At 67.4% G+C, this 54,761-nt stretch carries 58 protein-coding genes and 1 riboswitch; of the genes, 25 read left to right on the top strand and 33 right to left on the bottom strand.

Annotated features, from left to right (window positions below; all coding sequences use genetic code 11):
- Positions 1-329: 329 nt before the first annotated feature.
- The 4 genes from ACWEFV_RS17390 to ACWEFV_RS17375 form a co-directional block, all read right to left on the bottom strand.
- Entirely contained in the window at positions 330-1,532 is a 1,203-nt protein-coding gene (locus ACWEFV_RS17390; RefSeq protein WP_450071072.1) for a transglycosylase family protein, read from the bottom strand.
- Positions 1,533-1,540: 8 nt separating this feature from the next.
- Positions 1,541-1,725: riboswitch (cyclic di-AMP (ydaO/yuaA leader) on the bottom strand.
- Positions 1,726-1,972: 247 nt separating this feature from the next.
- Positions 1,973-2,236, bottom strand: a complete 264-nt coding sequence (locus ACWEFV_RS17385) for a MoaD/ThiS family protein (protein WP_135452674.1) — start codon at positions 2,234-2,236, stop codon at positions 1,973-1,975.
- On the bottom strand, positions 2,237-3,325 hold the full coding sequence (moaA, locus tag ACWEFV_RS17380) for a GTP 3',8-cyclase MoaA (protein WP_135452675.1): 1,089 nt from the start codon (positions 3,323-3,325) through the stop codon (positions 2,237-2,239).
- The gene (locus ACWEFV_RS17375) at positions 3,322-3,714 is read right to left on the bottom strand and encodes a YccF domain-containing protein (RefSeq protein WP_135452676.1); all 393 of its coding nucleotides are present in this window, start codon (positions 3,712-3,714) and stop codon (positions 3,322-3,324) included. The genes moaA and ACWEFV_RS17375 overlap by 4 nt, the downstream gene beginning before the upstream one ends.
- Positions 3,715-3,877: 163 nt before the next feature.
- Here ACWEFV_RS17375 and ACWEFV_RS17370 point away from each other — a divergent pair, with 163 nt between their 5' ends.
- The gene (locus ACWEFV_RS17370; RefSeq protein ID WP_135452677.1) at positions 3,878-4,288 is read left to right on the top strand and encodes a cold-shock protein; all 411 of its coding nucleotides are present in this window, start codon (positions 3,878-3,880) and stop codon (positions 4,286-4,288) included.
- Between the two features lie 85 nt (positions 4,289-4,373).
- The gene (locus tag ACWEFV_RS17365; RefSeq protein WP_450071071.1) at positions 4,374-5,390 is read left to right on the top strand and encodes a glutathione S-transferase family protein; all 1,017 of its coding nucleotides are present in this window, start codon (positions 4,374-4,376) and stop codon (positions 5,388-5,390) included.
- Here ACWEFV_RS17365 and ACWEFV_RS17360 read toward each other — a convergent pair.
- Both ACWEFV_RS17360 and ACWEFV_RS17355 read right to left on the bottom strand, forming a co-directional pair.
- Positions 5,387-5,899, bottom strand: coding sequence for a DUF2771 domain-containing protein (locus ACWEFV_RS17360; protein WP_450071070.1), 513 nt, complete (start codon positions 5,897-5,899; stop codon positions 5,387-5,389). The two genes, ACWEFV_RS17365 and ACWEFV_RS17360, sit on opposite strands and share 4 nt — an antisense overlap.
- Positions 5,896-7,509 (bottom strand): MFS transporter, encoded by a 1,614-nt coding sequence (locus ACWEFV_RS17355; protein WP_450071229.1) that lies wholly within the window; start codon positions 7,507-7,509, stop codon positions 5,896-5,898. Before ACWEFV_RS17355 ends, ACWEFV_RS17360 begins: the two co-directional genes overlap by 4 nt.
- 141 nt (positions 7,510-7,650) lie before the next feature.
- On the opposite strand from ACWEFV_RS17355, the gene ACWEFV_RS17350 reads away from it, so the two are divergent.
- A complete protein-coding gene (locus tag ACWEFV_RS17350) occupies positions 7,651-8,451 on the top strand; it encodes a DUF3027 domain-containing protein (protein ID WP_450071069.1) in 801 nt (266 codons plus the stop codon).
- A gap of 31 nt (positions 8,452-8,482) precedes the next feature.
- Here the strand turns inward: ACWEFV_RS17350 and ACWEFV_RS17345 are convergent, their stop codons facing one another.
- Entirely contained in the window at positions 8,483-8,935 is a 453-nt protein-coding gene (locus ACWEFV_RS17345; protein WP_450071068.1) for an SRPBCC family protein, read from the bottom strand.
- A 9-nt stretch (positions 8,936-8,944) separates the two neighbouring features.
- Positions 8,945-9,208 carry a DUF2530 domain-containing protein gene (locus ACWEFV_RS17340; RefSeq protein ID WP_450071067.1) on the bottom strand — a complete coding sequence of 88 codons (264 nt, stop codon included), beginning with the start codon at positions 9,206-9,208 and terminating at the stop codon, positions 8,945-8,947.
- An 85-nt stretch (positions 9,209-9,293) separates the two neighbouring features.
- Here ACWEFV_RS17340 and ACWEFV_RS17335 point away from each other — a divergent pair, with 85 nt between their 5' ends.
- The 3 genes from ACWEFV_RS17335 to ACWEFV_RS17325 are packed head-to-tail and all read left to right on the top strand — an operon-like array spanning position 9,294 to position 10,839.
- Positions 9,294-9,725 (top strand): Rv0880 family HTH-type transcriptional regulator, encoded by a 432-nt coding sequence (locus tag ACWEFV_RS17335; protein WP_450071066.1) that lies wholly within the window; start codon positions 9,294-9,296, stop codon positions 9,723-9,725.
- Positions 9,722-10,543 (top strand): TrmH family RNA methyltransferase, encoded by an 822-nt coding sequence (locus ACWEFV_RS17330; protein ID WP_450071065.1) that lies wholly within the window; start codon positions 9,722-9,724, stop codon positions 10,541-10,543. The genes ACWEFV_RS17335 and ACWEFV_RS17330 overlap by 4 nt, the downstream gene beginning before the upstream one ends.
- 20 nt (positions 10,544-10,563) lie before the next feature.
- Positions 10,564-10,839 carry a DUF2537 domain-containing protein gene (locus ACWEFV_RS17325; RefSeq protein WP_135452685.1) on the top strand — a complete coding sequence of 92 codons (276 nt, stop codon included), beginning with the start codon at positions 10,564-10,566 and terminating at the stop codon, positions 10,837-10,839.
- A gap of 10 nt (positions 10,840-10,849) precedes the next feature.
- Here ACWEFV_RS17325 and ACWEFV_RS17320 read toward each other — a convergent pair whose 3' ends face one another.
- From ACWEFV_RS17320 to ACWEFV_RS17300, 5 genes are all read right to left on the bottom strand, one after another.
- Positions 10,850-11,761, bottom strand: a complete 912-nt coding sequence (locus ACWEFV_RS17320) for an SAM-dependent methyltransferase (protein WP_450071064.1) — start codon at positions 11,759-11,761, stop codon at positions 10,850-10,852.
- A 44-nt stretch (positions 11,762-11,805) separates the two neighbouring features.
- The gene (locus ACWEFV_RS17315; RefSeq protein ID WP_450071063.1) at positions 11,806-12,612 is read right to left on the bottom strand and encodes a TIGR03620 family F420-dependent LLM class oxidoreductase; all 807 of its coding nucleotides are present in this window, start codon (positions 12,610-12,612) and stop codon (positions 11,806-11,808) included.
- Positions 12,613-12,655: 43 nt separating this feature from the next.
- Positions 12,656-13,471, bottom strand: a complete 816-nt coding sequence (gene sepH / locus ACWEFV_RS17310; RefSeq protein ID WP_450071062.1) for a septation protein SepH — start codon at positions 13,469-13,471, stop codon at positions 12,656-12,658.
- A 103-nt stretch (positions 13,472-13,574) separates the two neighbouring features.
- Positions 13,575-14,681: a phosphoserine transaminase gene (serC, locus tag ACWEFV_RS17305; RefSeq protein ID WP_450071061.1), complete on the bottom strand. Its 1,107-nt coding sequence runs from the start codon at positions 14,679-14,681 to the stop codon at positions 13,575-13,577.
- A gap of 30 nt (positions 14,682-14,711) precedes the next feature.
- Positions 14,712-14,924 (bottom strand): hypothetical protein, encoded by a 213-nt coding sequence (locus tag ACWEFV_RS17300; RefSeq protein WP_450071060.1) that lies wholly within the window; start codon positions 14,922-14,924, stop codon positions 14,712-14,714.
- Positions 14,925-15,121: 197 nt separating this feature from the next.
- On the opposite strand from ACWEFV_RS17300, the gene ACWEFV_RS17295 reads away from it, so the two are divergent.
- Positions 15,122-16,138, top strand: coding sequence for an AurF N-oxygenase family protein (locus tag ACWEFV_RS17295; protein WP_450071059.1), 1,017 nt, complete (start codon positions 15,122-15,124; stop codon positions 16,136-16,138).
- Between the two features lie 30 nt (positions 16,139-16,168).
- The gene (locus tag ACWEFV_RS17290; RefSeq protein WP_450071058.1) at positions 16,169-17,827 is read left to right on the top strand and encodes a 4Fe-4S binding protein; all 1,659 of its coding nucleotides are present in this window, start codon (positions 16,169-16,171) and stop codon (positions 17,825-17,827) included.
- Here the strand turns inward: ACWEFV_RS17290 and ACWEFV_RS17285 are convergent.
- The 8 genes from ACWEFV_RS17285 to ACWEFV_RS17250 form a co-directional block, all read right to left on the bottom strand.
- The gene (locus ACWEFV_RS17285) at positions 17,824-18,375 is read right to left on the bottom strand and encodes a hypothetical protein (protein ID WP_450071057.1); all 552 of its coding nucleotides are present in this window, start codon (positions 18,373-18,375) and stop codon (positions 17,824-17,826) included. The genes ACWEFV_RS17290 and ACWEFV_RS17285 overlap by 4 nt on opposite strands.
- Complete coding sequence (locus ACWEFV_RS17280) at positions 18,362-19,105, bottom strand: energy-coupling factor transporter transmembrane component T family protein (protein ID WP_450071056.1); 744 nt, start codon at positions 19,103-19,105, stop codon at positions 18,362-18,364. The genes ACWEFV_RS17285 and ACWEFV_RS17280 overlap by 14 nt, the downstream gene beginning before the upstream one ends.
- Complete coding sequence (locus ACWEFV_RS17275; RefSeq protein WP_450071055.1) at positions 19,102-20,586, bottom strand: ABC transporter ATP-binding protein; 1,485 nt, start codon at positions 20,584-20,586, stop codon at positions 19,102-19,104. The genes ACWEFV_RS17280 and ACWEFV_RS17275 overlap by 4 nt, the downstream gene beginning before the upstream one ends.
- Complete coding sequence (locus ACWEFV_RS17270) at positions 20,583-21,200, bottom strand: ECF transporter S component (protein WP_135452695.1); 618 nt, start codon at positions 21,198-21,200, stop codon at positions 20,583-20,585. The genes ACWEFV_RS17275 and ACWEFV_RS17270 overlap by 4 nt, the downstream gene beginning before the upstream one ends.
- Positions 21,201-21,279: 79 nt before the next feature.
- Positions 21,280-21,822, bottom strand: coding sequence for a GNAT family N-acetyltransferase (locus tag ACWEFV_RS17265; RefSeq protein ID WP_450071054.1), 543 nt, complete (start codon positions 21,820-21,822; stop codon positions 21,280-21,282).
- 24 nt (positions 21,823-21,846) lie between these two features.
- Positions 21,847-22,299: a VOC family protein gene (locus ACWEFV_RS17260; protein ID WP_135452697.1), complete on the bottom strand. Its 453-nt coding sequence runs from the start codon at positions 22,297-22,299 to the stop codon at positions 21,847-21,849.
- Positions 22,300-22,474: 175 nt separating this feature from the next.
- On the bottom strand, positions 22,475-23,110 hold the full coding sequence (locus ACWEFV_RS17255; protein WP_450071053.1) for a maleylpyruvate isomerase family mycothiol-dependent enzyme: 636 nt from the start codon (positions 23,108-23,110) through the stop codon (positions 22,475-22,477).
- Positions 23,086-24,204, bottom strand: a complete 1,119-nt coding sequence (locus ACWEFV_RS17250) for a citrate synthase 2 (RefSeq protein ID WP_450071052.1) — start codon at positions 24,202-24,204, stop codon at positions 23,086-23,088. Before ACWEFV_RS17250 ends, ACWEFV_RS17255 begins: the two co-directional genes overlap by 25 nt.
- Before the next feature lie 95 nt (positions 24,205-24,299).
- Between ACWEFV_RS17250 and pdxH the strand changes: the two genes are divergently transcribed.
- The 4 genes from pdxH (at position 24,300) to ACWEFV_RS17230 (ending at position 28,469) form a co-directional block, all read left to right on the top strand.
- A complete protein-coding gene (gene pdxH, locus ACWEFV_RS17245; protein ID WP_450071228.1) occupies positions 24,300-24,935 on the top strand; it encodes a pyridoxamine 5'-phosphate oxidase in 636 nt (211 codons plus the stop codon).
- Positions 24,936-24,965: 30 nt separating this feature from the next.
- Positions 24,966-26,321, top strand: a complete 1,356-nt coding sequence (locus ACWEFV_RS17240; protein WP_450071051.1) for an MFS transporter — start codon at positions 24,966-24,968, stop codon at positions 26,319-26,321.
- A gap of 81 nt (positions 26,322-26,402) precedes the next feature.
- Positions 26,403-27,059 (top strand): TetR family transcriptional regulator, encoded by a 657-nt coding sequence (locus tag ACWEFV_RS17235; RefSeq protein WP_450071050.1) that lies wholly within the window; start codon positions 26,403-26,405, stop codon positions 27,057-27,059.
- A gap of 105 nt (positions 27,060-27,164) precedes the next feature.
- On the top strand, positions 27,165-28,469 hold the full coding sequence (locus ACWEFV_RS17230) for a citrate synthase (protein WP_450071049.1): 1,305 nt from the start codon (positions 27,165-27,167) through the stop codon (positions 28,467-28,469).
- An 80-nt stretch (positions 28,470-28,549) separates the two neighbouring features.
- On the opposite strand, the gene ACWEFV_RS17225 is transcribed toward ACWEFV_RS17230, so the two are convergent.
- Positions 28,550-29,014 (bottom strand): YbaK/EbsC family protein, encoded by a 465-nt coding sequence (locus ACWEFV_RS17225; RefSeq protein WP_450071048.1) that lies wholly within the window; start codon positions 29,012-29,014, stop codon positions 28,550-28,552.
- A 39-nt stretch (positions 29,015-29,053) separates the two neighbouring features.
- Complete coding sequence (locus ACWEFV_RS17220; protein WP_450071047.1) at positions 29,054-30,457, bottom strand: amidohydrolase; 1,404 nt, start codon at positions 30,455-30,457, stop codon at positions 29,054-29,056.
- A gap of 85 nt (positions 30,458-30,542) precedes the next feature.
- On the opposite strand from ACWEFV_RS17220, the gene ACWEFV_RS17215 reads away from it, so the two are divergent.
- Entirely contained in the window at positions 30,543-31,997 is a 1,455-nt protein-coding gene (locus ACWEFV_RS17215) for an MFS transporter (RefSeq protein ID WP_450071046.1), read from the top strand.
- Positions 31,987-32,415, top strand: a complete 429-nt coding sequence (locus tag ACWEFV_RS17210) for a MarR family winged helix-turn-helix transcriptional regulator (protein WP_450071045.1) — start codon at positions 31,987-31,989, stop codon at positions 32,413-32,415. The genes ACWEFV_RS17215 and ACWEFV_RS17210 overlap by 11 nt, the downstream gene beginning before the upstream one ends.
- 15 nt (positions 32,416-32,430) lie before the next feature.
- Here the strand turns inward: ACWEFV_RS17210 and ACWEFV_RS17205 are convergent, their stop codons facing one another.
- Positions 32,431-32,841 (bottom strand): nuclear transport factor 2 family protein, encoded by a 411-nt coding sequence (locus tag ACWEFV_RS17205; RefSeq protein ID WP_450071044.1) that lies wholly within the window; start codon positions 32,839-32,841, stop codon positions 32,431-32,433.
- Positions 32,842-32,900: 59 nt separating this feature from the next.
- Here ACWEFV_RS17205 and ACWEFV_RS17200 point away from each other — a divergent pair, with 59 nt between their 5' ends.
- Positions 32,901-33,686, top strand: coding sequence for a TetR/AcrR family transcriptional regulator (locus ACWEFV_RS17200; protein WP_450071043.1), 786 nt, complete (start codon positions 32,901-32,903; stop codon positions 33,684-33,686).
- Positions 33,687-33,696: 10 nt separating this feature from the next.
- On the opposite strand, the gene ACWEFV_RS17195 is transcribed toward ACWEFV_RS17200, so the two are convergent.
- The gene (locus tag ACWEFV_RS17195; protein ID WP_450071227.1) at positions 33,697-35,238 is read right to left on the bottom strand and encodes a phytoene desaturase family protein; all 1,542 of its coding nucleotides are present in this window, start codon (positions 35,236-35,238) and stop codon (positions 33,697-33,699) included.
- A gap of 30 nt (positions 35,239-35,268) precedes the next feature.
- A complete protein-coding gene (locus ACWEFV_RS17190) occupies positions 35,269-35,517 on the bottom strand; it encodes a DUF2630 family protein (protein ID WP_135452708.1) in 249 nt (82 codons plus the stop codon).
- 31 nt (positions 35,518-35,548) lie between these two features.
- Between ACWEFV_RS17190 and ACWEFV_RS17185 the strand changes: the two genes are divergently transcribed.
- The 4 genes from ACWEFV_RS17185 (at position 35,549) to arfC (ending at position 37,853) form a co-directional block, all read left to right on the top strand.
- On the top strand, positions 35,549-35,911 hold the full coding sequence (locus ACWEFV_RS17185; RefSeq protein WP_135452709.1) for an FKBP-type peptidyl-prolyl cis-trans isomerase: 363 nt from the start codon (positions 35,549-35,551) through the stop codon (positions 35,909-35,911).
- 117 nt (positions 35,912-36,028) lie between these two features.
- Positions 36,029-37,084: a channel-forming protein ArfA/OmpATb gene (arfA, locus tag ACWEFV_RS17180; RefSeq protein WP_450071042.1), complete on the top strand. Its 1,056-nt coding sequence runs from the start codon at positions 36,029-36,031 to the stop codon at positions 37,082-37,084.
- Between the two features lie 11 nt (positions 37,085-37,095).
- Complete coding sequence (gene arfB, locus ACWEFV_RS17175) at positions 37,096-37,251, top strand: channel accessory protein ArfB (RefSeq protein WP_167857730.1); 156 nt, start codon at positions 37,096-37,098, stop codon at positions 37,249-37,251.
- The gene (gene arfC / locus ACWEFV_RS17170; RefSeq protein WP_450071041.1) at positions 37,248-37,853 is read left to right on the top strand and encodes a channel accessory protein ArfC, sunset domain variant; all 606 of its coding nucleotides are present in this window, start codon (positions 37,248-37,250) and stop codon (positions 37,851-37,853) included. Before arfB ends, arfC begins: the two co-directional genes overlap by 4 nt.
- Positions 37,854-37,913: 60 nt before the next feature.
- On the opposite strand, the gene ACWEFV_RS17165 is transcribed toward arfC, so the two are convergent.
- Both ACWEFV_RS17165 and prrA read right to left on the bottom strand, forming a co-directional pair.
- The gene (locus tag ACWEFV_RS17165) at positions 37,914-39,254 is read right to left on the bottom strand and encodes a sensor histidine kinase (protein WP_450071040.1); all 1,341 of its coding nucleotides are present in this window, start codon (positions 39,252-39,254) and stop codon (positions 37,914-37,916) included.
- A 4-nt stretch (positions 39,255-39,258) separates the two neighbouring features.
- Positions 39,259-39,969 carry a two-component system response regulator PrrA gene (gene prrA, locus ACWEFV_RS17160; protein ID WP_003884623.1) on the bottom strand — a complete coding sequence of 237 codons (711 nt, stop codon included), beginning with the start codon at positions 39,967-39,969 and terminating at the stop codon, positions 39,259-39,261.
- 93 nt (positions 39,970-40,062) lie between these two features.
- Between prrA and ACWEFV_RS17155 the strand changes: the two genes are divergently transcribed.
- Genes ACWEFV_RS17155 through ACWEFV_RS17145 form a run of 3 tightly spaced genes read left to right on the top strand, consistent with a single transcriptional unit; the run spans position 40,063 to position 45,725 of the window.
- Positions 40,063-41,943: an ABC transporter ATP-binding protein gene (locus ACWEFV_RS17155; protein ID WP_450071039.1), complete on the top strand. Its 1,881-nt coding sequence runs from the start codon at positions 40,063-40,065 to the stop codon at positions 41,941-41,943.
- A gap of 36 nt (positions 41,944-41,979) precedes the next feature.
- Positions 41,980-43,875 carry an ABC transporter ATP-binding protein gene (locus ACWEFV_RS17150; protein WP_450071038.1) on the top strand — a complete coding sequence of 632 codons (1,896 nt, stop codon included), beginning with the start codon at positions 41,980-41,982 and terminating at the stop codon, positions 43,873-43,875.
- Positions 43,872-45,725, top strand: a complete 1,854-nt coding sequence (locus ACWEFV_RS17145; RefSeq protein WP_450071037.1) for an ABC transporter ATP-binding protein — start codon at positions 43,872-43,874, stop codon at positions 45,723-45,725. The genes ACWEFV_RS17150 and ACWEFV_RS17145 overlap by 4 nt, the downstream gene beginning before the upstream one ends.
- A 12-nt stretch (positions 45,726-45,737) precedes the next feature.
- On the opposite strand, the gene ACWEFV_RS17140 is transcribed toward ACWEFV_RS17145, so the two are convergent.
- The 5 genes from ACWEFV_RS17140 to ACWEFV_RS17120 form a co-directional block, all read right to left on the bottom strand.
- On the bottom strand, positions 45,738-46,136 hold the full coding sequence (locus tag ACWEFV_RS17140; RefSeq protein WP_450071036.1) for a FixH family protein: 399 nt from the start codon (positions 46,134-46,136) through the stop codon (positions 45,738-45,740).
- Between the two features lie 17 nt (positions 46,137-46,153).
- A complete protein-coding gene (locus tag ACWEFV_RS17135; RefSeq protein WP_450071035.1) occupies positions 46,154-47,461 on the bottom strand; it encodes a DUF1254 domain-containing protein in 1,308 nt (435 codons plus the stop codon).
- An 18-nt stretch (positions 47,462-47,479) separates the two neighbouring features.
- A complete protein-coding gene (locus ACWEFV_RS17130; RefSeq protein WP_450071034.1) occupies positions 47,480-48,586 on the bottom strand; it encodes an epoxide hydrolase family protein in 1,107 nt (368 codons plus the stop codon).
- A 32-nt stretch (positions 48,587-48,618) separates the two neighbouring features.
- Entirely contained in the window at positions 48,619-49,458 is an 840-nt protein-coding gene (locus ACWEFV_RS17125; RefSeq protein ID WP_450071033.1) for a LuxR C-terminal-related transcriptional regulator, read from the bottom strand.
- A 234-nt stretch (positions 49,459-49,692) separates the two neighbouring features.
- On the bottom strand, positions 49,693-50,241 hold the full coding sequence (locus ACWEFV_RS17120; protein ID WP_450071032.1) for a TetR/AcrR family transcriptional regulator: 549 nt from the start codon (positions 50,239-50,241) through the stop codon (positions 49,693-49,695).
- 277 nt (positions 50,242-50,518) lie between these two features.
- Here ACWEFV_RS17120 and ACWEFV_RS17115 point away from each other — a divergent pair, with 277 nt between their 5' ends.
- The 3 genes from ACWEFV_RS17115 to ACWEFV_RS17105 all read left to right on the top strand — a co-directional run bounded on the left by ACWEFV_RS17115 (position 50,519) and on the right by ACWEFV_RS17105 (position 54,503).
- On the top strand, positions 50,519-50,914 hold the full coding sequence (locus tag ACWEFV_RS17115) for a DUF6463 family protein (RefSeq protein WP_450071031.1): 396 nt from the start codon (positions 50,519-50,521) through the stop codon (positions 50,912-50,914).
- 182 nt (positions 50,915-51,096) lie between these two features.
- Complete coding sequence (locus ACWEFV_RS17110) at positions 51,097-52,794, top strand: AMP-binding protein (RefSeq protein ID WP_450071030.1); 1,698 nt, start codon at positions 51,097-51,099, stop codon at positions 52,792-52,794.
- An 8-nt stretch (positions 52,795-52,802) separates the two neighbouring features.
- Complete coding sequence (locus ACWEFV_RS17105; protein ID WP_450071029.1) at positions 52,803-54,503, top strand: AMP-binding protein; 1,701 nt, start codon at positions 52,803-52,805, stop codon at positions 54,501-54,503.
- Positions 54,504-54,761: the final 258 nt, after the last annotated feature.

The following is a 54,761-nucleotide window of genomic DNA, read 5'->3' as shown; positions in this document are numbered from 1 at the left end:
TCATCTGCAACAGAATTTGGGTTGCCCGGCTATGAGCGACAGAGTCGCTGACAGCCGGGCACTGGACTGATGCGGCTGTTGAGACCCCAGCGCCCGGAAGTGTCACATGTGATCAATCTCAGCGTGACTGCCGAGGTCGCTGGTGCGGAAGTGGCGATTGTCGCTGAAAAGTCGCTAACAGGCGGGCAGATCGGCTAGGCATTCGCCAGCCGATACCGCTGAGGCGGATGTGACTCATGACCGCCGACCGGCGACAGCCGACCTGCGATAGACAGCAGCCGCGAACCGCGGCACTAACGGCACGGTTCGCGGCTGAGTCAGAGTCAGAGTCAGGCGGATGGGACAGGAACGGCGGCGTCGGCGGGAGCCGGAGCGGCCGGGTCCATCGGTGCGACCGGAAGGTTCGGAGCCTGACCACCCGGGGAATCTGGGGTGGACAGCGGACGCTGGGTCAGCGCCAGCAGGGCATCCTTACCGCTGATGTCCTGGGTCTGGATCGCGTGCCAGATCTCCCGCAGGTAGGTCGCGTTCGGGCCCTGGCCCGGGATCTGCGACGGGCTGTCGGTGGTGGTGCCCGGCGGCAGGTTCTGCGGGCTGGCCAGGTGCGGGACACCCTCGGCGGGCGCACCGTTGGTGACCACCTGGTTGGCCACGTCGACGTTGTTGAGCGGGGCCAGCGGATCCGGTGCGGCGACCGCGGGCGCGGCAGGTGCCGGAGCGGGAGCCGGGGGCAGGACCGGATCGAGCGGCATCGGGTCGCCGACGTGCAGCGCCCAGGTCTGCGGCTGATCGGCCGGGGCCGGCGCCTGATCCCAGTCCGCCGGGGCGGGAGCCGGGGCCTCAGGGGCAGGAGCGGGTGCTTCGGGGGCGGGCACCTGCAGTGCGGCGTCGATGATCGGGGCGGCCTCTGGGGCCGGCGCCAATGCGGCGTCCATCGGAGCGGCCTCGGGTGCCGGGGCGGGAGCCTCGGGAGCGGGCGGCAGGTTCTCTGGGGCCGGCGGAAGTGCTTCGGGGGCCGGTGCATCGGCGGGCAGTGGGGCGGCCTGCGCATCGGCGGGCGGCGCCTCAGGTGCGGGTGCGTCGGGGGCGGGCGGCAGTTCACCGTTGACCGCAGGCGCGTCCAGCGGGGCCGGAGCGGGCTCGGCGACCACGTTGCGCGGGCTGGCGCCTGAGAGGCCACGGCCGCAGGTGGGCCAGGCGCCCTTGCCCTGGCTGGCCAGAACGCGCTCGGCGACGGCGATCTGCTGTTCCTTGGTGGCCAGGAAGGCGTTGGGTGCGTACTCGCCGCCGCCGTGGGAGGACCACGTGCTGGGGGAGAACTGGAGGCCACCGTGGTAGCCGTTGCCGGTGTTGATCGCCCAGTTGCCGCCGGACTCGCAGCGGGCTACCTGGTCCCACTCGCCGTCGGTGGCGGCCATGGCCTGTCCGGCCAGTGCGAGGCCGCTACCACCGAGCACAGCTCCGGTGAAGGCGATCTTGGCGACATTCTTTGCTGAAGACGAGGAAGCGGGCTTGCGATGCCGTCCACTCATAAGCGTGAAGGTCCTCTCGTATGCGCCCACGAGGTCAGCTGTCGGGTTCGGGTATGAGAGGTCACCCGGCCGTCATCGTCGAAACTCTGACGGCTTCACCCCAAGGGGCCGCAAGCGGCTCCTGGTCCTGAAATAAATCGGTGGACCGGTTGGGTCCCCCGCCTCCATCCTTGTTGTTCGTCGTAACCCCTGCCCGATGGATGGAGCTCGGCGCGTCGGTATGGGGGTGGGTCAACTGATTAGGGTCGGTTGACTTGGGAATGAACGGTAACTGCTGCCCGCTATCCCGTCACCTTTAGCGGCCTCGGGCGTTTTGGCTCTGGGCAAACTCTAAAAGTTGTTTAAAGGCGCAGGTTATTTTTGCGTTTTCGCAGGTGGGCGTGGCGCTCCACCGTGCCGTAGCCAGCTCGTGACCATTTCGTTATGTGATGCAAATCACGTTAGCCGCCGGCGAAGGGGGGTAACACATCGATGGTCTGAGGCGTTGATACCGGCTTGTCCATGTCGCGGACGGCCATCCCGTCCGACAGGTATGAGCAGCGCTTTAGTACGCGCGCAAGCTCCGCGTCGCGACCGCTGAGGTGCTCGACGAGCGTCGCGATCGTGGAATCTTTTGCCAAATCTAACGTTTCCGTATCAACTCCGGCCGCGGCGGCGGCAGCGGCGAAATAACGGACCGTCACGGCCACGGTGTGCTCCGTCATCTAGCCGCCGATCGCGCTCATCGGCCGTACGGGCTGCACGAAATCCGGGTCGTTGATCCCGTGTCCCGCGGGCTTTGCCCACATTGCCGTCCGCCAGACCGCTTCGATGGCAGCGTCGTCGGCGCCGCCGCGCAGCAGCGTGCGCAGGTCGCTCTCCTCGGTGGAGAACAGGCAGCTGCGGATCTGGCCGTCGGCCGTCAGCCTGCTGCGGTCGCAGTCTGAACAGAACGCGTGGGACACCGAGGCGATCACTCCGACGGTGCCCGCTGGATGATCAGCGCTCGCGCCGACCTGCCAGAGCTCGGCCGGCGCCGAGCCGCGGGGTCTCGGATCGGGCCGCAGGTCGAAATGGCGGCCCAGGGTGCCCAGGATGGCCTCGGCGTCGATCACCGTGCCGCGCTGCCAGGTGTGTCCGGCGTCCAGCGGCATCTGCTCGATGATCCGCAGCTGGTATCCGTGATCCAGGCAGTAGCCCAACAGGTCCACCACGTCGTCAAGACCCGAAACCGGGTCGAGCACCGCGTTGACCTTCACCGGCTCCAGTCCGGCCGCCTTGGCGGCCGCCAGGCCGTCGAGCACGTCGGCCAGCCGGTCCCGGCGCGTGATCCGGGCGAAGTGGGTGGCGTCGACGCTGTCCAGTGACACGTTGATCCGGTCCAGCCCGGCCTGTTTGAGTCCCGCGGCACGCCGGGCCAGCCCGATGCCGTTGGTGGTCAGGGTGATCTCCGGGCGCGGGTGCAGTGCCGCTGCGGCGGCCACCACATCCTCTAGGTGGCGCGTGACCAACGGCTCGCCGCCGGTGAACCGCACGCTGGTGATGCCGAGCCGGGTGACGGCGATGCGCAACAAACGGCTCAGTTCGTCGGCGCTCAGCAGCGCCTCGCCGGGCAGCCAGTCCAGACCCTCGGCGGGCATGCAGTAGGTACATCGCAGATTGCACTTGTCGGTCAGTGACACCCGAAGGTCGGTGGCGACGCGGCCGTAGGTGTCGATCAGCGGGCCACTTGTCGGGGCCGGATCGAGCGATGCGCCGATGGCCGGTCCGCCGGATCGATGCACCGTGGGCAACCCGAGTGGGGTCAGCGTCATGCCGCGGCCTTCAGCGAGTCGACCGGGACGATCTCCTTGCCCAGGGGAACCAGCGAGACCGGGATCATCTTGAGATCGGCCAGCGCCAACGGGATTCCGATGATGGTGACCGCCATCGCCACCGCGCTCACCAGGTGGCCCAACGCCAGCCACCAGCCGAACAAGACGATCCAGATGATGTTGCCGACCAGGGCGCCGGGCCGGGTACCGGGCTTGTCCACGATTGTGCGGCCGAACGGCCACAGGGCGTAGGAGGCGATACGAAGCGAGGCGAACCCGAACGGGATCGTGATGATCAGGACGAAACAGATGAGCGCTGCCAGCAGGTATCCCAGCGCCAACCACAGGCCGCCGAAGATCAACCAGATGATGTTCAGTATCACTCGCATTACCGGCGCATCTCTCTTCCAGAGGTGCTTGCAAGCCTACCGAGTAATAGGGGTGAAGCACCCAGCCAGGGCCGAGTAAGATCTCTCCATCGCGTCCCGGCGCTGACGGGACGCGAACTTTATGTGTGTACGTAGTTATGACAAGACGAGCGGGTGAGTAGCAGTGCCGACCGGCAAGGTGAAGTGGTACGACGCCGAAAAGGGCTTCGGCTTTGTGTCCCAGGAGGACGGTGAGGACGTCTATGTGCGGTCCTCGGCGTTGCCCGCGGGTGTCGAAGGCCTCAAGGCCGGTCAACGCGTCGAGTTCGGCGTGGCCGCCGGCCGCCGTGGCCCGCAGGCGTTGAGCGTCAAGCTCATCGACCCGCCGCCGAGCCTGAGCCGGACCCGCCGCGAGGCCGAGCGTCCCGAGCACAAGCACACTCCCGATGAGCTGCACGGCATGGTTTCGGACATGATCACGCTCCTCGAGGACATCGTGCAGCCCGAGCTGCGCAAGGGGCGCTACCCCGACCGTAAGGTCGCGCGCCGGGTGTCCGAGGTGGTCAAGGCCGTCGCGCAGGAGCTCGACGCCTAGTACTCGCGCGCCGAACGTCGGCTTGTGTTCGAGGATCCGCTGATTTCTCGCGTGCAGGCCGCCTCTCGACGTGGAGACTGGGGCTATGACCCAGGGCTCTTACGTCGCGACCGGCAGCGGTGAGTTCAACCGCGACACGAACTACATCACCACCCGGATCACGCGCGATGGTCGTGACGGTTACCCGGTCGAGCCGGGCCGTTATCGGCTGATCGTCGCGCGGGCCTGCCCCTGGGCCAACCGCACGATCATCGTGCGACGTCTGCTGGGCCTGGAAAGTGTTCTGTCCATTGGCTTTTGCGGCCCCACGCACGATGCGCGCAGCTGGACGTTCGACCTCGACCCCGGCGGGCTCGACCCGGTGCTCAAGATCCCACGGCTGCAGGACGCGTACTTCAAGCGTGACCCCGAGTACCCGAAGGGCATCACCGTGCCCGCGATCGTCGAGGTCGCCACGGGCGCGGTGGTGACCAACGACTTCGCCCAGATGACGCTGGACTTCTCCACCGAGTGGACTGCGTATCACCGCGAGGGGGCCCCACAGCTGTATCCCGAGCCGTTGCGCGAGGAGATCGAAACGGTGGCCAAGCGGATCTACACCGAGGTCAACAACGGCGTGTACCGGTGTGGGTTCGCCGGTTCACAACAGGCCTACGAGGCCGCCTACGACCGGCTGTTCACGGCGTTGGACTGGCTGACCAACCGGCTGAGTACCCAGCGTTATCTGGTGGGGGACACCATCACCGAGGCCGACGTCAGACTGTTCACCACGCTGGCCCGGTTCGACCCGGTCTATCACGGCCATTTCAAGTGCAACCGGTCCAAGCTCGCCGAGATGGACGTGCTGTGGGCGTACGCGCGGGATCTCTTCCAGACGCCGGGCTTCGGTGACACCATCGACTTCGTCCAGATCAAGCAGCACTACTACATCGTGCATTCGGACATCAATCCGACGCAGATCGTCCCCAAGGGCCCGGACCTGACCAACTGGCTCACGCCCCATGGCCGGGAATCGTTGGGCGGCAGGCCTTTCGGCGACGGCACTCCACCGGGGCCGACGCCTGAGGGCGAGCGGGTACCGGCCGGGCACTCAGCGGGTTAGCGCGCGTCCGCCCCGTCGCGGTCCGGCCAGACCGTGCTGACCGACCACTCGGCGTGCGGCAGTGCGAACTCCTGGCCATCCTGATCCTGGACCAGGGTCAGCATCTGGACCGCCAGGCCGGTAAGCCGGCCCCGGTTGGGATCGACCGTGGGGATGGTGACGGCCAGCGTCGTCTTGGGTGCGTAGTACGTGACCGTCGTGTCGACCGGGTTCTCGTACACGCGCAGCAGCCGCCACGGGGCCCGGGCGACCGAGCTGGGTACCGAGAGCTGGACCGGATTCTCCTCGGTTACGCGCAGCTCGCCGGTCTCGCGCGATTCCTCGCAGTCGTCGAGGTTGAGCACCTCGCAGTACTGGAACGGCCCGACCCGCACCGAGTGTCCGTGCGAGTACGCACTGATCTCCGGCAGCCGGTCGCCGTGTGAACTGTGCAGCCGCCAGACCCCGACCGTGGTGCCGGCGATCGCCAGCACGACCACGGCCGCCAGGACTGCCAGAGCGCGTTTCATCGGGACTCCCACTGTGCTGTCGTCGGGGCTGCGGCGGGACGGTTGCCGCCTTCTCGTGCGGCGTGGACCGGGCGGTTACCGCCCAGGCCGGGAATCAGTGATTCGCCGCGGTAGCTCACGATGGTCTGCGCCAGGCCCAGTATCAGCACGGCCGTGATCGTAGTGAACCCGACTGTGAGGTCTGTATAGATCAGGACCCCGGTGGCGCCGCCGGCCACCCAGGCCAGCTGCAGCGCTGATTCCGACCGGCCGAATGCCGAGGCCCGAGAGGCCTCGGGCAGGTCGTCCTGCAGGGACGCGTCCAGTGAGGCCTTGGCGATGGCGCTGGCCGCCGAGGTGACGAGTGTCGCCCCGGCAGCCACCAAGAGGTTTCCGGTCAATGCGGTCACCAGGGCGACGACGGTGACGGCGATGGCGGCCCGCACCACCAACTGCGCGGGGTGGCCGAGTTTGAGCCGCGCGGCGGCGATGTTGCCGCCGAAGTTGCCGATCCCGGCCGCGGCTCCGATCAGTCCGAGGATCAGCAGCTGTTCCCAGCCGCTGGCGTCGTGGGATTTGGCGACGAATGCGGGGTAGAGGAACAGGAATCCGACCATCACCTTGATGGTGCAGTTGCCCCACAATGCGGTGATGGTGTTGCGGCCCAACGGCTGACGTTCGGCCTTCGGCTTGCCCGGGTGGCGGCGCATCTCGCCGGTTCCGCCGCCCGATTGACCGTGGTAACTCAGCGTCGTGGGCACCTCGCCCTCGGTGACCTCGACCCATTTCGGGATCCCCATGGACAGCACCGCGCCGGCGACGCTGACCGCGACCACCACGTACAACGCCCCGGGCAGCTGCGCGACGTTGAACAGGTACTCGGCGCCTGCGGCGATGCCGCCACCGACGATGGTGCCGCCGAGCAAGCCGAAGGTGGTCAATCGGGAGTTCACCCGGACCAGGTCGATCGACGGGGGCAGCACGCGCGGGGTGACCGCGCTGCGCAGTACCGAGAAGGATTTGGACAGCACCATCATTCCGAGCGCGCACGGGTAGAGCACCCAGGACGGATAGCTTCCGGTGGCGCCGTCGTAGTTGGCGATCAGCACCACGATCAGTCCGGTGCGCAATGCGAACGACGCGGCCAGCGCCATCCGGCGGCCGTGCTGCAGGCGATCGAGTGCGGGCCCGATCAGCGGGGCGATCACCGCGAACGGGGCGATCGTGATCAGCAGGTAGAGCGCGACCTTGCTCTTGGACTCACCGCTGGCCGCGGCGAAGAACAGCGTGTTGGCCAGTGCGACGGCCATCGCGGCGTCGACGGCGAAGTTCGCCACCACCGGCCAGGTCAGTGCGGTCAACCCGGACTTGTCGGCGCCGTCGGCGGTGGCGGCGCGGTGCACGAAACCGTACATCCGCGTGCCCATTTCGCGGCTGCGTGCCGCGGCGGCCCGGGTGACGGTGACCTTCTCACCGGCGGCTGACCCGACCCCGCGGGAGGGTTGCGGGTCGTCCTGCCTGGGGTGCGCCGCGGTGTGCTGCTCATCGAGCGGCGGCAGCCAGCGGTTGGAGCTGGGCACCGATTGCCTGCGTGGCCGGCGCGGCGTCTCATCGCTGGGGTAGTTGGCCATTCCGGGATGTTCCGCGCCGGGATCGGCCGGTGGCCGCGGCGGGTAGTAGGTCACCCCCCGATTCTCTCTTATCCGGCGCGCAGGGGGCCGACAGGCGACCGGTGTGGCCCATGGTTGCCCCGATCAGGCACTATGGAGGCGATGGAAAGCGTGACCGAACCAGCTGAGCAGGCCTATGAATCCGACCGGGAAACCGGCTCGGCGGCACCGTCGCCGGAACAGGAGGCCTTGCTTTCGGGTGCCGCCGAGCAAGCTCGCGCGGCGCTGATCGAGTTCAGCGACGAGAGCGCCGTGGGCGAATACCTCGGTGTGAGCATCGAAGATGCCGCGTCGGCCACGCACCGATTCCTGGCTGACCTGCCCGGTTACCGCGGGTGGCAGTGGGCTGTCGTGGTGGCGGCCTACCCGGGCGCCGATCACACGACGATCAGCGAGTTGGTGCTGATTCCGGGCCCGACGGCGCTGCTGGCGCCGCACTGGGTGCCGTGGCAGGACCGGATCCGTCCGGGTGATCTCGGGCCGGGCGACCTGCTGGCCCCGGCGCCGAATGATCCGCGTCTGGTTCCGGGGTACGTGGCCACCGGGGATCCGCTGATCGACGACGTCCCTCTCGACCTCGAGCTCGGCCTCGGCCGGCGTCAGGTGCTCAGTGAGTGGGGCCGGGGACAGGCGGCGCAGCGGTGGCACGACGGCGATTACGGGCCGGGTTCGGCGATGGCCCGCTCGACGCGCCGGGTCTGTCGCGACTGTGGTTTCTATCTGCCGCTCGGCGGCGCGCTGGGGCTGATGTTCGGTGTGTGCGCCAATGACCTGTCGGCCGACGGTCATGTGGTGGAGGCCGAGTACGGCTGCGGGGCCCATTCGGACACCCCGCAACCGCCCGGCACCGGGTCGCCGATGTTCGAGCCGTACGACGACGGTGTGCTCGACGTGGTCGAGTGAGCTCTGCTCAGAATCCGGTACTGAGGCGGGCTCAGTTCTCGGCGGCGGCCTTGATCCGCGCCAGCGAGGCCTTCATCCCGTCGACCAGTTCGTCCTCGAAGCTCGGAACTCCGCCGAACAACGCGCCGACCAGAGCGTTGGACACGGCCGTGGTGCCGTTCTCGGCGTGCCGGGATTCGGTCACCCGGGTGCCGGCGTCGGTCGGTTCCAGTTCATAGCTCCAGATGGTGTTGTTGCCCTCCACCAGGAACGCGAGCCGCTTGTTGTCGACCACTTCGGTGATGCGTGACGTGGTGGGCCAGAACACGAACTTGCGCCGGTTGAGATTGAACGTGCGGGTTCCGGGGCGCAGCGGGCCGAGGGGCTTCATCAACCGGCATTGCGGGCTCCACTGCGGCATCCGGGCCAGGTCCGAGATCAGCCCCCACACCTTGTCGACGGGTGCGTCGATGTCGATGCTGGCTTGCAGAAGTGGTGCGGCCATGGTGTCTCCTCAGGTCAATCCGCTTTGCGCACCGCGGGATCCGCGGCGCACGGCACGGCGCTGGATCAGAAAGATGGTCGTGCCGAGAACGCCGATCGCCAGTCCGGCGAGCGTGAACGGCCGCCAGTGTTGCAGACCGCTGACCGTGAAGGCCACGACGGTGGCGATCAGCCAACCCGTGGCGATCACCACGATCACGGGCCACGGTTCCAGTAGCCCGGCGGGCAGGGCCGGCGGCTGCGGCTCCGGTGCGTCGTTGGCGTCCTCGGTCATCGGTGACCAACGTATCCGATGGGGTGGGGATTCATTGGTCTTGGTTCTAGCCCTTTTCTCCCTCAAGCTCAGTACTATTTCCGATGTGAAAGATCCGGAGGCACGGCTCGCGAATGATCTCGCTCTGGCGGTAGTTCGTCTCGCGCGTCAATTACGTACGCGGCGTGCGGAATCCCCGGTTTCGCTGACCCAGTTCTCGGCGCTGGCCACCTTGGCCAAGGAAGGCGCGATGACGCCGGGCGCCTTGGCGTTGCGTGAACGGGTGCGCCCTCCGTCGATGACCCGGGTGATCGCGTCACTGGCCGAGCAGGGTCTGGTGGCCCGCGCCGCCCATCCGGTGGACGGACGTCAGGTCGTGGTGTCCGCCTCGCCGGCCGGGATGACCCTTGTCGAGGCCGAGCGCAAGGCCAGCCAGGAGTGGCTCAAGGCGCAGCTGTCGCGGCTGGATCCGGATGACCGCCAGACTCTGGTCGACGCGACCGATCTGATGTCGGCGATAGTTCTCGAAGGCGCGTGAGTCTGCTGCAGGTAATCGATATCGAGGATCCGGCCGATACCCGGTTGGACGATTTCCGCGATCTCAACAGCGTGGACCGTCGGCCCGATCTGCCCAGTGGCAAGGGTCTGGTGATCGCCGAGGGTGTGCTGGTGGCGCAGCGCCTGCTTGCCTCTCGGTTCGTCCCCCGCGCGCTGCTGGGTACCGACCGGCGTCTGGCCGAACTGGCCGCCGACCTCGACGGCGTGGATGTGCCGTTCTACCGGACCAGTGCGGACGTCATGGCGGCCGTGGTCGGTTTCCACCTCAACCGTGGCGTGCTGGCCTCGGCGTCGCGGGCGCCCGAGTTGTCTGTGGCCGAGGTGATTTCCGGGGCGCGCACCGTGGCAGTGCTCGAAGGCGTCAACGACCACGAGAACCTCGGGTCGATCTTCCGTAATGCCGCCGGGCTCGCCGTCGATGCGGTGGTGTTCGGCGCGGGATGTGCCGATCCGCTGTACCGGCGGGCCGTGCGGGTGTCGATGGGGCATGCCCTGCTGGTTCCGTTCGCCCGGGCGGCTTCCTGGCCCGGTGATCTGGAACTCTTGCGGAACAATGGCTTTCGACTCATGGCCATGACGCCCGACCCGGCTGCCGCGACACTGTCCGAGGCGATGACACAGCTCGACGGGGACCGGGTGGCGGTCCTGGTCGGCGCGGAGGGTCCGGGGCTGACCGAGCACACGATGCGGGCCAGCGACGTGCGGGTGCGCATTCCGATGTCGCGCGGCACCGATTCGCTCAACGTCGCCACCGCCGCAGCGCTCGCGTTCTACGAACGCGCCCGGCTCGGGAGCTGAGATCGCGTTAGATTGACTCCGTGACCGACGATTCCACGCCGTGGGGTACCGGCCTGACGGTGGCCGGATTCGTGGCCGCGGTGCTGGGCGCGGCGATTGTGGTGCTCGGGGTGGGGCTGTTGCGCGTGCACCCCTTGCTGGCGATCGGGTTGAACATGGTGGCCGTCGGCGGGCTGGCCCCCACCGTGTGGGGCTGGCGGCACCGGCCGGTGTGGCGCTGGTTCGTGCTGGGTTCGGGCATCGGCGTGGCGTGCGGCTGGCTCGCGCTCCTGGCGATCGCGTTGACCCAGAGCTGATCCGGACCGCTCAGGCCACCAGTTCTGCCGCGGTGTAGTTGGCGTCGAGCAGCCCGGCGACGGCCTCGTCGCGGCGGAATTTCCTGCCGTGGACCGCGAACATCCGTTCCGCCGTGGTGGTTTCGGGTTGCCAGCCGGTTGCGATCAGGTAGTCCGAGACGGCGTTGCGGTCGCCCGCGAAGATCAGCTCCGACAGGTCGTCCAGCTCCAGGCCCTGCTCGCGTTGGTGGTCGGTCAGTGTCCGTATCCGGCTCTCGGCCAGCTCGGAGTGCTCGCTCATCCAGTCGGTGGCGATGCGGCTGCCCGGTGCGCTGAGCGCGGTGATGTTGTCGAACAGCCGGTCCTGGGCGTCGGGCGGCAGGTACCCGAGCAGTCCCTCGGCGATCCACGCGGTCGGAGCCTGTGGGTCGAAGCCGCGGGCGCGCAGAGCGGCGGGCCAGTCCTGGCGTAGGTCGATACCGATGGCGTGCAGTTCGGCGGCCGGGGCGGCGCCCAGGCCGGCAAGTGCACGGCCCTTGAACTCGATGACGGCCGGCTGGTCCAGTTCGAACACCGTCATCCCGGCCGGCCAGGGCAACCGGTAGGCGCGGGCGTCCAGTCCGGAGGCCAGGATGACCGCCTGACGGATACCCGCTTCGACGGCGCTCAGGAAGAAGTCGTCGAAGTAGCGGGTCCGGATGGCCATGCCGTCGGCGATCACGTGCGGATCGAGCGGCTCGGCGGCGCCGTCGGCAACCAGGTCGCCCTGGGCCAGACGCACGTAGTAGTCCACCCCGACGGCGTCGACCAGGGGCCGGGCGTACGGGTCGGAGATCAGCGGGTCGGGGACGCTGGAGGCCAGTGCTCGGGATGCGGCCACGCCGGTGGCGGTGGCGCCGACGCCGGTGGCCAGATCCCAGGTGTCGTTCTCGGTGCGCGGCATGACCCCTCCAGATGTATAGCAAAGCTAGTTATTAGACACTATAACTAACTTAGGAGGGTGTGGGCGAGTCGCGTGCGCCACACCGCGATGTCGTCGACGCCCAGAATGCGCAGGACCACCTGATCGGCGCCGGCTTCCCGGTACTCGGCGATGCGGCCGGCGATGACTTCGGGAGAACCCCAGGCGGCGGTTCCGTCGAGCAGGCGGTCGCTGACCGTGTCGATATCGGTCGCGGTGAAACCCTGCCGGATCAGGTTGCGGCGGTAGCCGCCCTGCGACGTCAGGAAACGCAGCGGCTCGGCGGCGGCGCGGCGCGCTGTTTCGCGGTCGGTGACGGGCATGACCATCAGGAGGACCGCCAGCATCCTGTCCGGTCCCAGTGCCGACCGCGCGGCCGTCACGTACGACGGCGTCACCAGATAGGGATACGCGCCGCCGGCCCGTTCCCGTGCCAGGGCCAGCATGTTCGGGCCGAGTGCGGCCAGCACCCGCCGGTCCGCGGTGATGTCCGCGGCGTCGAGCTCGTCCAGGTAGGCGTTGAGGGTGGCCATCGGCCGAGGGCCACCCTCAACGCCGAGGCCGACGAGGAACCGGTCGGGGTGCTCGCGCCGAAGTTCGGTGTAGGTGGCGATGACCTCCGCAGCCGGCACCCGCACCACCGGAATGATCCCGGTGGCGACGGGGATCGAGGTCGTCGCGCGAACCGCTGCGGCGAGCATCGGAAGGTTGCCTGAGCGCCACAACGTGGAGAACCCGAGATCCTCGGCATGGCGCGCCTCGTCGGCCACCACCGCCGCATCTTCGGTGAACGGATTGCTGCAGGCCAGCCCGATCGGGCCAAGGGAGGTCATGCGTGCCGACGCTATGACCTCAAGAACGCTTCAGGTCAAGCGATCAGGGCTGGGTCCCCGACGACCGCACGCCCAGCAGCACGTCCTCCCAGGCCGGAACCGTGGCACGCGCCTTGCGGCTGCGCTTGGGCGCCGGGGGAGCAGGTGCGGGAATGGGCTCGGCCGGTCGGCTGAACTGCTCGGGCGCCGCGGCCTGCGTCTCGGCAACCTCGTGGGTCTCGTGGTGATCGAAAAGGTGGGGCACCGCGGCGACCGGGCGCAGCGGACGGCCGAAATCGGGGTTGATCAGCTGTCGGGCCGCATCGTCCGATGCGGAGACGGTGCCGCCGTGGGCTCCGGGGGTGTACCGGAAATGCGCGACGTTGTCCGACCGGCCGGCCTTCCAGGCCAGCTGCACGGTCCAGCGGCTGTCCTCGTTGCGCCAGGCGTCCCAGGCGATGGATTCGGGGTTGAGCCCGCGGCCCACCAGGGCCGTCGTGACGATCTCCAGCAGGGTCAGCACTGCGGGTCCGTCGGCCAGGACCGGATGTGCCGCGGTGGCCAGCTCGGCCGCGCGGGCACGCTCCAGCAACACCGGATGAGCGAACCGCTCGACCCGCTCGACAGGCACCCCGGCTGCCTCGGCCAACTGCTCGACCGACGCCCCGGCGCGAATCCTCGCCTGAATCTCCTTGGGTCGCAGCACGTTCTGCACCTCTACATCGATCTCGGGCTGATTCGAGGTGACCTTGTCACCGCGCATCGCAGCGCGGAGCCGGTCGTCGACACGCAAGCTGAACATGTCCTTGGCGGAGTCGTCGGATTCACAGATGATGCGTCTGCCGTCTACGTTCAATCCAACGACTCTGAGTTCTCGCATACCGACCTGACCTCCTTCGCGAACCCTACTGCGTTATCGGCCCGTTACCCGGCTGACACGCTGGCGGGAAAGGGAGCGACTGTGTTCGTACGGAGAGGTTCGCTCAGAGGTTCTCGACGACCCAGTCGACGCAGCTGGTCAGGGCGCTCACGTCATCGGGCTCCACGGCCGGGAACATGCCGATCCGCAACTGATTACGGCCCAGCTTGCGGTACGGCTCGGTGTCCACGATCCCGTTGGCCCGCAGCACCTTGGCGACCGCCGCGGCATCTACCGAATCGCTGAAGTCGATCGTGCCGACCACCTGCGAGCGCAGAGCCGGATCGGTGACGAACGGCGTGGCGAAGCTTGCTGCCTCGGCCCACGAGTACAGCCGCTGCGAGGAATCCGCGGTGCGCTTGACGGCCCAGTCCAGCCCGCCGTTGCCGTTGAGCCAGTCGATCTGCTCGGCGAGCAGGATCAGCGTGGCGATGGCCGGGGTGTTGTAGGTCTGGTTCTTGAGGCTGTTCTCCACGGCGATGGGCAGCGACAGGAAGTCGGGCACCCAGCGGCCTGATGCGCCGATCGCCTCGATGCGGGCCAGTGCCGCGGGGCTGACGATGGCCAGCCACAGGCCACCGTCACCGGCGAAGTTCTTCTGCGGCGCAAAGTAATACGCGTCGGTGTCGGCGATGTCGACGGGCAGGCCGCCGGCGGCCGAGGTGGCGTCGATCAGCACCAGCGCATCACCGGCCGGACGCTGCACCGGCATCGAGACGCCGGTCGAGGTCTCGTTGTGGGCCCAGGCCACGGCGTCCACCGACGGGTCGGATTGCGGCTGCGGCGCGGTGCCGGGATCGGTCTTGACGATGATCGGGTCGCCGATGAAGGGGTTCTTGGCCACGCACGAGGCGAACTTGGCGCTGAACTCGCCATAGGTCAGGTGCAGCGAGCGCTTGTCGATCAGGCCGAAGGCTGCGGCGTCCCAGAATGCGGTCGAACCGCCGTTGCCGAGGATCACCTCGTAGCCGTCGGGAACCGAGAAGAGTTCCCGCAATCCGTCGCGGACCCGGCCCACCAGATTCTTGATCGGCGCCTGTCGATGGGACGTGCCGAACAGATCCCCGGAAGCGGCCAGCGCGGTCAGTTGCTCGGGACGGACCTTGGAGGGGCCACATCCGAAACGGCCGTCGCGGGGCTTGATGTCGGCGGGGATGATCAGTTCAGCCATGAGACCAGCCTAAAGTCGGCCGTTACAGCGTCAAAATTCGGGCACCGTCGGCGGTGACGGCCACGGTGTGTTCACTGTGCGCGGCGCGGGCGCCGGTGGCGCTTCGCGGCGGCCAGCCGTCGGGGTCGTGGACGTGGCCGGCGGTGCGGTCGGCGACGCGGCGCCGTATGCGGCCAGGATTTCGGCGGCGATCCGGTCCAAATCGGCCGTGGTGTGCCCGGCAACGGCCTGTTCGGTGATCATTCGCAATGTTTCGGTGCCTACTGCGCCCACGGCCGTCATCGCTTCTACCTGCTGTTTCGGTTTCATATCGGCCACGGGTGGCTACTTGTCGGCAAACTCATCAAATCAGGCATGGACTTTTACTCGATACCTGCGGTACCGTTTGGACAACAAGTGGGTAGATGTAAACCTCAGACGAGTATAGAGAGGTCTGCAACATGGCACGGACCAAGATGGTCAGGCGTTGGCGCAAGAACATGGACGTCAGCGACGACACCCAGTACGTCGACATGCTCGCCACGCTGTCCGAGGGCTCGGTGCGGCGCAACTTCAATACGTACAAGGACATCGAGTGGGATTCGCCGGAGTTTGCGGTGATCCCAAACGATCCGCGCTGGATCCTGCCGGACACCGACCCCATGGGTGGTCACGCGTGGTACCAGGCTCAGCCGGTCGATCGGCAGATCCAGATCGGCATGTGGCGCCAGGCCAACGTCGCCAAGGTCGGCCTGCACTTCGAGAACATCCTCATCCGTGGCCTGATGGAGTACTCGTTCTGGGTGCCCAACGGTTCGCCGGAGTACCGGTACTGCCTGCACGAATCCGTTGAGGAGTGCAACCACACCCTGATGTTCCAGGAGATGGTGAACCGGATCGGCATGGATGTACCGGGCATGCCGCGGCTGCTCAAGTGGGTGCAGCCGCTCATCCCGCTGGCCGCAGGCCCGCTGCCGATCCCGTTCTTCTTCGGCGTCCTCGCCGGTGAGGAGCCCATCGACCACACGCAGAAGAACGTGCTGCGCGAGGGCAAGGCCCTGCACCCGATCATGGAACGGGTCATGGCCATCCACGTCGCCGAGGAGGCTCGGCACATCTCGTTCGCGCACCAGTACCTGCACAAGCGGGTGCCGAACCTGCGCCGCCGGCAGCGTTGGATCCTGTCGCTGTTCGTGCCGCTGACCATGCGCATCCTGTGCTCGGCGATCATCGTGCCGCCGCGCGCGTTCTGGAAGGAATTCGACATCCCGCGCTCGGTGCGCAAGGAGTTGTTCTTCCGGGCCCCCGAGTCGCGCAAGATGCTGCGGGATATGTTCGGCGATGTCCGCATGCTGTGCCACGACACGGGCCTGATGAACCCGATCGCCAAGCTGATGTGGCGGATCTGCAAGATCGACGGGCCACCGAGCCGCTACCGTAGCGAGCCACAGCGCGAGCACCTGGTCTCGGTCGCCTAAAGCTCGCCCCGGAGGGTTCTAAGGTTTTTTATGCCCCATGTGATCACCCAGTCGTGTTGTAGCGACGGGTCCTGTGTCTACGCGTGTCCGGTGAACTGCATCCATCCGTCACCGGATGAGCCGGGCTTCGCCACGGCCGAGATGCTCTACATCGATCCCGAGGCCTGTGTGGACTGCGGCGCGTGCGTGAGTGCGTGCCCGGTCGGCGCGATCGCGGCCGATACCCGGCTGACCGAGAAGCAGCTGCCGTTCATCGAGCTCAACGCGGCCTTCTACCCGAAGCGCCAAGGCAAGTTGCCGCCGACATCCAAGCTGGCGCCCGTGATCGCGGCGCCGAGGGTGGCCGCTCATTCCGGTGGGCCGTTGACGGTGGCGATCGTGGGCTCCGGTCCGGCGGCCATGTACGCGGCCGACGAGCTGCTGACGCAGCGGGGCGTGCGGGTCAATGTCTTCGAGAAGCTGCCGACGCCCTACGGGCTGGTACGGGCCGGCGTCGCGCCGGACCATCAGAGCACCAAGCAGGTGACGCGGCTGTTCGACGTCATCGGCAGGCAGCCGGGATTCAAGTTCTTCCTCAACGTCGAGGTGGGCAAGCACCTGTCGCATGCCGACCTGTTGGAGCATCACCACGCCGTGTTGTACGCGGTGGGCGCGCCCAACGATCGTCGCCTCGAGATCGACGGCATGGGCCTGCCCGGCACCGGGACCGCCACCGAGATGGTGGCCTGGATCAACGGGCACCCCGAGTTCACCGGCCTGCCCGTGGACCTCAGCCATGAGCGGGTGGTCATCGTGGGCAACGGCAACGTCGCATTCGACGTGGCCCGGATCCTCACCACGGATCCGGATTTGTTGGCCCGTACCGATATCTCCGATCACGCGCTGGCGGCCCTGCGCACCTCGAAGGTTTCCGAGGTGGTGATCGCGGCCCGCCGTGGCCCCGCGGAGTCGGCCTTCACGCTTCCCGAGCTGATCGGTCTGACCGCCAGCTGCGACGTCGTGCTCGATGAGGCCGATCACCAGCTGGTGGTGGCGGACCTGGCTCGTGAGACCGATCCGTTGACGCGCAACAAGCTGGAGATCCTGGCCAAGCTGGGCAATGCCTCCGCACCGCAGACCCGGCCGCGGATCCGGCTGGCCTACCGCCTCACCCCGCAGCGGGTGCTCGGCGAGGACCGGGTGAGCGGTATCGAATTCGGGGTCACCGGCACCGAAGAGGTGCGCACGTTCGATACCGGGCTGGTGCTGACCTCAATCGGTTACCGCGGCAAGGCTATTGCCGATCTCCCGTTCGACGACGACGCTGCCGTCGTGCCCAACGACGGCGGACGCGTCCGGGACACGTCCGGCGCTTATGTCGCCGGCTGGATCAAGCGCGGGCCCACCGGCTTCATCGGCACCAACAAGTCGTGTGCGGCGCAGACCGTGCACCGGCTCGTCGACGATTACAACGCCGGTGCGCTGACCGATCCGGTGCACAAGCCGGCCGCCTTGGAGAAGCTGGTGCGGACGCGTCAGCCCGCCATGGTGGATGCCGCCGGGTGGCAGGCGATCGACGCCGCGGAGATCGCCCGGGGCGGCGAGGACCGGCCGCGGGACAAGTTCACCGCGGTCGACGAGATGATCGCGGTCGCCGCGACTGCGCCGAAACCGACGGTGCGGCAGAAGGTTCTGTCGGGCCTGCGCTAGTCCGGCGCGTTGAATTCGAATCCACGTGCGGTGGGCACCGCGATCAGGTCGGCGCACGCTCTCGGCTTAAACCGGGTGATGAACTCGTCCTCCTGGGCGGCCCACCGGTCCCAGTGCGGACGGTAGGTATCGCCGTCGCGCTCCAGTGCCCGGCGCTTGCGCTCGGCATCGTCGGCGTCGACCCAGATGCCCAGGTCGGCGCACGCCCGGGTCTTCGGGGTGAGCGCACCGATGCCCTCGACGATGAGGCGTTGCCCCGGCTCGACGGAGTGCCAGTGGCTGGGCGCGCCCGTCACCCAATCCCATCGCCGCCAGCGCCCGGTGTGCCCGGCGGCCCGCGGCTCGAGCAGCGATCGTCGTAAATGCTCTGCGGCCCACAGCAGTCCGTCCCAGCCCGGGTAGATATCGTCGAGCCGGACGACGATGCTGCCGGCCCAGTCGTCGTGCAGCTCGACGGCCAGCGTCGACTTGCCCGACCCGGAACGCCCGTCGATCAGGACCGTCGTCGCGGCCGCACCGAGGCGGCCCACGATGTCATCGAGTGCCAATGAAGTTCCACGTCCCGCACGCCACCGACACCGTGATCGCGGCCCCCGCGATCACGAATCCCGCCGCGATCAGGGCGAATTCGCGTGCCCCGAAGGGTGACGGGCGCGCCCAGGTCCGCTGCGGGTAGGCGCCGAACCCGCGCGCCTCCATCGCGGTGGCAAGCTTCGATCCGCGGCGCACGGCGAACACCAGCAGGGCGAAAGCCTGCCCCGCTATCCGCCGCACCCGGGCGTGGTCGGCCACGCCGCGGGCGCGACGGGCGTAGCCGAGGTACTGCCAGTCCTGCCCGAGTAACCCGACCATGCGCAGGCCGGCCAGCGCGCCGAGGACGAACCGGGCCGGGAGCCGCAGCACCTGCCCCAAACCGTAGGCCAGCTCGGTCGATTCGACGTCGATGAACAGGATGACCGACGGCAGTGCGATCGCCAGCACGCGAAGAAACGTCGCCACCGCGAGGGCGATGGACCCGTCACTGATCGTGACCAGGAAGAAATGCCAGTAGACGGTTCCGCCGGTCTGCCCGTAGAGCAGGATGGTGACGGCGGTGAGAGCGGCCGCGACGAGGACCACGACGCCGCGGGTCAGCGCCGCGCGGAGCCGCACCCCGACCGCGGCGAACAGCACGATCTCACCGACGAGTGCGGTCAGGGCCGAAACCCAGTCCACCGAAAGCACCAGGGCGGCCGCGATGATCAGGGCGGTGAGCAGTCGCGCGACCGGATTGATCACGACGTCGCCTCCGCGGTGGGCTCCCAGTCCGGCAGTTCGATGCGGGCGTCGGCGAGCAGGGCGGCGAAGTCGAGATCGTGGGTGGCCGCGACGACGGCCGTTCCGGCATCGGCGATCTCGGCCAGTAGCCGGGTCAATTCCTCCCAGGTGCGGCGGTCCTGCCCGAATGTCGGCTCATCGAGGATGATCACCCTGGGCGCGGTGGCCAGCATCGTGGCCACCGACAGCCGGCGCTTCTCTCCTCCGGAGAGGGTGTAGGGGTTCACCGCGGCGAGGTGGGTCAGGTGCAGCCGTTCGAGTAGCTCGTCGGTACGGGCGGTGATCTCGGCGGTGCCGAGCTTGATCGCCTTGGGGCCCAACGCGAGTTCGTCGCGCACCGTGCCGGCGAGGAACTGGTGCTCGGGATCCTGGAACACGCTGCCGATCCGGGTGAGCAGTTCTTTCGACCGCCACTTGACCGGCTTGCGGCGCGACGGGGAAGGGGCGAAGTCGGCGTGCGCCTCGAGGCGGCCGCCGGGCACGGGCAACAACCCGCCGATGGTGAGCGCCAGCGTCGACTTGCCCGCCCCGTTCGGGCCGGTGATCACCGTCGTCTGGCCGGGTGTGATCTCGAAATTCAACCCGACGTGCATCGGGGGATCACCAGGATGCGCCAGCGCGAGATCTACTGCGTACAGCAATGATTCGGCCGTCGGAGACCGGTGGCGGGTGATCTCGGGCAGTGGGGTATCAGGTACCCAGACCCCGGATCCCACCAGATAGTCGTGGTGGCGCCGGATGGTCTGATCCGGTGTTCCGTCGGCAATCACCCCACCGTCGGCGCCGAGCACGATGACCCGGTCGATGACCGGCAGCCACACCTCGGTGCGGTGCTCGATGACGATGAGCGTCGCACCGGTGCGCGCAACCGATTCGGCAACGGCGTCGCGCACTTCGATGACACCGGCGGGGTCGAGGTTGGCCGTGGGTTCGTCGAGCAGGATGAGGCCGGGATCCATGGCGATCACCCCGGCCAGCGCCAGACGCTGCTTCTGCCCGCCGGACAGCTCCGAAGTGGATTGGGACAGGCCGAGATTCAGCCCGACGGCGTCGAGCGCGGCTCGGACGCGGGGCCAGATCTGTTCCCGTTCCACGCCGAAGTTCTCCATGCCGAAGGCGACGTCGTCGCCGACCCGGGACAGGATCACCTGGGAGTCGGGATCCTGCAGCACCATCCCGATCCGGTGGCGTTGCTCACCTGGCGGGCCACCGTCGACCAGTAGTTCGCCGGTCTGGTGGCCTTCCTCGGCTCCGCCGAGCAGGCCGGCAATGCCGTGCAGCAGAGTCGATTTCCCGGCCCCGGACGGCCCGAGCAGCAGTACCCGCTCGCCGGGTTCGATCCGCAGATCGAGGTCCCGCACGGCCCAGCTGGCGCGTCCGGCATGGCACCAACCCCAGCTGTGCGCCGTGACGGTGGTTCCGGCGCCGTGCGGTGGGCTCATCGAGCGTGGGGGCCGATCCGGCCCGCGGCGAATCGGCTCAACGCCCCGGTCTTCGCCAGACCCCTGACCGCGTACCAGGACAGCAGGCCGGCGACGAGGGCACCGGAGACGACCGCCGAGACGGTGTAGATCGCCGCGAAGGTGTTCGCCGAACCGGGGTACCACAGGATGAGGTCGTTGACGGCCAGGGCCAATCCGGCGACGGCACCGGCGAGCAGCGCGACGGGCAATCCCCAACGGCGGTACAGGAACACCGCGAAGACCAGTTCCGCGCCGAGGCCCTGTACCAGGCCGGATTCGAGGGTGAGTACACCCCACTGGTTGCCGACCAAGGCCGACACCGTGGCGGCGACCAGCTCGCCGTACAGGGCAGCGCCCGGTTTGCGGATCACCAGGGCGGTGAGCACCCCGGCGAACAGCCAGCCCCCGGCGAGCAGTGCCTGTAGGCCGGGAAGCAGCGCCGTCAGCGGCGCGCTGATCGGGTTGGAGGCGATGTTCCACACGACGAACACCAGGCCGGCCGCCGTCGCGAGGACGCTGGCGACGACGATGTCCACGACCCGCCAGCGCAGCGCCTGGGCGGCCGGCGTGACGTCGGTGGGCTGGGTGTTCATCGGGCTCCTTCGTGGCGTATCGCGAGGAGACCAGTATGAACTGCGCGAAGCCGACCGGATGACGCCACGGTGTCGTCGGTCACCAGAGGTCGCCGACGCGCCAATCGCAGATCAGGGGCACTGACGTCGTGAAACCGAGAGCCGTGCTGTCCGTCGGGAACAGGAAGATCAGGTCGGTTGGATCGGAGGTGTCGATCACCCCGTCGGGGGTGTCCGCCTGGGTCGGGCCGTCCCACCGTTGCCAGCCGCGGCCGGCATAGAACCCGGCGGCGTCCTCCATGGCGTTGAGTGCGCCGAGGTCGTGTCGGGTGCGGATGATGGCCTCTGTCTGATCCATCAGCAGGCGGCCCAAACCGCGCCCCTGCTGGTCGCCGCGCACGGCGACACCTTCGACGTAACCGGTGTCGAAGGTGTCGTCCGCGTGGCGCAGCGTGCGGGTCACCACCGCCGAGTGGGCCAGCAATTCGCCATCCTCGGTGATCACCACGTGCACGCCGTCGACACCATGCAGCCAGTCATGCGGACGGAAGCCGTCACCGAATGCCGAGCGGACCAATATCTCGGCCGAACTCAGGACGTCGCGGCCCAGTTCTCCGGGCTCCGCGATCAGAACGTCGATCACCGGCTCAGGATGCCACCCCGCGGGCTACTGCCCCGACTGCATGGCCTGTGCGATCTCCTCGGGGCTGACCTCGCGGACCGGCTGACCGAGTGACCACAGCTGGCCGAACGGATCGCGCACGACGCCGTAGCGGTCACCCCAGAACTGGTCTTCCAGCGGCATCACGACCTCTGCGCCGGCGTCGACCGCCTTGGCGAACATTGCCTCGACATCGGTCACGGTGAGGTGAATCGTCACGGGGCTGCCGCCCAGGGCCTTGGGTGTCGACGGCTTGCCGTCGTTGTACTCGGGAAAGTCGTCATTGAGCATGACCGTGGACCCGTTGATGGTGAGTGCGGCGTGAACCAGCTTGCCGTCGGGCCCGGGCACCCGGCCCAGCTCGGTGGCGCCGAACGCCTTGACGTAGAAATCGATTGCTGCTGCGGCGTCGTCGACAACCAGGTGCGGAATGACTGCGGGAGTTACTTCGATCGCCATGTTCTTCTCCTGAATAGTGAGCGGATTCAATGCAGACCCGCGCGGCGGGCGGATCTCATCGCCGGACAAGTCCCATGCAACCACCGGGGTCTGACATGCGCACGAACCGCGAACCTGCGCTCGGTGGCGGAAATGGCCCTGATCTCGTCAGCGACCGTGATTTCGGCGGGCCGAGTCAGGTGACGGAGAACGTCCGCGGCAGCTCAGCGCGTCCGGTCAGCGCCATCAGCACGGTCTCGCCCTCGCCTGCCGCCACCGCGATCTGCGTGGCGAGCACACTGGCCGCCTCCAGCACCTCCGCCGGCAGGTCCGCCGAAAGGCCTGTGGCCCGGGCGATGTCGAGGCTGTGCACAGCGAGCTCGAAGATGCGGGTCGGCAGGTAGCCGCTCAACCGGATGCCGAACCCGCCGATGACGGTGATCAACGGATCGCCCGCCTCGTCGATGTCGTCGAGGGCGCGGCTCGCCAGCGCGTCCACCGCCGCGGCGGGATCGGAGCCGAGGTCGTGCCCGGCCTGACGGCCTCGCTCGATGATGGCTTCGGCGCCGGCGTCGGACATGAATCCGCGCATGGCCGCGTAGTACTCCACCGGACCGGCCAGATCGGCCGTCGACGCAGGGGTCTGCAGATACGTGCTGACGGTGATCAGTGAGCGCGAGGTGTGGCCCACCAGGGCGCGCAGATCCCACTCGCCCAGGCCGGGGCGAGCGAACGAGTCCGCCGGCAGCACCTGCACCAATCGGGCGAAAGCATGTGCTGCCGAGGCGAATACGTCGCGGGCGCCGGTCATGTCGTGGCGATCTTGTCCCATCCGGCGACCGTCTCCACGCTGCGCGGTTCGGGGCCGATGTAGATGGCGGCCGGACGCACGAGTTTGCCGAGCCGTTTCTGTTCCAGGATGTGCGCGCACCATCCGGCGGTCCGCCCGCAGGTGAACATCGCGGGCATCATCGAGGCGGGCACCTGGGCGAAGTCCAGGATCACCGCGGCCCAGAACTCGACGTTCGTCTCGATGGCCCGGTCCGGGCGGCGCTCACGAAGCTCGGCCAGTGCGGCCTGCTCCAATGCGGCGGCCACCTCGTAGCGGGGTGCCTCAAGGCGTTTGGCGGTGGCCCGCAGCACCCGCGCCCGCGGATCCTCGGCGCGGTACACACGGTGCCCGAAGCCCATGAGCTTGTCGCCGCGATCCAGGATGCCCTTGACCACCGCGCGGGCGTCGCCGGTCTTCTCGACTTCTTCGATCATCGGGAGCACCCGGGCCGGGGCACCGCCGTGCAGCGGCCCGCTCATCGCGCCCACCGCACCCGACAGAGAGGCCGCGACGTCCGCGCCGGTCGAGGCGATCACCCGGGCGGTGAACGTCGATGCGTTCATCCCGTGCTCGGCGGCGGTCACCCAGTAGGCGTCGATCGCCTCGACGTGCTTCGGGTCGGGGTCGCCCTGCCAGCGCGTCATGAAACGCGCTGTGACCGTGTCGCATTCGTCGATCGTGCGCTGGGACACGGCGGGCTGGTAGATGCCGCGGGCGGATTGGGCGACGTAGGACAGTGCCATCACCGAGGCCCGGGCCAACTGGTCACGCGCGGTGGTGTCGTCGATGTCCAGCAGCGGCGCGTAGCCCCAGATCGGTGCCAGCATGGCCAGCCCGGCCTGGACGTCGACCCGCACGTCGCCACTGTGGATGGGCAGCGGGAACGGCTCGGCCGGGGGCAGGCCCGTGCCGAAGCTGCCGTCGACCAGAAGTCCCCAGACATCCCCGAAGGTGACCCGGCGGGTCACCAGTTCCTCGATGTTCACGCCCCGGTAGCGCAGCGCGCCGCCGTCCTTGTCCGGTTCGGCGATTTCGGTGGTGAAGGCGACGACGCCTTCGAGGCCGGCAACGAAGTCTTCCGGTACAGCTGGCATGGCCAGATTCTTGCACCAACCCCAGGCGTAGCGTTACCGCGGTGCCCATACCCCCTGGACAAACCCCTGGACACGACGACCATGACCTGGCTGCCATGCGCGTGGACTACGTCGAGAAGGACGGCTGTGGCGACCTGGACCTCGACTGGCTCGGCGACGACCCGGTAACCGGGTGGCTGAGGCTGCTGCGGACCTGGCTGGCCGACGCGTACCGCGCCGGCGTGGCCGAGGCCAATGCCATGGTGGTGGCCACCACCGACGATGCGGGAAGACCGGTCACCCGAACGGTGTTGTGCAAGAGCATGGACGAGACGGGCATCACGTTCTACACCAACTATGACTCTGACAAGGGCACTCAGCTGGCGGCGAATCCCTATGCGTCGGCGACGTTCCCTTGGTACCGGCTGGGTCGTCAGGTCCATGTACGCGGTTCGGTCACCAAGGTGAGCCGTGCGGACACCGAGGCGTACTGGTCCAAGCGCCCCCGCGGTTCTCAGCTGGGTGCGTGGGCGTCGCAGCAGTCCGGTCCGATCGCATCGCGTGAGGCACTGCTGGCCCAGCTCACCGAGGTGACCGAGCGGTTCGCCGACCTCGAAACCGTTCCGGTGCCGCCGAACTGGGGTGGATATCTGATCGCTCCGGAGAGCGTGGAGTTCTGGCAGGGCCGGGAGAACCGGGTACACAACCGAATTCGTGTGATCGGTAGTCGAGCGGAACGCCTGCAGCCATGATCCTGCCCTCGCTTCGCTCGCCCAGCCGTAGTGCGTAGGTTCTTCGCCGACACCACGCCGCTGCGCACACGGGATTTCCGGCGGCTGTGGTTGGCCGGAATCCCGACCGTCATCGGCGCGAACCTGACCATCTTCGCGGTGCCGGTGCAGCTGTACGTGCTCACCGAGAACTCGGCCTACGTGGGGTTGGCCGGTCTGTTCGCGCTGGTACCGCTGGTGGTTTTCGGGCTGTGGGGTGGCGCCTGGGCTGACGCGATGGACCGCAGGCTGTTGCTGATCATCGCCTCGATCGGATTGGCCGGGGCCTCGGTGCTGCTGTGGCTGCAGGCCGCGCTGGCACTGAACAACGTGTGGGTGGTGCTGTGCCTGCTGGGTGTGCAGCAGGCGTTCTACGCCGTCAACAGCCCGACGCGCTCGGCGGCCATTCCGCGGATGCTGCCGGGCGAGCAGTTGCCCGCGGCGAATTCGCTGAACATGACGGTCATGCAGTTCGGCGCGATCGTCGGCCCGCTGATGGCCGGGTTCCTGCTGAACTGGGTGGACCTGTCGACGCTGTATCTGATCGACGCCGTGACCTGCCTGGCGCCGATCTGGGCGACTTTCCGGCTGGCGCCGATGCCGCCGGCGAGCACCGAGGAAGGCGCCTCCCGCTGGGGCCTGACGGCGGTGCTGGACGGCTTCCGGTACCTGGCCGGCAACCGGGTGGTGTTGATGTCGTTCGTCGTCGACCTGGTGGCGATGATCTTCGGGATGCCGCGCGCGCTGTTCCCGCAGATGGCGCACGAGAGTTTCGGGGGCCCGGTCTCGGGCGGCACGGCGATGGCGTTGCTGGCGGCGGCGATGTCCGCCGGCGCGGTGGCCGGCGGAGTGTTCTCGGGTTGGCTGCCGAGGATCCGCAGGCAGGGGCTGGCCGTGGTGCTGGCCATCGTGGTGTGGGGCGTGGCGATGGTCGGGTTCGGTATCGCGGGCGGAATGGCGCACGGACAGGCCGGGTTGGTGTTGTGGATTGCGTTGGCGTTCTTGGCGATTGGCGGGGCCGCCGACATGGTGTCTGCTGCGTTCCGGTCGACGATCCTGCAACAGGCCGCGTCCGATGAACTGCGCGGCCGGCTGCAGGGCGTGTTCACGGTCGTGGTCGCCGGTGGCCCGCGGCTGGCCGACACCCTGCACGGCGCGGCGGCAGCAGCGGTGGGCACGACGGTCGCCGCGGCCGGTGGCGGTGCACTGGTGGTCGTCGGCGTGGTGATCGCGGCGCTCGCGGTGCCGGCGTTCGTGCGCTACCGGGTGACTGCGAGCGGAGCGGGTGATGCAGCCACTGCGGGCGGTATGGCCACTGTGAGCAGGGCCGGCGAGCCGCAGGATCAGTCCGAGGCTGACAAAGTATGACCACCGGCGAATGGCACTCAGCGCCACATAGTTGCCGAAATGGACCGGAAAGCAGGCCTTTGAGCGATAGCATCCGATCTCGTGGTTGACGTTGTGCGGCAGGCTGAGACGGGTTTGCGGGAGCGTAAAAAACAGCGCACCCGGGCGATGTTGATCGAGGCTGCCATCGATCTGTGTGACCGTCAGGGGTTCGAGCAGACCACTGTGGAGCAGATCGCCGCGGTCGCGGATGTGTCCCCGCGCACGTTCAGCCGCTACTTCGCTACCAAGGACGCCGTCGTGCTGGCGTTCGTCGACGAGGTGATCGAGATTGTCGCGATCGAACTCGAGGCGCAACCGGCCGGAATCGGCGATATCGAGGCGCTGTACCGGGCCCACCTGCAGGCGTTCCTCAAGACCAAGACCGCGCCGCCCACCCAACTCACATCCGATCGGCTGCTGGCCTCGGCGCGCATCATCACCTCGTCGCCGGCGCTGATCCAGTCGGCTTCGGAGTTCCGGGCGGATGCGGTAAATGCGGTGCTGGCACGGCGGATGGGGGTGCCCGGCGACGATCGCCGGCTCAAACTGACGGCCGTGGTGTGGGGATCGATCATCATGACCGGCATCGCTGAGCTGGGATCTCGGGCGGATTGGGACACCGTGACCGTGGATGACATCGTCGAGCGGATCGAATCGACGTACGCCGATTTCCTGGAGGTTGTCGCGGGCGTGGAGCAGCGTCCCGACCGAGGCTGAGCCGTTTGCAGTGACCCGTTAGTAACCCCCCGCGGGCAGCGCAGATCGATTGCGACTACCTTTTGTAGAGCAGTTGTCGGTTCCCAGGACGATGAAGGGATTCCCGTGGCCGAAAACCCGTCGAGTGGGCAGGAGATTGCCACTCTCAAGTACCCCGGTGGCGAGATTGATCTCGATATCGTCCATGCCACCGAGGGCAGTGACGGCATCGCGCTTGGTCCGTTGCTGGCCAAGACCGGCTACACCACGTTTGATGGTGGCTTCGTCAACACCGCTTCCACCAAGTCTGCGATCACCTACATCGACGGTGATGCCGGCATCCTGCGTTACCGCGGTATCCCGATCGAGCAGCTGGCCGAGAATTCCACGTTCATCGAGGTCAGCTACCTGCTGATCTACGGTGAGCTGCCGACGGCCGAGCAGTTGGAGTCGTTCACCACCCAGATCCAGCGGCACACCCTGCTGCACGAGGATCTCAAGCGGTTCTTCGACGGCTTCCCGCGCAATGCGCATCCGATGCCGGTGCTGTCCAGTGCGGTCAACGCGCTGAGCGCGTACTACCAGGATTCGCTGGATCCGCTGGACAAGAAGCAGGTCGAGCTGTCGACGATCCGGTTGCTGGCGAAGCTGCCGACGATCGCGGCGTATGCCTACAAGAAGTCCGAGGGGCAGCCGTTCCTGTATCCGGACAACTCGCTGACGCTGGTGGAGAACTTCCTGCGGATGACGTTCGGTTTCCCGGCCGAGCCGTATGAGGTGGATCCCGAGATCGTCCGCGCGCTGGACATGCTGTTGATCCTGCACGCCGATCACGAGCAGAACTGTTCGACCTCGACGGTGCGTCTGGTGGGCTCGTCGCAGGCCAACCTGTTCACCTCGATCTCCGGTGGCATCAACGCGCTGTGGGGCCCGCTGCACGGCGGCGCCAACCAGGCCGTGCTGGAGATGCTGGAGAAGATCCGTACCGGCGACGACGACGTGCAGACCTTCGTCAAGAAGGTCAAGAACCGCGAAGACGGTGTGAAGCTGATGGGCTTCGGTCACCGGGTGTACAAGAACTACGACCCGCGGGCGCGCATCGTCAAGGAGCAGGCCGACAAGATCCTGGGCAAGCTGGGTGGCGACGATGAGTTGCTCGACATCGCCAAGCAGCTCGAAGAGATCGCGTTGACCGACGACTTCTTCATCGAGCGCAAGCTCTACCCGAACGTCGATTACTACACCGGCGTGATCTACCGGGCAATGGGCTTCCCGACCCGCATGTTCACCGTGCTGTTCGCCCTGGGCCGGCTCCCGGGCTGGATCGCGCACTGGCGTGAGATGCACTCGGAGCCCAACAAGATCGGCCGCCCGCGCCAGATCTACACCGGCTACACCGAGCGCGGCTACGTAGACATCAGCAAGCGCTGAGTTTCTCTCCGCGAGCAGACACAAAACTGCCCCTTTTCACGCGAAAAGGGGCAGTTTTGTGTCTGCTCGCGCAGTATCTGTCAGCGCACCGCGATCGCGGCGCCGCCGGTGAGCGCCAGTAGCTGCGCGTAGGTCAGGGGCATGACCGAATCGGCGGTGCCCGCGGCCGTCCAGATCACCGGGTAGGACGCCAGGGTCTGATCGACGACGGTGCGTAGCGGTGCCGGATGGCCTGTGGGCGCGACGCCGCCGATGACCTGTCCTGTCGCGTTGCGCACGAGTTTCGGGTCGGCCTTGCGGATGGCAGTGGCCCCGAGATGGTCGGCGACGACGCCGGTGTCCACCCGGGCGGCACCGCTTGCCATCACTAGCAGCGGTTCGCCGTCGCATTCGAACACCAGGCTGTTGGCGATGGCTCCGACCTCGCAGCCCAGCTGTTCGGCGGCTGCCGCTGCAGTCTTGGCGTCGGCGTCGAGGATCATGATGGCCGGTTCGATGCCGGCGGCGGCCACTGCCGCGGCGACGAGGGAGTTCCGTTCGTTCACGGTGACGATTCTGTCGGATCGGCGCGCATCGCGCTCAGACTATTTCTCGTGGCGGACAACACCGTTCATCATCGTCAGCTTGACCTCGGCCTGGTGGATCTCGTGCGGCGGGATCGCGGTGAGGTCCTTGTCGAGCACGACCAGATCGGCCAGCTTGCCCACTGTGATGGAGCCGAGGTCGATCTCGCGGCGCAGTTGGTAGGCCGGGCCCATGGTTTGGGCGGTGATCGCCCGGTCGAGGGTCAGCCGTTCCTCGGGCCGAGGAAGCGGCGTCTGGTCAGGCTTGCCCAATTCCTGCCTGGTGACGGCGATCTCGATCGCTTCGAGTGGACAGAAGGTGCTGTAGTAGCTCGCGGCCGGCCAGTCGGAGCCGAAGGACAAGCGGGCGCCGCCGTCGGACAGTGACTTGAACGGGTACATGCGATCGGCCCGCTCCGGCCCGAGGCGCACGGTTGTCACGTTGCGCCAGTGGGGGTCCGGTGTGGCCCACTGGGCCGAGACCTGCGCGATGACACCAAGCTCGCCCAACCGCGGAATATCCTGTGGGTCAACACATTGCAGATGTGCGATGGCATTTCGCCGGTCGCGTTGCGGATTGGTCTTGGCGGCGGCCTCGATCGCGTCGAGCGTCATGCGGGTCGCTCTGTCTCCGATGCAGTGCACGTGGACGTCGATTCCCTGCGCGTCGGCGCGCTTGACGACGTCGTTGACCTGTTCGGCGGAGAACAGCGGCTGGCCGCTGGTGCCGGGCTGGTCCGCATACGGCGCGAGCATCGCCGCGGCGCGTCCGGCGTCCACGCCGTCCATCACGATCTTCAGCACGTTGACGTGCACCAGCTCAGTTTGTGGCCCTTCGCGCAGCGCCAGGATCTTGGGCAGCGGGTCGACGTTCGGCTGGTTGTAGTAGTAGCTGCCGGTGACCCGGAACGGGAGCTTGCCCGCGGTCTCAAGGTCGCGGTAGTGCCCGAAAGCCTTGTCCTCCGGCATGATCTCGACGCCGGCGTCGAACATCGAGGTGATGTCGGCCTCCGATGCCCTGGGCGCCCATTGGGCCAGCGATTCGGCGACGAACGCCTCGTCCATCGGCACCACCGAATTCAGCACCTGCATGTAGGCGGGCACCTCGACGAGATACCCGGTCGGCGTGCCGTCGGGATCGCGCTGGAACACACTGAAGCCCGGAACCGGATCGGCGGAGTCCTTGGTGATCCCGGCGAGCTCGAGGGTCTTGGTGTTGACCCATGCCGAGTGGGCGTCGATCGCGATCAGCAGCACCGGCCGGTCCGGCCAGATCGCGTCGAGGTCCTCGCGTCTGGGTCCGGTCGCGGGGAATGCGTCGTAGCGCCAGCCGAAACCGCGTACCGGGCCGCCTCCGGCGACGGTGGGTGCATAGTTGCGCAATGCCGCGAGGATGGCGTCGCGTGTGTCGAACTGGAGGTCCACTCCGCGGGTGATGGCGCTGGGCCGGCGAACCGCTGCGGCGGGTTTCGACTTGCCTCCACGATAGTTGTAGTTTCACAATAGTTGTGTGAATACAACTGTCGGCTCGCTCAGCGCACGGCGCAAGGCGATCATCCTCGTCTCGTGCTGTCTGAGCCTGCTGATCGTGTCGATGGACGCCACCATCGTGAACGTCGCACTTCCGAGCATCCGTGAGGATCTGAGTGCGTCACCGTCGCAGCTGCAGTGGATCATCGATGTCTACACGCTGGTGCTGGCTTCGCTGTTGTTGCTGGCCGGCGCGACGGGCGACCGGTTCGGTCGCAGGCGGACATTCCAATTGGGGCTGACGATCTTCGCGGTGGCCTCGCTGCTGTGCAGCCTGGCCCCCAACATCGAAACCCTCATCGCGGCCCGCTTCCTGCAGGCCATCGGCGGTTCGATGCTCAACCCGGTGGCCATGTCGATCATCACCCAGGTGTTCACCGGCCGGGTGGAGCGCGCCCGCGCGATCGGTGTGTGGGGCGGGGTGGTCGGCATCTCGATGGCACTCGGCCCGATCGTGGGCGGGGCGCTGATCCAGTACGTGGACTGGCGCGCGGTGTTCTGGATCAACCTGCCCATCTGCGCCCTGGCCGTCGTGCTCACCGCGATCTTCGTCCCCGAATCGAAGTCGGCGACCATGCGCGATCTCGACCCCATCGGCCAGGTCCTGGGCGTGGCATTCCTGTTCGGCGTCGTCTTCGTGCTCATCGAGGGCCCGGGGTTCGGTTGGACGGACCCGCGCACCCTCGCCGTCGCAGTCGTCGCGCTCGTGGCCCTGGTGGCGTTCCTGCGCTACGAATCGCGCCGCAGGGACCCGTTCATCGACCTACGGTTCTTCCGCAGCGTGCCGTTCGCCTCGGCCACCCTGATCGCGGTCTGTGCGTTCGCCGCGTACGGGGCCTTCCTGTTCATGATGTCGCTGTACCTGCAGACCGAGCGCGGCTACTCCGCGATGCACACCGGCTTGATCTACCTGCCGGTCGCGGTGGGCGCGCTGATTTTCTCGCCGCTTTCGGGCCGTCTTGTCGGCCGGTACGGCAGCCGGCCCTCGCTGCTGGTGTCGGGAGCGACGATCACCGTGGCCGCCATTCTGCTGACCCGGCTGACCGGCGACACCCCGGTGTGGCAGCTGGTGGTCATGTTCGCGGTGTTCGGCATCGGGTTCTCGATGGTCAACGCGCCGATCACCACCACGGCGGTCAGCGGTATGCCGCTCGATCGCGCCGGTGCGGCCTCCGCGGTGGCCTCCACCAGCCGTCAGGTCGGCGTGAGTGTCGGTGTGGCGCTGTGTGGTTCGGTGGCGGGGGCGGCATTGGCCGGAACCGGTGCGGAATTCGCCGCGGCCGCCCGGCCACTGTGGTTCGTCTGTGCCGCACTGGGTTTGGTGATCTTCGTCCTGGGCGTCATCTCCACCACACCGCGGGCTTTGCGTTCCGCGCAGAAGTTGGCGCCGCTGATCGGTCAGCACCATGTCCCGGAGGTGACCCATGTCCGGTGACGGGCAGGCCGAGTTGGCCGACGAGGTGTGGCGCGCCCTGACCGCGTTGGTGTTCGACCACCGTGACCGGTGGCGGCGTGCGGTGATCGAGCGAACCGGACTACCGTTCAGCCGTATCCGCATCCTGACACGGCTGGCGCGCGAACCGCTGACGGTCAAGCAGCTGGCCTACGCGGCGACGGTCGATGCCCCGGCGGCCACGGTCGCGGTCAACGACCTTGAGGAGCGCGGGCTGGTGGTGCGTGAGGTCGACCCGGCCAACCGGCGCTGCAAGCTGGTTTCGCTCACCGACGCCGGGCGCGCATTGCTGGCGCGCATCGACCGGGTCGAGGACCCGGCGCCGGAAGTGCTCGCAGCGCTCGACGCCGGGGACCTCGAAGCCCTGCGGGTGATCCTGCGCAAGGTCACCGGGCCGTAGCCGTGTCGATCGGGATCAGCTCTCGCCCCACCCGCCCTGCACCATGGTCTGGAACTTCCAGTCGCCGTCGCACTTGACCAGCAGATCGCCGTAGCGCACCTGCTGGCTGAACCCGTCGGCGGTGAACGTCGCGTCGGTGATGACGAACACCAGGTTCTCGTTGATGAAGTGCGGCGTGCGCGTCGACTCCATCGCGAAATCGGTGCTCTGGCCCAACTGTTCGGCCATCTGGGCGATGAACCCGGCGCGGTCGACGGACTCGGCGCTGCCGTCGGTCACTTCGTTGAGCGGAAACATCGCCTGATCCGCCATGCCTTCGACGTCCTTGTTCAGCGCCAGTGCGTCGTAGCGGGCGAACCAGGCCAGCACCGAGTCGACATCGGCGGTGGTGGGGGTGAATTCACAGGCCTGTGGCGTGGTCATCATGGGGCTCCTCGGCGGTAGAATTACTCTGTACGACATATACTGTACATAGTACAGAGAGGATGGGTGGCGTGGCAGAACGCGCAGGAGGGGACCGCAGCAGTGCCGGCGATCCGGTACGCACGCTCGAACTGCTCTGGCGTGAGCCCGGTCAGGGCGCTCGCACTCGCGGCCCGAAGCAGCGCACGACGGTGGACGCGGTGGTCGACGCCGCCATCCGGATCGCCGATGCGGACGGCCTTGATGCGCTCACGATGCGGGCGGTCGCCGGGCAACTGGGTGTGACGCCGATGGCCACCTACACCTATGTGCCGGGCAAGGCCGAACTGCTGGACCTGATGGTCGATACCGTGTACCGGCAGATGCCGCGCCGCGACTTCGCCGGAAGGCCGTGGCGGGAAAAGGTTTCCATGATCGCCGAGGACAACCTCGCGATGTTCGAGAGGCACCCCTGGATCACCTACCTGCCCACGACCCGCCCGCCGCTGGGCCCGGGCATGATGGCGAAGTACGACCACGAGCTGAGCGCGTTCGATTCACTCGGACTCACTGACCTCGACATGGATTCGGCCCTGACGTATGTGTTGGGCTTCGTGAACTCGGTGGCCCGGATCGCCATCGATTCGCGCCGGGCCGCAGCCGACAGCGGCCAGAGTGACGGGCAGTGGTGGGAACGCGTCGGCCCGCTGCTGGAGCGTGTCCTCGACGGTGACAGGTACCCGTTGGCCTCACAGGTGGGGGCGGCGGCCGGTCAGGCATTCGACGCGGCCTACAGTGCCGCGCACGCCTACGAGTTCGGGTTGGCGCGTGTGTTGGACGGGCTGGCCGACCTCATCGACGCCGGCTGAGCCTGTCGTCTCAGCCTTCGAGTACAGCCATCGCGGCGTTGTGCCCGCCGATGCCGGAGACGGCGCCACCGCGCACCGAACCCGAGCCGCACAACAGGATCCGGTCATGCGCGGTGGCCACACCCCAGCGCTGCGCCGGCGTTTCCAACGGAGCGTCGTCCTCAGCGAACGGCCACCGCAGCGCGCCGTGGAAGATGTTGCCCGCGGTCATCCCGAGGGCCTGTTCCAGATCGGCGGTGGTCTTGGACTCGATACACAGCCGGCCGGCGCCGTCCTCCATGAGGACATCCTGGATCGGTTCGGCCAGAACCGAATTGAGCGAGTTCAGCACCGCCGAGGTCAGCCGGTCGCGCGTCCGGTCGGGATCGCCGGCGGCCAGTGAGTGCGGGGTGTGTAGACCGAATACGGTGAGCGTCTGGGCCCCCGAGCCGCGCAGGTCCTCAGACAGGATGCTGGGATCGGTCAGGGAGTGGCAGTAGATTTCGCACGGGAGCGGATCGGGGACGCGCCCGGAGGCGGCGGCGTCATAGGCTCCGGCCAGCTGGCTGAAGGTCTCATTGATGTGGAAGGTGCCGCCGAATGCCTGCTGGGGCGTGACGTGTTCGTCCCGAAGCCGGGGGAGTCGACGCAGCATCAGGTTGACCTTCACCTGCGCGCCGGGGGCGGTCTCGGGGGCCGGTTCGCCGAGTAGGCCGGCGAGCACCGCCGGGGTGACATTGGCCAGCACGCGCTCGGCAGAAACCTGCCGCGCCGTTCCGCCCTGCCGGTAGCGCACCTCACCCTCTGGGTTGACCGCGTAAACATCTGCACCGGTGATGATTTCGGCACCGAAGCCGGCCGCGGCGGCAGCCAGGGCCCCGCTCACCGCACCCATCCCGCCGACCGGCACGTCCCAGTCGCCGGTGCCGCCGCCGATCAGGTGGTAGAGAAAGCACGCGTTCTGGATCAGCGACGGATCATCGATGTCGGCGAACGTGCCGATCAGGGCGTCGGTGGCCATCACGCCGCGCACCAGATCGTTCGACACCGCGTTGGTGATCGCCTCGCCGATCGGCCGTTCGATCAGCGCTTCCCAGGCCGCGGCGGTTTCGTTGTCGTGTCCGGTGAGCACGCCCCGGCGCATCTCGGCCCGGCTGCGCAGCGGCTGCAGCAGCGTCGGCCAGATCCGGGACGTGATCAGCCCGCACCGGCGGTAGAAGTCGCTGAACCCGGCCGCGTCGGTGCCGGCGCCGATCGCATCGAATGTCGGCTGCGGGCCGATCAGCAGTCCGGTGGCGCCGCCGGTGGCCGGATCGGGCGTGTAGGACGAGATTCGGCGCCGGGACAGCCGGATTCGGGCTCCCAGGTCGCTGATGATGCGTTGGGGTAGCAGGCTGACCAGGTACGAGTACCGCGACAGGCGGGCATCCACACCGTCGAAGGCGTGCGCCGAAACTGCCGCGCCGCCTACGTGGTCGAGGCGTTCGAGCACCTGCACCCGGCGTCCCGCCCGGGCCAGGTAGGCAGCGGCCACCAAGCCGTTGTGCCCGCCGCCGATGATGACGGCGTCCAACGCCTTTCCTGTCACGTCACGCCCTGCCGGTCAGCCTCGATAGCCTTCGACCTCGTCGGCCCCGCGTTTCTCGGCCAGGCCCGGGTCCTGTCCCGTGTCACGCAGCGCACGACGCTGCCGCAACAGGTCCCAACACTGGTCGAGGGCGACTTCCAGCGATCTCAGTCGTTGTTGCTCTTCGGATTCGTCTATTTCCCCTCGCTGCAGTTTGGTCCGGAGCTCCTGCTCTTCGGCAACGAGCCGGTGAACTTCGGCGAGGATGTCCTGATCTTTGGCCACACAACCAGTCTGCCGGACTACCGTTGATCCGGTGAGTACAAAACCTGAGATCGAGTTTCCGGACGGACCTGCCCCCACCGAATTGGTGATCAAGGACCTGGTGGTCGGCGACGGCGCCGAGGCGGTGCCCGGCGGCAACGTCGAGGTGCACTACGTGGGCGTCGAATACGACTCCGGCGAGGAGTTCGACAGCTCGTGGAATCGCGGAGAATCCATCGAATTTCCATTGCGGGGCTTAATTCAGGGCTGGCAGGACGGAATTCCCGGGATGCGGGTCGGTGGTCGGCGCCAGCTCATCATTCCGCCGGCACAGGCCTATGGCCCTGCGGGTTCGGGGCATCGGCTTTCGGGCAAGACACTGATCTTCGTGATCGATCTGCTCGCCACCCGTTGACGTGTCTTTGGGTTCGGAAAGTATTGGCCGAACCTAACCGTCAATTTCCATTTGCTGCTACCGTCAACCTGTTTCGCGGCTGTAGATAACTGTTCGTCGACTACAGGAGTGCCCAAAATGTCGGGTTCGGACGAATCTCGGACAATCACAGGCTGGCAAACAGCCTCCAAGTTATATCGACGACCACCCGGTTTGGGTTGGTTGCTGGCGCTGGCGGCAGTTCCATTGTTGCTGGGCCTGATCGGATGGGGCGGACTCGACCGCTCGCACAAGAACACTGATGTGACGCTTCCCGATGTGAATCCCACGGCGACATTGAGCGTTCCGGACGTGAATGCCCCGGATCTCAACGCGCCCAATGTCAATTTGCCGAACCTCTCGTTCGCGCCGTTGTCGATCGCCCGTAACGGCAACGGCTTCACCCTCACCGGTGATCTGCCCGACGCCGCGGCCAAAGCCTCGCTGTTGGATTGGCTGCGCGGAAAGTTCGGTGCGGACGTCAATCTGGTCGACAACCTGAATCTGCGTCCGGGTGTGAGCACCCCCGATGTGTCGGCCCTGGGCAAGGTGTTCGACGCCGCGGCCGAGGGCATTCCGGATTTCAACTTCAGCGTCGACGGTGACACGCTGACGCTGACCGGTACGGCGCCGTCGGCGCAAGTGCGTGACGCGGTCGAGGCGGCCGCGAAGGCGGCCTGGCCGAACATCAAGCTCGTCAACAACATTCAGATCGCGGCCGCTCCGGCTGCCCCCGCGCCACCGGCGCCCGCGGCTCCTGGTGCACCGGGTGCTCCCGGTGGCACACCGGGACCCTGCGCGGCGTTGCAGGGCGATGTGAGTGCACTGCTGCGTACTCCGATCAACTTCAGCACCGACGGGTTCGCTGTGGCCCCGTCGTCGCAGCAGCTGCTGTCGCAGGTGGCTGACAAGCTCAAGTCGTGCGAAGGCGCAAAGGTGGCCGTCACCGGTTACACCGACAGCTCGGGCAATGACGCGATCAACATCCCGCTGAGCGGCAACCGCGCCAAAGCCGTTGCCGATTATCTGGTTTCGCAGGGTCTGGCGGCCGATCACGTGACGTCGTCCGGCGCGGGTTCGGCGAATCCGATCGCCGGCAATGACACCCCCGAAGGCATGGCGAAGAACCGCCGCGTCGAGATCACGGTCAATTAGGGAGATTCGACATGGACTTCGTAATCCAGTGGTTGTGGTATCTGCTCGCGTTCGTGGTGGGGTCTCTGGTGGCCTGGCTGATTTCGGTGGTGACCGTCAAGCCCACCAGTGAGGAAGAGGCGTTCGCCGAACTGCCCGGCTCGCGTGAGATTGGAGCAGGACGATGAGCGATCTGAACTGGTGGTTGATGGCCCTGGCCTTCGTGCTCGGGCTGGTGCTGACGCTGGCGCTGACCCTGCGCAGGGTGAAGCGGGAGGTGCCGGTGTACGGCGCCCTGGGTCGTCGGCCCGATGCTGCGGCGGCGGCCGGGGACGGTAGGGCCGCGGCCGCTGGTGGAACGGCCGGTGCTGCAACGGCTGTCGCCGATGACGCCACGACCAAGCTGCCCAGGGTCGGTTCGGGGGACGAGCCCACCACCCAGCTGCCCAAGGTCACCAGCGCGGGTGCCGCGGCGGCGGGTGCGGCTGCCGCCGGTGCCGCCGGGGCGGCCAAGTTCGCCTCCGGCGGGGGTGCCCACGAGGCTGCCGGTGACGGCGTCAAGGTCGTCGAGGAGACGCCGTACGGTGCCGGTTCGGTCCGGGTCTCGGGTGCGGGCACGCCGACGGGTTATCTGATCAAGGGCAACGAGGATTCGATGCTCTATCACTCGCCGGAGAGTCCGTCGTACTCGGTGACCATCGCCGAGATCTGGTTCGCCGACGTCGAATCCGCCGAGGAGGCCGGGTTCAACCGATGGGACAGCGGTAAGTCCCAGCGCGACAAGAAGTAGCGGCAACGCAGATCGCCCGCCTCCACAACCGGAGGCGGGCGATTTGTGTTCGGTGCGTGGTCAATGCGGGCCGGGCAGGCGCAGCAGCAGCCGCGCCCCGCCCAGTGGGCTCGATTCCAGAGTGGCTGTGCCACTGTGTAATTCGGCCTGCTGGGCCACCAGTGCCAGTCCCAGGCCGGAGCCCAACCTCGATGCCGTCGATCCCCGGGAGAAGCGTTCGAACACCATCACGCGTTCTTCCTCGGGCACACCCACGCCGTCGTCGTCCACCGCGATCTCCACGCCCTCGCGGGAGCTCACCGCCGACAACAGCACTCGGGTGGCGCCGCCGTGTTTGACGGCGTTGGCGATCGCGTTGTCCACGGCCAGCCGCAGCCCGGTGGGCAGTCCGATGATGATCACCGTCGGTGAGGGCGCCAGCGCGACGTCGAGATCGGGGTAGACGCGCATGGCGTCGTGGGCGGCGCGGTCGAGCAGTTCGGTGATGTCGACGGTGACGTGGTCGTCGGTGGTGGACAACTCGCCCTGGGCGAGCCGTTCCAGGGCGCCGAGGGTGGCCTCGATCCGCGACTGCGTGCGGATGACGTCGTTGACCACTTCCTTACGCTCATCGTCGGGCAGGTCCAGGGTCGACAGGACCTCCAGGTTGGTCCGCATCGCGGTCAGCGGGGTGCGCAGCTCGTGGGCGGACACCGAGGCGAAGTCTCGGGCCGAGGCCAACGCGGCCTTGGTGCGGTCCTGTTCCTTCCAGATGCGTTTCAACATGCCGTTGACGGCGTCGGCGATCTCGACGGCCTCGCTGGCACCGCGCACCTCGACGTCGGGGGCCTCGTCGCCCGCCTCGATCTCGCGGGTCTGCTCGGCCAGTCGTTTGAGCGGGCGCACCGCGAACGCGGCCAGCACCCAGCCCAGCACCGTGGCCGCACCGACCGCGAACACACAGATGATGAGCACCCGGCGGTGCAGGTTGTTGGTGTCGGCGATGGTGGCGTCGTAGGTCGCGCCGACTGCGACCCACATGGGTCCGGGGGCGGGAATCTGCACGGTGCGTACCCGCCAGCGCACGCCGTCGATGTAGGTGTCGGCGTATCCGTCGGGCAGCTCGGGCAGGATCACGTTCGAGTTCGACGAGACGTTTCCGGCCTGGCGCACGGTGATCACCGCGTCCTGGTCGCTCGGGGAGCGGGGGATCTCGCCGAGGCCCCGCGGCAGGAACGGGATGGCGAAGCCGGCGGCTTCGTCGAGGCGGCGGTCCAGCCGTTCCTTGCGGTCGTTGGTGATGCCGACCCAGACGATGGTTCCGACGATGACGACGACGATCGCCGCGCCGATGGCGGTGGCGAACGCGACCCGGGTCCGCAGCGACGGTGTGCGGCGGAAGATCCGGGTCAGCGGCCTCATTTCGCTATTGGGTCCTGAGGACGAATCCGACCCCGCGGACGGTGTGCAGTAGTCGCGGCGCGCCGCCGGCTTCCAGTTTGCGGCGCAGGTACCCGATGAATACGTCCACCACGTTGGTGTCGGCGGCGAAGTCGTAGCCCCAGACCAGTTCCAGCAACTGCGCCCGGGACAGCACGGCGGTCTTGTGCTCGGCCAGCACGGCCAGCAGGTCGAACTCGCGTTTGGTCAGGTCCACGTCCACACCGTTGACGCGGGCGCGGCGGCCGGGGATGTCGACCTCCAGTGGGCCGACCTGGATGGTCTCGGAAGAGAAGGTGGCCGATGCGCCGCGGCGGCGCAGCAGCGCCTTGACCCGGGCCACCAGTTCCTGCAGCACGAACGGTTTGACCAGGTAGTCGTCGGCGCCGGCTTCCAGGCCGGCCACGCGGTCGTCGACGCTGCTGCGGGCCGAGAGCACGCAGACCGGCACGTCGTTGTCCATCGCGCGCAGCGCGGTCACCACACTGACGCCGTCGAGTACCGGCATGTTGATGTCGAGCACGATCGCATCCGGGCGGGTCTCGGTGGCGCTGCGCAGCGCCTCGGCCCCGTCCACGGCCGTCGAGACGGTGAACCCGGACAGCCGCAGCCCGCGTTCCAGCGACGCGAGCACGTCAGGGTCGTCGTCTACGACGAGGACCCGGGGCGAGGCCATGCCACCGGTAGCGCTATCCATAACCGCCATCTTGCCCGATGAACAACGGTGAATCGCGCAGGCGCCCGGGAAGTCTTTGACCTCAATAATTGTTCAGGTTTTACGGTGATGTACATGAATATGGAAACAGTGGCCCGGCAGTCGCTGTACAGACAGGCCCATGCGCGCGACGGAGACCTCCGCGCGCTGGCCGACCGGCGCCTGCTGTCGCGGATCTGGCGGTTCGCCGCGCGCCACCATCGCAGGCTGGGCGGGTTCGTCGCGATCAGCGTGGTCAGTGCGCTGCTGACGGTGACGACGCCGGTGCTGGCCGGCCGTGTGGTCGACGCGATCACGCAGGGCGGCCCGGCGTCGACGGTGGTGCTGCTGGCCTGCACTATCGCTGCGATCGCCGTCGCTGAAGCCGCAGTGGCCCTGTTGACCAGGTGGTTGTCGTCGAACATCGGCGAGGGTCTGATCCTGGACCTGCGCACCGCGGTGTTCGACCACGTGCAACGCATGCCGGTGGCGTTCTTCACCCGCACCCGGACCGGCGCCTTGGTGAGCCGCCTGGGCAATGACGTGATCGGGGCGCAGCGGGCGTTCTCCGACACGCTCTCGGGCATCGTCGCCAACGTCGTGACCCTGACGCTGACGCTTGTGGTGATGCTCAGCATCTCGTGGCAGATCACCCTGCTGTCGTTGGCGCTGCTGCCGTTGTTCGTGCTGCCCGCCCGTCGCATCGGCACCCGGATGGCTGGGTTGTCCCGCGAGGCGGCCACGTACAACGCCACGATGAACACCCAGATGACCGAGCGGTTCTCGGCCCCGGGAGCCACCCTGGTCAAGTTGTTCGGCAGCCCGGAGACCGAGTCCGACGAGTTCGCGGTGCGTGCCGGCCGGGTGCGTGACATCGGGGTGCGCACGGCGATGCTGCAGTCGACGTTCATGAACTCGCTGACGCTGATGTCGGCGCTCGCCCTGGCATTGGTCTACGGGCTGGGCGGCGTGCTGGCGATCGGCGGGCAACTGCAGGCCGGTGCGGTGGTGTCGCTGGCACTGCTGCTGACCCGGCTGTATGCGCCGCTGACCGCACTGGCCAACGCGCGGGTCGAGATCGCCAGCGCCCTGGTGTCGTTCGAGCGGGTTTTCGAGGTGCTGGACCTGGTGCCGCTGATCGCCGAGGAACCCGATGCCGTGTCTGTGCCGGATGGTCCTGTCGAGGTCGAATTCGACCACGTCCGGTTCTCCTACCCTTCGGCGGACAAGGTGTCGCTGGCCTCGCTGGAAGAAGTGGCGACGTTGGACGACCGCGGCGGTGAGGAGGTGCTGCACGGCATTTCGTTCACGGCCCGGCCCGGCCAGATGGTGGCGCTGGTCGGATCGTCGGGGGCGGGCAAGTCGACCATCGCGTCGCTGCTGGCCCGGCTCTACGACGTCGACTCCGGTTCCATCAAGCTCAACGGGGCCGACGTGCGGGACGTGACGTTCGGGTCGCTCAAGGACACGGTGGGCATGGTGACCCAGGACGGGCACCTGTTCCACGAGTCGATCCGCGCCAACCTGTTGCTCGCGGCGCCCGAAGCTGGTGAGGACGAACTCTGGGAGGCACTGCGCCGGGCTCGGCTCGATGACGTGGTCGCGGCCATGCCCGACGGCTTGGACACGGTTGTCGGTGAGCGCGGATACCGTCTGTCCGGAGGGCAGCGGCAGCGGTTGACCATCGCGCGCCTGCTGTTGGGACGATCACGGGTGGTGGTGCTCGATGAGGCGACGGCGTCGCTGGACTCGGCCTCGGAGGCCGCCGTTCAGCAGGCCCTCGCCGAGGCATTGGGCGGGCGCACCTCGATCGTCATCGCGCACCGGTTGTCCACGGTTCGCGCCGCCGATCTCATCCTGGTCATCGAGGACGGGCGCATCGTCGAACGCGGCACTCACCGCGAGTTGCTCGCCCGGGGTGGCCGCTACGCCGAGCTGTACGACACGCAGTTCTCCCAGGAGGTCCCGGCGGCATGAAGTTAATCGTTTGCCCCTGATGGGAAGATTGATCCAGTGAGTCAACCCGCGATCGCCACATCACCGAAGCGGATCCGGACCAGTTCAGATCTGTGGCGGCTGTTGCCTTATCTGTTGCCGTACCGGGCCCGCTGGATCGTCATGATCGTGGTGGCGGTGGTCAGCCTCGCTGCGACGGTGGCGATTCCGCTGATGACCAAGGCCGTCATCGACGGTCCGGTGCGTCACCAGGATCCGCACGGGTTGTGGGTACTGGGTTCGGCTGCGGTGGCGGTCGGCATTTCCGAGGCGGTGCTGTGGTTTATCAGGCGCTGGATGGTGGCCCGCGCCACCATGGGCGTCGAGGCCGACATCCGCAAGGATCTCTATGCGCGGCTGCAGATCCTGCCGATGAGCTTCCACGGCCGCTGGCAGTCCGGGCAGCTCCTGTCGCGGGTTATGAACGATCTGTCCACGATCCGCCGGTTCCTGTCCTTCGGGTTGGTGTTCCTGATCCTCAACACCCTGCAGATCGTCGTGGTGACGTCGATCCTGCTGGCCATGTACTGGCCGCTGGGTGTGGTGGTGCTGGTGTCGATCGTGCCGATCACGCTGACCGTCCTGCATTTCGAGCGGGAGTACACTCGGTTGTCGCGGCTGGCGCAGGACCAGACCGGCCACGTCGCAACCCATGTCGAGGAGGCCGCGCTCGGGCTGCGGGTGGTCAAGGCGTTCGGCCGCGAGGACTACGTCTTCGACCGGTTCGACGAGCAGGCCACGCAGCTCTACGAGACGCAGTTCGCCAGGGTGAGTGTCTCGGCGAAGTTCTGGACGCTGCTGGAGGTCATCCCCAACCTCACGCTGATCGTGGTGTTGGGGTTCGGTGCGTACGCGGCGGGCCACGGCCACGTCACGATGGGCACCCTGGTCGCCTTCATCACGATGATGCTGTCGCTGGTGTGGCCGATCGCCTCGCTGGGTTTTCTGTTGTCGATGACGCAGGAGTCGTTCACCGCGGCCAACCGCATCGCCGAGATCTTCGATGCGCCCATCGACATCACCGACGGTCCGGTGTCGCAGCCGCCGCGCGGCGGCCGGCTGGAGCTGCGGGATGTGGGCTTCAAGTTTCCCGACGGTGACGAGTGGGCTCTACGCCATGTCAACGCCGTGGTGGAACCGGGACAGACGCTGGCGCTCGTCGGCGCGACCGGGTCGGGTAAATCGGTGCTCGCCGCGTTGTTCTCGCGGTTGTACGACGTCACCGAAGGCCAGATCCTGATCGACGGCCGCGACATCCGCGAGCTGAGCCTGCCCGTGCTGCGGCAGGCCGTGGCCACCGCGTTCGAGGATCCGACGCTGTTCTCGATGTCGGTGGCCGAGAATTTGCGGCTGGGCCGTGCGGATGCCACCGACGAGCAGCTGGGCCAGGCCATCGAGATCGCGGCCGCACAGTTCGTCTACGACCTGCCGTTCGGCCTGGACACCCGGATCGGTGAGCAGGGCATGAGCCTGTCCGGTGGTCAGCGCCAACGCCTTTCGCTGGCCCGTGCGATCCTGGCGGCGCCCAAGATACTGGTGCTCGACGACACGTTGTCGGCGCTGGACGTGCATACCGAAGCCGTTGTGACGGAGGCCCTCGGGCGCGTCCTGCGCGGGGTGACGGGCATCATCGTGGCGCACCGCGCATCGACCGTGCTGTTGGCCGACAAGGTCGCGCTCCTGCAGAACGGAACGATCACCCACATCGGGACACACGCCGAATTGCTGGCACAGGTACCGCAATACCGCTACCTGCTGGCCGCCGATGACCAACTCGATGACGCCTGCGAGCGCAGTTGCGCATGGGAGGACGACGAGGAGTTGGGCCGGTTGCAGCGCGGGCATGCCGAACGGGCGGCCATCGATGAGGTGGGCGGGCCCCCGCATCTTAGTGCGGAGGTGCAGCGCCGATGACCACTACACAGTGGCGTGGCCGCCTGAGCGACGACGAACATGACGACTCCGACAACACCGCCGCCGGCACGTCCACCCTTCCTATCGACGAGAGCGTGCCGCTACGCCGTGAGGCCCGGGCACTGCTCATGTCATTGCTGCGCCCCTACCGGTGGACGGTCGCCGTGCTGGCACTGGTGGTCGTGGTGGAAAACGCTGCCCGGCTGTCGGTTCCGATCCTGGTGCAGCGTGGTATCGACCGCGGCATCCCGCCGATTCTGGAGGGCGGCCCGGCCCGTGAGCTGATGCTCATCGTCGGCACGCTGTGCGCGGTGGTCATCGTGCAGGCGATCAGCCGCATGTTCTTCCTGCGGCGCTCCGGCCGGGTCGGCCAGCGGGTGCTGTTGGAGTTGCGCCGCCGGGTGTTCCGCCATTTCGGCCGGCTCGATGTGGCCTTCCACGACCGGTATACGTCGGGCCGGGTGGTCAGCCGGTCCACCAATGACGTCGAGGCCATCCAGGACATGCTGGAAACCGGTTTCGACAGCCTGATCACCGCGGCGCTGACGTTGTTCGGCACCGCGATCCTGCTGGTGGCGCTCGATTGGCGGCTGGGCCTGATGTGCCTGGCGGCGTTCCCGATCCTGGTCGCCCTGGTGTGGTGGTTCCGCAACGAGTCGGGCAAGACCTACCGGCTGGTGCGGGAAAGTGCGGCGCTGGTGATCGTGCAGTTCGTCGAGACCATGACCGGGATCAAGGCCGTGCAGGCCTACCGGCGCGAGCCGCGCAACCAGGAGATCTTCGACGACGTCGCCGACGGGTACCGGGCGCTCAACGAGAAGACCTTCAAGCTGCTGGCGATCTTCATGCCCGGGGTCAAACTGGTCGGCAACCTCACCACCGGCGCGGTGCTGCTCTACGGCGGCTACCGGGTGCTGCGCGGCGAGATGACCATCGGCACGCTGGCCGCGTTCCTGCTCTACCTGCGGATGTTCTTCGAGCCGATGCAGGAGATCTCGCAGTTCTTCAACACCTTCCAGTCGGCGTCCTCGGCTCTGGAGAAGCTGGCCGGGGTGCTGGCGCTGCAGCCCGCCATCGCCGACCCGGAGGTGCCGGTCACATTGCCTGCCTCCAAGGGCGGCATCGTGTTTCACGACGTGCGGTTCGAGTACGCCCCGGGCCGTCCGGTGTTGCCCGGGCTGGAGCTCTCGGTGCCGGCCGGTCAGACCGTGGCGCTGGTGGGCACCACCGGCGCGGGCAAGACCACCATCGCCAAGCTGATCGCCCGGTTCTATGACCCCACGGCCGGATCGGTGACGCTGGACGGTGTGGATCTGCGCGACCTCGCGCAGGCGGAACTGCGCCGCCACGTCGTGATGGTCACGCAGGAGAACTTCATGTTCGCCGGGACGGTCGCCGACAACATCCGCTTCGGTCGACCGGATGCCACCGATGCGCAGGTGCGGGAGGCCGCCGTCGCGGTCGGTGCAAACCGCTTCATCGAGCCATTGCCCGACGGGTATGACACCGATGTCGCCAAGCGCGGTGGCCGGCTGTCAGCCGGGCAGCGGCAGCTGGTGGCGTTCGCCCGGGCATTCCTGGCCGATCCGGCGGTACTGATCCTGGATGAGGCGACGTCGTCACTGGATATTCCGAGCGAGCGAATGGTGCAGCGCGCGTTGGAAACCGTGTTGGCCGACCGCACCGCGCTGGTGATCGCCCACCGGCTCTCCACGGTGCAGATCGCCGACCGGGTACTCGTGCTCGAGCACGGCCGCATCATCGAGGACGGCGCACCGGCCGATCTCATCGGTCGGACCGACGGGGCCTACGCCGCGTTGCACCGCGCCTGGATGGATTCGCTGGCGTGACGGTGCCGGCGCCTACCGCTTGGCGGTGACGTGCAGTACGGCGTCGTAGCTCTGCGGGCCTGAACCGATGCGCACCGTGATGTCCCACTGGCCCGGCGCGGAGAGGTCTATGTCGGCGCGGTAGTCATCGGTGCGCTCTGGCGTGGCCTCGACCGTTGGTGCGGCCAAACCCATCTCCGGCATCCGTGGTTCGAAACGGACCCACTCCGGCGTCGGGGTTTCGCCTGCGCTTCCCAGGATTTCCACGGTCAGTGGCCCGACCCCGACCTTGGGCGGATCACCCTTCAACCGCACCAGGTACGGCCCCGCGGTGGCCTCGGCGGCGATGGGCGGCCGGGGCTGCGGCCACAACAGCCACAGCATGCCGGCGCCCACCGCGACGACGATGACGGCGATGCCCAGCCAGTGCATGCGGTTCACGGTGCCGGCTAGAGCTTTTCGATGTCGGGCAGTGTCCAGGTCTTGTCGAACAGCGCGGGTTTCGGGCCGTAGAGCCGGAACAGCACTTCGAACCGGCCGTCGGGCTTCGTCGGAATCCAATTGGACTGCTTGCCTTCTGGAGCCCGCGGTCCGAAGTAGATGTCGACGGATCCGTCGGGGTTCGTCACGAGGTCGGGTCGGTGTGAGGAGCGGCTCGCGTGCGGCAGGTCGCGGATCAGTGCGTGGGTCGCCCGGTCGTACACCGTCGCCGACCAGTAGAGCGAGACCGGCGGGTCGGCAGGGACCCGCAGCCGGTAGGTCGCGGCGCCGTCGAATGGCTCGCCGCTGGCATCAGCGATCGTCATGACGTAGAACTGGCCCTGCCCAAGATGTTTGGCGCTGAAATAGATGAACGAGTACAGTAGGCCGCGATCGTCGACGGGGTAGCTGGCGGGGTCGGCGAATCCGGTTTGCATGCCCTGGACCACCTCGGGCGAGGCGGGCACGGCCCAGTGGGTCCCGTCGAAATACGGCGAGGCGAAGAACCGCGGATAGTTGGCGTCGAGCCAGTCGTGTGCTTCGGCGGCGGCCGCATCGAGCACCGACGTGAGCTCAGCGTCGGGGGTGAAGGGCTTGCCCTGCTCGATACCGATCGACTTCAGCACCGAGATCATCACCCGGTCCCGCTGTAGCCACGGCTCGCGCTGGATGAACTGGTGAAGCAGTTCGAAGAACCGGATGTCGTAGGGGATCGTGCTGTCGTACAACGCACCTGATGCGTCGGCGAAGACCGTCGGCTCGGGACCGGACAGCGGATAGACCTTGATGCGCTTGCCGTACTCGGCCGCCGTGGCGACGTCGGCGTCGTCACTCGATGCGACGTTGGACCGCAGCGCCCCGAACCCCGTATAGGTCGTCGACGGCATCGGGATGTAGCCGTCGGGAACCTCACCGTCGAACCCCGGCGGCAGGATCAGGTACTTGCCCCCGGCGCCCTTGTCGACCCCGGCGGGCCCGACGTCTTCGAGCGCTTCCTGCCAACCGTTGTCGACCGACCCGGTGATCGAACCACCTTCTGCGGGTGGGATTTCCAGCACGACCGGGCCGGCCTGGGTGTTGTAGAGCGGGAAGAAGTACAGCGTGTCCGGATTCGGGGTCAGCGTCTGGTTCTTCCAGTCCAGCAGCTTCGACCAGAACACCACCTGGTTGTCGCCCGCGCCGACTCCGGCTGCCGCTTCGCGCAGCAGCTCGAAGTTGACGGCGGGCATACCCCAGATCACAGCCTGCACCGCACGGGAACGCATCAACGGGTCCATGCCCAAGACGCTAGTCCGTCACCGCACGGTGTCGAAGAACGTCTTCACATCTTCGACGAACAAGTCCGGCTGTTCGAAGGCGGCGAAGTGTCCGCCGCGCGGCATCGTCGTGTAGTGGGTGACGTTGTAGCCGGTCTCGCACCAACTGCGGGGCGCTCGCAGAATCTCCAGCGGGAACGACGCGATACCGGTCGGCAGGCTGACGTATTCGCCACCGCCCCAGGTGTTGTGGCTCTCCCAGTACAACCGGGCCGACGAAGCCGCCGATGCGGTGAGCCAATAGAGCATGACGTTGTCGAGCAATTCATCGCGGTGCACCACATTCTCGGGGTTTCCGTCGCAGTCCATCCATGACCAGAACTTCTCCACGATCCACGCCAGCTGGCCGACGGGGGAGTCCACCAGTCCGTACCCGACGGTCTGTGGCCGGGTGGACTGTTGCTTCATGTAGCCCGAATCCCACTTGCGGTAGTACTCGATCCGGGCGAGGGCCTTCTGCAGGTCCTCGGTCATCTCGCCGATGCCCTCGGCCGGCGGCTGCGCGATCGGCATGTTCACGTGAATGCCGACGCACGAGCCCACGTTGCGGCCGATCTGCGTCGTCACCGCGGCGCCCCAGTCGCCGCCCTGTGCACCGTAGCGGCCGTAGCCCAAGCGGGTCATCAACGTGTCCCAGGCCTGCGCGATCTTCCCGATTCCCCACCCTGTTGCGCTCGGCTTGCCGGAGAACCCGTAGCCGGGCAGCGAGGGACACACCACGTCGAACCCGGCCTCGGTCAACGGCTCGATGACCTTGTGGAATTCGACGATCGACCCGGGCCAGCCGTGGGTGATCAGCAGTGGGAACGCGTCCTCACGCCCGGATCGCTGGTGGATGAAATGGATGTCCAGGCCGTCGATCTCGGTGGTGAAGTGGTCGAACCGGTTCAGCGCGGTCTCGCGGGCGCGCCAGTCGTACTCGTTGGCCCAGTAGGCCGCCAGATCCTTGGTGTAGTCCAGCGGGATGCCCTGGGTCCAGTCCTCGACGCACTCGGCCTCGGGCCATCGGGTCCGGTTGACTCGCTGCTTGAGGTCGTCGAGATCGGCGTCGGGAATTGCGATGCGGAAGGGGCGGATCTGAGCCATGCCTCCCAATCTGCCAGAGGCAGCTCCAGAGGTCAGGGAATCTGGCGCAGCCGCCGCGCCTTGGAGACCGCCTCGTGACGGTTGCGCGCCCCGAGCTTGGCCGCCGCGCTGCGCAGATAGCTCTTCACGGTTTCCGGCTTCAGTGAAAGCCGTTGGGCTGCCTCAGCATTGGTGCAGCCCAGGGCGACCTGCGCCAGCACGTCGACCTCGCGGACGGTCAAGGGGGCGCTGGCCGGCGGGTCCCCACGCAAGGCGACCGCCAACCGGTCGGCGAGCTCGCGCAACGGCCCGGCCAGATCCGGGGTGTCGGCCGCAAGCCGGCGCAGGTCGGCGTGCACCTCGCGGATCTGTTCGGTGTCGGCCAGTTGGTCGGTGAAGTTGGTCAGCGCGCTCTCGCGCATCCGCATGCGCCGGTCGACCTCGTCGCGGACCCGAAGCTCGTCGCTCAACCGCTGCGCCGAGGCCACCATCGCGGTCGCGGTGCGGTCGCCGATCGGGGCGCTGGTGCGGTGCGCCCCGTACAGCACGGCCCGGGTGGCGCCGTCGACGACGACCGGCACCGCCAGGATCGAGCGGATCCCCTCGGACAGCACCGGCTCGTCGTAGTCGTGGGTGATGGTCGAGGCGCGCCGGTAGTCGGGCACCGAGATGGGCCGGCGGGACACCACGCTGGCCCCGCCCAGCCCGGCGCGGGGCAGCACCGCGAGCCCGCGCATGGCGCCGGTGCGGGTGCCGAAGAACTCGCTCAACAGGAGGGTGTCGTCGTGCACCTGCCCACCGAAGGCCAGCGGAAGCCCGGTATCGGTGGCCATGCGGCGCAGCTCGGCGCGTACCGCGTCGGCGTCGCGAGGCCGCAGCAACCAGGGGCGCATCGTACGTACACACTTTCGGGGTAGCGGGCAAGTGTGACGTAGAGCATAACGGTCATGAACGCGAGTAACACGGACGGCTCCAGCGGTGCTCGGGACCAACTGGTCGCCACCATCACGGGCTACCGCAGTGCTGTCGAGGAGTCCGCATGGCCGCAGATCAGGAGGGTCGGTGCCCGGTTCGGGTCTATGGCGGAACTGGTGAGTCTGCTCTGCATGCGGGTTGAGCTTGGCGGTTCAGGCCAGGAGGTATTGGGTGGCCAGGGCGAGGACCTCGGCGCGGCTGTACGCGCTGTGGTCAGCGGCAACCGACTGGTTGGCGATGGCGAGGCAGAGAGCGAGCATGCTGCGTGCCTCGGCATCGCCGGGGTCGGGACAGAAGGAACTGAACAGTGTGCGGAGGTAGTCCATGCGCCGGTTGTCGACGCGACGCAGGCGTTCGGCGACCACTGGGTTCCAGCGCGCCCAGTCGCGGATTGCCAGCTCGACGGGCATCAGTGGAGAGAGTGGGACACGGGTGCCCAGTAGTCGTACTTTGTCCCGGGCGTCTGTGCCATCGGCCTCGATGCGCGCGATGACCTGGTCTGCGCCTTGCTGCTCCCAGGTGTCCAGCAGCGCCTCCAGGAGCGCCTCCCGGTTCTTGAAGTGCCAGTAGAAGCTACCTCGGGTAACTCCGAGTGCCTTGCCCAGCGCGTCGACGCGGACGGCGTCCGGGCCGCCTGTGGCAAGCGCGCGCAACCCCTCTTCGATCCAGGCTTCACGTGGGGCGCGGGCTGTGGCCGCCATCGTTGTCTCCAGTCTGTGTGATCTGCGACATGGCACCTTGTCGTCGCCGTCTCTTGGAGCCTAGTCTTCATCCATACAGTACACCACTGTATGGATGAAGGAAGGCGAGCGCGATGCGACTCCCGAACGCCGCCCACACCGCCCGCACCTGGCGAATCCACGAGATAGCCCCAGATTTCACCCTCGAGGACATCTGGGAACTGCCAACGGCCGCGGCTGGCAGTCGTCGGTCGGCCGGCCCGCCACTGGCGTCACCCCGACAGGAGCCTGATTTCACATGACCAAATGGGCTGGCCGCATCCTCGCCATCATCGGCGGCGGACACCTGACCCTCGGGCTGTGGTTCAGCCGGGCCTCCTTCGGAGACTGGCTGACGTTGCGGCTGTGGGGCCACTGGCGGGACGACACACCGGCGGCCCATGCCTTCTGGAGCAACCCTGCCGGTTTCGGTCTGCCGTTGCTACTCGTCGGTTTGCTCGTGCTGTGGATGGACCGACGCGGCCTGACCCCGCCCGCCTTCCTTGCCTGGATGGTGTTGGTCTGGGCCATCGTGTGCGCCGTCATCGCTGAGCCGACCCCGGCGCCGCTGCTGGTGGTCGCGTCGGTCCTGCTGTTGTGCGGAATCCGCCGCGCCGCCGCACACGCCCCGGCCCTTCGCCGCACGCCAGGGTGAGCGGCATGACCGCCGGGTCACCTGCCCACCGAAGGCCATCGGAAGCCCGGTATCGGTGGCCATGCGGCGCAGCTCGGCGCGTACCGCGTCGGCGTCGCGAGGCCGCAGCAACCAGGGGCGCATCGTACGTACACACTTTCGGGGGTAGCGGGCGGGCAAGTGTGACGTAGAGCATAACTGTCATGAATGTCGTCGCGAGCAACACGGACCGCTACCGCGGTGCCCGTGACCAGCTGGTTGCCACCATCGCGGACTATCCCCGCGCCGTCGAGGAGTTCGAATGGCCGCAGATCAGCGGCACCTTCAACTGGGCTGTCGACTGGTTCGACGCCATCGCCAGGGGCAACGACCGCACGGCGCTGTGGATCGTCGAGGAGGACGGTTCGCAGCAGCAGGTGACCTTTGCCGAGATGGCGCAGCGGTCCGACCGCGTCGCGGCCTGGCTGCAGGGGCTCGGCGTGAGCAAGGGCGACCGGGTCCTGTTGATGCTCGGCAATCAGGTCGAGTTGTGGGAGGCCATGCTGGCCATCGCCAAGTTGGGCGCGATCATCATGCCGACGACCGGGGCGCTGGGGCCGGCGGACCTGTCCGATCGCATCGCGCGCGGCGGAGCGCGGTTCGTCATCGTCAACACTGCCGATGCGGTCAAGTTCGCCGAGGTGCCGGGCGACTACGTGCGCATCGCGGTGGGCGAGACCCCAGCCGGCTGGCACCGCTACGCCGACGCCTACGAGGTGACACCGCGGCGGTTCGAGGCGTGCACGACGGTCGATGACCCGATGCTCATCTACTTCACCTCCGGCACCACGAGCAAGCCGAAGCTGGTCGAGCATTCCCAGGTGAGCTACCCGGTCGGGCATCTGACCACGATGGCCTGGATCGGCGTCAAACCTGGTGACGTGCACCTGGCGATCAGCTCGCCCGGTTGGGCAAAGCACGCCTGGAGCTGTTTCTTCGCACCGTGGATCGCCGAGGCGACGATCTTCGTCTACAACTACGCGCGCTTCGACGCGGCGGCACTGATGGGCCAGCTGCGGCGGGCCAAGGTCAACACGTTCTGTGCCCCGCCGACGGTCTGGCGCATGCTGATCCAGGCTGACCTGGGCGAGCGGCCCGAGGGATTGCGGGAGATCCTGGGCGCCGGTGAGCCGCTGAACCCGGATGTGATCGCCCAGGTGGAACAGGCTTGGGGGCTGACGATTCGCGACGGGTTCGGCCAGACCGAGACCTCGCTGCTGGTCGGCAACACTCCGGGCCAGCCGGTGAAACCCGGCTCGATGGGCCGTCCGATGCCGGGTGTCCCGGTGGTGCTGGTGGATCCGATCACGTCGACGCCCGCCGTCGAGGGGGAGATCTGCCTGGACCTGGCGGCGCACCCGCGCAACCTGATGACCGGCTATCTCGGTGATCCGCAACGCAATGAGGCCGTGATGGCCGGTGGCTACTACCACACCGGTGACGTAGCCGTCCGTGACGAGGACGGCTACATCACCTACATCGGCCGCACCGACGACGTGTTCAAGTCCAGCGACTACAAAGTGTCGCCGTTCGAGTTGGAGAGCGTGCTGATCGAGCATCCGGCCGTGGTCGAGGCCGCGGTGGTGCCGCAACCCGACGACACCCGGCTGTCCGTGCCCAAGGCATATGTCGCGCTGGCCGATGGCTGGGAAGCCAACGCGGACACGGCGAAAGACGTCATGACGTATGCCCGTGACCATCTCGCGCCGTACCTCAAGGTGCGCCGGGTCGAGTTCTTCGAACTGCCCAAGACCATCTCGGGCAAGATCCGCCGCGTCGAGTTGCGCAAGCGTGAGGACGCGGCTCATGAAGCGGGCGAACCGATTTCCACCGAATACCGTTACGAGGATCTAGTGGAATGAATACGGCGATGAGTTCCTATGACCGTGGCCCCACCGATGTGCCCGTGCTCGAAGAGACCATCGGGGCGAACTTCGAGCGCATGGTGGCGGCCGGGCCGGACGCCGAAGCGCTGGTCGAGGTGGCCACCCGGCGGCGCTGGACCTATGCAGCGCTCAACGACGAAGTCGACGCGGTGGCGCGGGGGCTCATCGCCCTGGGCGTGCAGAAGGGCGATCGCGTCGGCATCTGGGCGCCCAACTGCGCCGAATGGGTGATGCTTCAGCTCGCGACGGCGAAGACCGGCGCGATCCTGGTCAACATCAACCCGGCGTACCGCACCCACGAACTGGCCTACGTACTCAAGCAATCCGGCATTCGGACCCTGGTGTCGGCCACCGCGTTCAAGTCCTCCGACTATGTGACGATGGTGGCCGAGGTGCAGGCGGAGTGTCCGGCGCTGAAAGACATCATCTTCCTCGGCACCCTGGATTGGGACCGGCTGCACATCGAGCAGGCCGACGAGGAACAATTGCGGGCACGGTTCGGTGAACTGTCCAACACCGATCCGATCAACATCCAGTACACCTCGGGGACAACAGGATTCCCCAAGGGAGCGACGCTCAGCCACCGCAACATCCTGAACAACGGGTTCTTCGTCGGCGGGCTGATCAATTTCGACCGCGGCGACCGGGTGTGCATCCCGGTGCCGTTCTACCACTGCTTCGGCATGGTGATGGGCAACCTCGGTGCGCTGACCCACGGTGCGACGATCGTCATCCCAGCACCGGGATTCGATCCCGGCATCACGCTGGCCGCGGTCGAATCCGAGCGGTGCACCGCGCTGTACGGCGTGCCGACGATGTTCATCGCGATGCTCGGGCATCCCGACTTCGCCCAATTCGACCTGTCCTCACTGCGGACCGGGATCATGGCGGGCTCGGTGTGCCCGGTCGAGGTGATGAAGCGCGTTGTGGCCGACATGCACATGGCCGAGGTGGCGATCTGTTACGGCATGACCGAGACGTCACCGGTGTCGTGCCAGACGCTGGTCGACGACGATCTGGAGCGTCGTACCGGCACCATCGGGCGGGCCCATCCGCATATCGAGGTCAAGATCGTGGACCCGGACACCGGCGCGACGGTCGAGCGCGGGCAGTCCGGTGAGTTCTGCACCCGCGGTTACTCGGTCATGCTCGGCTATTGGGATGAGCCGGTGAAAACCGCGGAGGCCATCGACGCCGAGGGTTGGATGCACACCGGGGACCTGGCGGTGATGCGCGAGGACGGCTATTGCACGGTCGTCGGCCGCATCAAGGACATGGTGATCCGCGGCGGTGAGAACGTCTATCCCCGTGAGATCGAGGAGTTCCTCTACACCCATCCCGACATCGACGACGCCCAGGTGATCGGCGTGCCCGACGCCAAGTACGGCGAGGAGGTCTGCGCCTGGGTCCGGATGAAACCCGGCCGTGCGCCGCTGGACACCGAGGCGCTGCGGGCATTCGCCGCCGGGAAGCTGGCGCACTACAAGATCCCGCGCTACGTGCTTGTCGTGGACGAGTTCCCGATGACGGTGACGGGCAAGATCCGGAAAGTCGACATGCGTGACGAGAGCGTCAAGTTGCTTGGGCTTGGCCCCGGTCCTGCCGGCGGGTGGGCGCCGACGAACGACGATCCCCGTCGATCGTCGCCCGACGTAGCCACAAGTGACCCGGACCAACCTCTGTAATGCGGCACCGACCTGCGACGTTTACCCGGCGGTCAGGGGGAGGCGGAAACGTCTCGATGGCCCGGGATTCCGCGGTGACCACGCGATTTGACTCATTTGTTAGCGCTCGCGTAACTTATTGCAGGTCAGAGCGACACGGACAAGCGCCGGGGAGCGAAGACGGAATCCGAGAGAGACACCCATTACGGTGGGTCTTCTCACTGTCCGTGGTAGAGTTCAGCGGCTTTTAGCCGCGGGGTTTCTGTGCGGCAAACTCGG

The organism is Mycobacterium sp. NPDC004974 (assembly GCF_053600815.1).
Note: the sequence above shows the minus strand (reverse complement) of the source record. Positions and strands in the feature narration are given on the sequence as shown.

Coding starts and splice junctions, on each gene's coding strand:
- ACWEFV_RS17155 (WP_450071039.1), top strand. CDS start 40,063: ATGAATATGGAAACAGTGGCCCGGCAGTCGCTGTACAGACAGGCCCAT.
- ACWEFV_RS17105 (WP_450071029.1), top strand. CDS start 52,803: ATGAGTTCCTATGACCGTGGCCCCACCGATGTGCCCGTGCTCGAAGAG.
- ACWEFV_RS17120 (WP_450071032.1), bottom strand. CDS start 50,241: ATGGCGGCCACAGCCCGCGCCCCACGTGAAGCCTGGATCGAAGAGGGG.
- ACWEFV_RS17135 (WP_450071035.1), bottom strand. CDS start 47,461: ATGGACCCGTTGATGCGTTCCCGTGCGGTGCAGGCTGTGATCTGGGGT.
- ACWEFV_RS17200 (WP_450071043.1), top strand. CDS start 32,901: ATGGGTGGCGTGGCAGAACGCGCAGGAGGGGACCGCAGCAGTGCCGGC.
- ACWEFV_RS17255 (WP_450071053.1), bottom strand. CDS start 23,110: ATGGGACAAGATCGCCACGACATGACCGGCGCCCGCGACGTATTCGCC.
- ACWEFV_RS17360 (WP_450071070.1), bottom strand. CDS start 5,899: ATGAAACGCGCTCTGGCAGTCCTGGCGGCCGTGGTCGTGCTGGCGATC.
- moaA (WP_135452675.1), bottom strand. CDS start 3,325: ATGACGCTGACCCCACTCGGGTTGCCCACGGTGCATCGATCCGGCGGA.
- ACWEFV_RS17295 (WP_450071059.1), top strand. CDS start 15,122: ATGGCACGGACCAAGATGGTCAGGCGTTGGCGCAAGAACATGGACGTC.
- ACWEFV_RS17205 (WP_450071044.1), bottom strand. CDS start 32,841: ATGATGACCACGCCACAGGCCTGTGAATTCACCCCCACCACCGCCGAT.
- ACWEFV_RS17145 (WP_450071037.1), top strand. CDS start 43,872: ATGACCACTACACAGTGGCGTGGCCGCCTGAGCGACGACGAACATGAC.
- ACWEFV_RS17260 (WP_135452697.1), bottom strand. CDS start 22,299: ATGGCGATCGAAGTAACTCCCGCAGTCATTCCGCACCTGGTTGTCGAC.
- ACWEFV_RS17300 (WP_450071060.1), bottom strand. CDS start 14,924: ATGATCACCGAACAGGCCGTTGCCGGGCACACCACGGCCGATTTGGAC.
- ACWEFV_RS17390 (WP_450071072.1), bottom strand. CDS start 1,532: ATGAGTGGACGGCATCGCAAGCCCGCTTCCTCGTCTTCAGCAAAGAAT.
- ACWEFV_RS17165 (WP_450071040.1), bottom strand. CDS start 39,254: ATGAGGCCGCTGACCCGGATCTTCCGCCGCACACCGTCGCTGCGGACC.
- ACWEFV_RS17315 (WP_450071063.1), bottom strand. CDS start 12,612: ATGACCTCCCTTGGCCCGATCGGGCTGGCCTGCAGCAATCCGTTCACC.
- sepH (WP_450071062.1), bottom strand. CDS start 13,471: ATGCGAGAACTCAGAGTCGTTGGATTGAACGTAGACGGCAGACGCATC.
- ACWEFV_RS17115 (WP_450071031.1), top strand. CDS start 50,519: ATGACCAAATGGGCTGGCCGCATCCTCGCCATCATCGGCGGCGGACAC.
- arfB (WP_167857730.1), top strand. CDS start 37,096: ATGGACTTCGTAATCCAGTGGTTGTGGTATCTGCTCGCGTTCGTGGTG.
- ACWEFV_RS17365 (WP_450071071.1), top strand. CDS start 4,374: ATGACCCAGGGCTCTTACGTCGCGACCGGCAGCGGTGAGTTCAACCGC.
- ACWEFV_RS17140 (WP_450071036.1), bottom strand. CDS start 46,136: ATGCACTGGCTGGGCATCGCCGTCATCGTCGTCGCGGTGGGCGCCGGC.
- pdxH (WP_450071228.1), top strand. CDS start 24,300: ATGCGCGTGGACTACGTCGAGAAGGACGGCTGTGGCGACCTGGACCTC.
- ACWEFV_RS17350 (WP_450071069.1), top strand. CDS start 7,651: ATGGAAAGCGTGACCGAACCAGCTGAGCAGGCCTATGAATCCGACCGG.
- ACWEFV_RS17210 (WP_450071045.1), top strand. CDS start 31,987: ATGTCCGGTGACGGGCAGGCCGAGTTGGCCGACGAGGTGTGGCGCGCC.
- prrA (WP_003884623.1), bottom strand. CDS start 39,969: ATGGATAGCGCTACCGGTGGCATGGCCTCGCCCCGGGTCCTCGTCGTA.
- arfC (WP_450071041.1), top strand. CDS start 37,248: ATGAGCGATCTGAACTGGTGGTTGATGGCCCTGGCCTTCGTGCTCGGG.
- serC (WP_450071061.1), bottom strand. CDS start 14,681: ATGGCTGAACTGATCATCCCCGCCGACATCAAGCCCCGCGACGGCCGT.
- ACWEFV_RS17345 (WP_450071068.1), bottom strand. CDS start 8,935: ATGGCCGCACCACTTCTGCAAGCCAGCATCGACATCGACGCACCCGTC.
- ACWEFV_RS17125 (WP_450071033.1), bottom strand. CDS start 49,458: ATGCGCCCCTGGTTGCTGCGGCCTCGCGACGCCGACGCGGTACGCGCC.
- ACWEFV_RS17355 (WP_450071229.1), bottom strand. CDS start 7,509: ATGGCCAACTACCCCAGCGATGAGACGCCGCGCCGGCCACGCAGGCAA.
- ACWEFV_RS17340 (WP_450071067.1), bottom strand. CDS start 9,208: ATGACCGAGGACGCCAACGACGCACCGGAGCCGCAGCCGCCGGCCCTG.
- ACWEFV_RS17375 (WP_135452676.1), bottom strand. CDS start 3,714: ATGCGAGTGATACTGAACATCATCTGGTTGATCTTCGGCGGCCTGTGG.
- ACWEFV_RS17290 (WP_450071058.1), top strand. CDS start 16,169: ATGCCCCATGTGATCACCCAGTCGTGTTGTAGCGACGGGTCCTGTGTC.
- ACWEFV_RS17110 (WP_450071030.1), top strand. CDS start 51,097: ATGAATGTCGTCGCGAGCAACACGGACCGCTACCGCGGTGCCCGTGAC.
- ACWEFV_RS17250 (WP_450071052.1), bottom strand. CDS start 24,204: ATGCCAGCTGTACCGGAAGACTTCGTTGCCGGCCTCGAAGGCGTCGTC.
- ACWEFV_RS17130 (WP_450071034.1), bottom strand. CDS start 48,586: ATGGCTCAGATCCGCCCCTTCCGCATCGCAATTCCCGACGCCGATCTC.
- ACWEFV_RS17275 (WP_450071055.1), bottom strand. CDS start 20,586: ATGAGCCCACCGCACGGCGCCGGAACCACCGTCACGGCGCACAGCTGG.
- ACWEFV_RS17320 (WP_450071064.1), bottom strand. CDS start 11,761: ATGCCGCGCACCGAGAACGACACCTGGGATCTGGCCACCGGCGTCGGC.
- ACWEFV_RS17385 (WP_135452674.1), bottom strand. CDS start 2,236: ATGACGGAGCACACCGTGGCCGTGACGGTCCGTTATTTCGCCGCTGCC.
- ACWEFV_RS17270 (WP_135452695.1), bottom strand. CDS start 21,200: ATGAACACCCAGCCCACCGACGTCACGCCGGCCGCCCAGGCGCTGCGC.
- arfA (WP_450071042.1), top strand. CDS start 36,029: ATGTCGGGTTCGGACGAATCTCGGACAATCACAGGCTGGCAAACAGCC.